General features: G+C 40.8%; 39 protein-coding genes and 1 pseudogene. 38 read left to right on the top strand and 2 right to left on the bottom strand.

Going from position 1 to position 51,382, the window contains the following annotated elements; all coding sequences use genetic code 11:
• From PE36_RS15795 to prpF, 5 genes and pseudogenes are all read left to right on the top strand, one after another.
• A pseudogene (locus PE36_RS15795) lies at positions 1–432 on the top strand (GntR family transcriptional regulator); the annotation flags it as partial.
• Between the two features lies 1 nt (position 433).
• A complete protein-coding gene (gene prpB, locus PE36_RS15790) occupies positions 434–1,339 on the top strand; it encodes a methylisocitrate lyase (protein ID WP_006033040.1) in 906 nt (301 codons plus the stop codon).
• Positions 1,340–1,733: 394 nt separating this feature from the next.
• Entirely contained in the window at positions 1,734–2,858 is a 1,125-nt protein-coding gene (gene prpC / locus PE36_RS15785) for a 2-methylcitrate synthase (RefSeq protein WP_006033039.1), read from the top strand.
• Between the two features lie 6 nt (positions 2,859–2,864).
• On the top strand, positions 2,865–5,468 hold the full coding sequence (gene acnD / locus PE36_RS15780) for a Fe/S-dependent 2-methylisocitrate dehydratase AcnD (RefSeq protein WP_006033038.1): 2,604 nt from the start codon (positions 2,865–2,867) through the stop codon (positions 5,466–5,468).
• Complete coding sequence (prpF, locus tag PE36_RS15775) at positions 5,468–6,664, top strand: 2-methylaconitate cis-trans isomerase PrpF (protein ID WP_006033037.1); 1,197 nt, start codon at positions 5,468–5,470, stop codon at positions 6,662–6,664. Before acnD ends, prpF begins: the two co-directional genes overlap by 1 nt.
• A gap of 35 nt (positions 6,665–6,699) precedes the next feature.
• Here the strand turns inward: prpF and brnQ are convergent, their stop codons facing one another.
• Complete coding sequence (gene brnQ / locus PE36_RS15770) at positions 6,700–8,019, bottom strand: branched-chain amino acid transport system II carrier protein (RefSeq protein ID WP_006033036.1); 1,320 nt, start codon at positions 8,017–8,019, stop codon at positions 6,700–6,702.
• A gap of 533 nt (positions 8,020–8,552) precedes the next feature.
• On the opposite strand from brnQ, the gene PE36_RS15765 reads away from it, so the two are divergent.
• From PE36_RS15765 to PE36_RS15650, 25 genes are all read left to right on the top strand, one after another.
• On the top strand, positions 8,553–8,975 hold the full coding sequence (locus tag PE36_RS15765; protein WP_006033035.1) for a lysozyme inhibitor LprI family protein: 423 nt from the start codon (positions 8,553–8,555) through the stop codon (positions 8,973–8,975).
• Between the two features lie 501 nt (positions 8,976–9,476).
• Positions 9,477–9,953 carry a hypothetical protein gene (locus PE36_RS15760; protein ID WP_006033034.1) on the top strand — a complete coding sequence of 159 codons (477 nt, stop codon included), beginning with the start codon at positions 9,477–9,479 and terminating at the stop codon, positions 9,951–9,953.
• A gap of 5 nt (positions 9,954–9,958) precedes the next feature.
• A complete protein-coding gene (locus PE36_RS15755; protein ID WP_006033033.1) occupies positions 9,959–12,556 on the top strand; it encodes an LruC domain-containing protein in 2,598 nt (865 codons plus the stop codon).
• A gap of 347 nt (positions 12,557–12,903) precedes the next feature.
• A complete protein-coding gene (locus PE36_RS15750) occupies positions 12,904–13,671 on the top strand; it encodes an SDR family NAD(P)-dependent oxidoreductase (protein ID WP_006033032.1) in 768 nt (255 codons plus the stop codon).
• 143 nt (positions 13,672–13,814) lie between these two features.
• The gene (locus tag PE36_RS24110) at positions 13,815–14,048 is read left to right on the top strand and encodes a LysE family translocator (protein ID WP_255348864.1); all 234 of its coding nucleotides are present in this window, start codon (positions 13,815–13,817) and stop codon (positions 14,046–14,048) included.
• A 77-nt stretch (positions 14,049–14,125) separates the two neighbouring features.
• Positions 14,126–14,596 carry a GNAT family N-acetyltransferase gene (locus PE36_RS15745; RefSeq protein WP_006033031.1) on the top strand — a complete coding sequence of 157 codons (471 nt, stop codon included), beginning with the start codon at positions 14,126–14,128 and terminating at the stop codon, positions 14,594–14,596.
• An 85-nt stretch (positions 14,597–14,681) separates the two neighbouring features.
• Positions 14,682–15,479 (top strand): class I SAM-dependent methyltransferase, encoded by a 798-nt coding sequence (locus PE36_RS15740; protein ID WP_006033030.1) that lies wholly within the window; start codon positions 14,682–14,684, stop codon positions 15,477–15,479.
• A gap of 76 nt (positions 15,480–15,555) precedes the next feature.
• Positions 15,556–15,960 (top strand): VOC family protein, encoded by a 405-nt coding sequence (locus PE36_RS15735; protein ID WP_006033029.1) that lies wholly within the window; start codon positions 15,556–15,558, stop codon positions 15,958–15,960.
• Positions 15,961–16,361: 401 nt separating this feature from the next.
• Positions 16,362–17,195 (top strand): 3-methyl-2-oxobutanoate hydroxymethyltransferase, encoded by an 834-nt coding sequence (gene panB, locus PE36_RS15730; RefSeq protein WP_006033028.1) that lies wholly within the window; start codon positions 16,362–16,364, stop codon positions 17,193–17,195.
• Positions 17,196–17,361: 166 nt separating this feature from the next.
• Entirely contained in the window at positions 17,362–18,087 is a 726-nt protein-coding gene (locus PE36_RS15725; protein WP_006033027.1) for a bifunctional 2-polyprenyl-6-hydroxyphenol methylase/3-demethylubiquinol 3-O-methyltransferase UbiG, read from the top strand.
• A 23-nt stretch (positions 18,088–18,110) separates the two neighbouring features.
• Entirely contained in the window at positions 18,111–18,290 is a 180-nt protein-coding gene (locus tag PE36_RS24605) for a hypothetical protein (protein ID WP_006033026.1), read from the top strand.
• Between the two features lie 280 nt (positions 18,291–18,570).
• The gene (locus PE36_RS15715; RefSeq protein WP_006033025.1) at positions 18,571–19,314 is read left to right on the top strand and encodes a metallophosphoesterase; all 744 of its coding nucleotides are present in this window, start codon (positions 18,571–18,573) and stop codon (positions 19,312–19,314) included.
• Between the two features lie 287 nt (positions 19,315–19,601).
• Complete coding sequence (gene trxA / locus PE36_RS15710; protein WP_232286597.1) at positions 19,602–19,925, top strand: thioredoxin; 324 nt, start codon at positions 19,602–19,604, stop codon at positions 19,923–19,925.
• Between the two features lie 649 nt (positions 19,926–20,574).
• Complete coding sequence (locus PE36_RS15705; protein ID WP_006033023.1) at positions 20,575–28,458, top strand: neuraminidase-like domain-containing protein; 7,884 nt, start codon at positions 20,575–20,577, stop codon at positions 28,456–28,458.
• 118 nt (positions 28,459–28,576) lie between these two features.
• Positions 28,577–31,480, top strand: coding sequence for an RHS repeat-associated core domain-containing protein (locus PE36_RS15700; RefSeq protein ID WP_006033022.1), 2,904 nt, complete (start codon positions 28,577–28,579; stop codon positions 31,478–31,480).
• A 363-nt stretch (positions 31,481–31,843) separates the two neighbouring features.
• A complete protein-coding gene (locus PE36_RS15695) occupies positions 31,844–32,050 on the top strand; it encodes a hypothetical protein (RefSeq protein ID WP_043994622.1) in 207 nt (68 codons plus the stop codon).
• 51 nt (positions 32,051–32,101) lie between these two features.
• Complete coding sequence (locus PE36_RS15690; protein ID WP_006033021.1) at positions 32,102–36,649, top strand: SpvB/TcaC N-terminal domain-containing protein; 4,548 nt, start codon at positions 32,102–32,104, stop codon at positions 36,647–36,649.
• A gap of 357 nt (positions 36,650–37,006) precedes the next feature.
• Positions 37,007–37,381, top strand: a complete 375-nt coding sequence (locus tag PE36_RS15685; protein WP_006033020.1) for a cupin domain-containing protein — start codon at positions 37,007–37,009, stop codon at positions 37,379–37,381.
• Between the two features lie 114 nt (positions 37,382–37,495).
• Positions 37,496–38,524: a S66 peptidase family protein gene (locus PE36_RS15680; protein ID WP_006033019.1), complete on the top strand. Its 1,029-nt coding sequence runs from the start codon at positions 37,496–37,498 to the stop codon at positions 38,522–38,524.
• Positions 38,525–38,766: 242 nt separating this feature from the next.
• Positions 38,767–39,501 (top strand): PhzF family phenazine biosynthesis protein, encoded by a 735-nt coding sequence (locus PE36_RS15675; protein WP_006033018.1) that lies wholly within the window; start codon positions 38,767–38,769, stop codon positions 39,499–39,501.
• Positions 39,502–39,588: 87 nt separating this feature from the next.
• Entirely contained in the window at positions 39,589–40,215 is a 627-nt protein-coding gene (locus tag PE36_RS15670) for a LysE family translocator (RefSeq protein WP_006033017.1), read from the top strand.
• Positions 40,216–40,645: 430 nt separating this feature from the next.
• Positions 40,646–40,837 (top strand): hypothetical protein, encoded by a 192-nt coding sequence (locus tag PE36_RS24600; RefSeq protein WP_006033016.1) that lies wholly within the window; start codon positions 40,646–40,648, stop codon positions 40,835–40,837.
• A gap of 32 nt (positions 40,838–40,869) precedes the next feature.
• Positions 40,870–41,514, top strand: a complete 645-nt coding sequence (locus PE36_RS15660) for a class I SAM-dependent methyltransferase (protein WP_006033015.1) — start codon at positions 40,870–40,872, stop codon at positions 41,512–41,514.
• A 45-nt stretch (positions 41,515–41,559) separates the two neighbouring features.
• On the top strand, positions 41,560–42,039 hold the full coding sequence (locus PE36_RS15655; protein WP_006033014.1) for an HAD family hydrolase: 480 nt from the start codon (positions 41,560–41,562) through the stop codon (positions 42,037–42,039).
• A 14-nt stretch (positions 42,040–42,053) separates the two neighbouring features.
• Positions 42,054–42,854, top strand: a complete 801-nt coding sequence (locus tag PE36_RS15650; RefSeq protein WP_043994621.1) for a PhzF family phenazine biosynthesis protein — start codon at positions 42,054–42,056, stop codon at positions 42,852–42,854.
• 93 nt (positions 42,855–42,947) lie between these two features.
• On the opposite strand, the gene PE36_RS15645 is transcribed toward PE36_RS15650, so the two are convergent.
• A complete protein-coding gene (locus PE36_RS15645; RefSeq protein WP_006033012.1) occupies positions 42,948–43,439 on the bottom strand; it encodes a peptidylprolyl isomerase in 492 nt (163 codons plus the stop codon).
• Positions 43,440–43,540: 101 nt separating this feature from the next.
• Between PE36_RS15645 and PE36_RS15640 the strand changes: the two genes are divergently transcribed.
• From PE36_RS15640 to cmk, 8 genes are all read left to right on the top strand, one after another.
• Complete coding sequence (locus tag PE36_RS15640) at positions 43,541–43,894, top strand: hypothetical protein (RefSeq protein ID WP_006033011.1); 354 nt, start codon at positions 43,541–43,543, stop codon at positions 43,892–43,894.
• A gap of 122 nt (positions 43,895–44,016) precedes the next feature.
• Positions 44,017–44,880: a DMT family transporter gene (locus PE36_RS15635; RefSeq protein ID WP_006033010.1), complete on the top strand. Its 864-nt coding sequence runs from the start codon at positions 44,017–44,019 to the stop codon at positions 44,878–44,880.
• A gap of 46 nt (positions 44,881–44,926) precedes the next feature.
• Complete coding sequence (locus PE36_RS15630; protein WP_006033009.1) at positions 44,927–46,339, top strand: bifunctional ADP-dependent NAD(P)H-hydrate dehydratase/NAD(P)H-hydrate epimerase; 1,413 nt, start codon at positions 44,927–44,929, stop codon at positions 46,337–46,339.
• Between the two features lie 93 nt (positions 46,340–46,432).
• Positions 46,433–46,702, top strand: coding sequence for a hypothetical protein (locus PE36_RS15625; protein ID WP_006033008.1), 270 nt, complete (start codon positions 46,433–46,435; stop codon positions 46,700–46,702).
• A gap of 262 nt (positions 46,703–46,964) precedes the next feature.
• On the top strand, positions 46,965–48,062 hold the full coding sequence (gene serC / locus PE36_RS15620; RefSeq protein WP_006033007.1) for a 3-phosphoserine/phosphohydroxythreonine transaminase: 1,098 nt from the start codon (positions 46,965–46,967) through the stop codon (positions 48,060–48,062).
• A 9-nt stretch (positions 48,063–48,071) separates the two neighbouring features.
• Complete coding sequence (gene hisC / locus PE36_RS15615) at positions 48,072–49,184, top strand: histidinol-phosphate transaminase (RefSeq protein ID WP_006033006.1); 1,113 nt, start codon at positions 48,072–48,074, stop codon at positions 49,182–49,184.
• Between the two features lie 55 nt (positions 49,185–49,239).
• The gene (gene aroA / locus PE36_RS15610; protein ID WP_006033005.1) at positions 49,240–50,523 is read left to right on the top strand and encodes a 3-phosphoshikimate 1-carboxyvinyltransferase; all 1,284 of its coding nucleotides are present in this window, start codon (positions 49,240–49,242) and stop codon (positions 50,521–50,523) included.
• Between the two features lie 198 nt (positions 50,524–50,721).
• A partial coding sequence (gene cmk, locus PE36_RS15605) for a (d)CMP kinase (protein ID WP_043994618.1) occupies positions 50,722–51,382 on the top strand: 661 nt, incomplete at its 3' end.

Below are 51,382 nucleotides of genomic sequence, written 5' to 3'. Positions count from 1 at the left end.
GCAGACAAGCAGCAGAGAACATGAGTGATGCTGAAATTGTCGACATGAAGGCCATGCTTAATCAACACGCGACGTCACAAGCACTGAAAGATGGCGTTGCTTATTATCAAGAAGAAAGGTGATTTAGATTTTCATTATAAAGTCATCTTGGGCAGTCATAATGCGCAACTTATTCAATTAATATGTGGTCAGCTCTATCATTTAGTGCGTATGTACCGCTGTCAGTTTGGTATGCACAGCTCCAGAGCCAGCCGCGCTTTTTCAGAACACGCCCAGATTATCGAAGCCATCAGTGATCGAGATGGAGAGTTAGCCGAAATGCTGATGCGCCGTCATATCGCCGCTTCACGTAAAAACATTGAAAGTAAAATTGCACTTCAACTAGCCGCAGAATTAAAGACAGGCACCACATCAGTTCAAGGAGAGAAATAATATGTCTACAGAATCATCGTCTCAGCGCTTATCCCCCGGCGCTAAATTCCGTTTAGCCCTGGCTAATAATAAACCATTACAAGTAGTGGGTACGATTAATGCCTATTGCGCGATGATGGCTGAACAATTAGGCCATCAGGCGATCTATTTATCTGGTGGCGGTGTGGCGAATGCGTCTTACGGTTTACCAGATTTAGGCATGACGTCATTGAATGATGTGATCGCTGATGTGCAGCGTATTACCGCCGCGTCTAACCTACCTTTACTGGTTGATATTGATACTGGTTGGGGCGGGGCTTTTAACATTGCTAAAACCATTCGAGATATGGAAAAAGCCGGTGCGGCAGCGGTGCATTTAGAAGACCAAGTCGCACAAAAGCGTTGTGGCCATCGTCCCAATAAAGAAATTGTGTCGACAGAAGAGATGGTTGATCGTATCCGCGCTGCTGTAGATGCGCGTACTGACGCTGATTTTTTCATTATGGCGCGTACCGATTCATTCGCACAAGAAGGCTTGGAAGCGGCGATAGCAAGAGCACAAGCCTATGTTGAAGCGGGGGCTGACGGTATTTTTGCTGAAGCGGTGAAAACAGAAGCGCATTACCGTGCATTCTCGGCAGCGTTAGATGTGCCTATTTTGGCCAATATCACAGAATTTGGGCAAACCGAGTTATGGAATAAAGCGCAACTCGGAGAGTGGGGTTGTGCCATGGTGTTGTATCCATTATCCGCATTCCGCGCGATGAATAAAGCCGCTGAATTAGTTTATAAAACTTTGCTGGTTGATGGAGACCAAAAAGCCGTGGTTGATACGATGCAAACGCGTATGGATTTATACGATTATCTCGGTTACCACGACTACGAGCAAAAATTGGATGTATTGTTCTCGGAAGGCAAGAATAAATAACCGCTATGATTAAAGTAATGTGAAACAAAAATTCAAAAATCGGACAAATAATAGCAAGCAGGATGTTGCAGGATTATAGGTTTTAGGATGCATACCCAAGCTACTTCAATATGCATAATCAGCAAACCGAATGAAGGGTATATTCAAGGCATGAAGTCGAGGATTTAGTTATTCTAAATCAAGACGTCATAACGCCGAAGATGCCTTCGTTCGGCTTGCCCTGCGGGAGGCGAGCTGGAATAACAGCACAGCGTTACAATATTTGAAAATGGAATAACCATTCTCTACATATTGCGCCTTGTTCTGATATCCCTGCTCGTCTCTGATATAGCATCTTGAAGTAACTTGGGTATCGATTGCTATTAACAGTTTGAAATTAATTAAGGGAATAATTATGACAGATAAAAAACTATCAGGTGCAGGCTTACGTGGTCAAAGCGCAGGTGAAACAAAATTATGTACGGTGGGTAAATCAGGCAGCGGCTTAACGTATTGCGGTTATGACATAGCAGACTTAGCCGAAAATTCTACATTCGAAGAGGTTGCTTACTTACTGTTTAACGGTGAATTACCGACGCTTGATCAGCTTGAAACATACAAAGCTGAATTGCATACCCTGCGCGATTTACCGCAATCTTTAAAAGAAGTGTTACAGCATATCCCTGCAGACGCGCATCCTATGGATGTCATGCGAACGGGCTGTTCATTCTTAGGTAACATTGAACCTGAAACTGATTTTTCAGCGCAAAATAAAGCGGCGAATCGTCTACTTGCTGCGTTCCCTGCAATCATGTGTTACTGGTATCGTTATTCTCATGATGGTGTGGAAATTGACTGTACGACGGATGAAGCATCGCTAGCTGGTCACTTCCTTAAATTATTGCGTGGTCAAACACCGTCAGCACAACATCGTCGGGTGATGGATGTATCCCTGATCCTTTATTCCGAGCATGAATTTAATGCTTCAACCTTCACTGCGCGTGTGTGTGCGTCAACTTTATCGGATATGTACTCGTGTGTGACAGCGGCGATTGGTACCTTACGTGGGCCTCTGCACGGCGGTGCAAATGAAGCTGCGATGGACATGATCCAGACGTTTACTTCACCAGCAGATGCGAAAACGCAGATGGCAGGCATGCTTGAACGTAAAGAAAAAATCATGGGCTTTGGTCATGCTATCTACCGTACTTCCGATCCGCGTAATGTGATCATCAAAAAATGGTCAGAAAAACTGGCTCACGAACACGGTGATACCGCGTTATACGATATCTCGGTGGCGTGTGAAGAGTTTATGTGGGATAGCAAGAAACTGTTTTGTAACGCGGATTTCTTCCACGCCTCTGCTTATCATTTTATGGGCATCCCGACTAAATTATTTACCCCGATTTTTGTCTGCTCACGTTTAACTGGTTGGGCTGCGCACGTGATGGAACAGCGGAGTAACAACCGTATTATTCGCCCTAGTGCAGATTATATTGGTGCAGAGCCAAGAGTTGTAACACCAATTTCAGAGAGATAATGGACTATGAATACTAACTATCGTAAACCTTTACCCGGCAGTGAACTGGATTATTTTGATACCCGTGCAGCGGTTGATGACATTACAGCGGGTGCGTATGCAACCTTGCCGTATACATCACGCGTATTTGCCGAAAACTTAGTACGTCGTTGCGCACCTGACGCATTAGAGGCGTCTTTAAAACAACTTATTGAACGTAAGCGCGATCTTGATTTCCCTTGGTTTCCTGCGCGTGTGGTTTGTCATGACATTTTAGGTCAAACCGCATTAGTTGATTTAGCCGGTTTACGCGATGCGATCGCGGCGAAAGGCGGCGATCCATCCAAGGTTAACCCTGTGGTCCCAACGCAATTGATTGTTGACCATTCATTGGCTGTTGAGCATGCAGGTTTCGACCCTGATGCATTTGAAAAAAACCGTGCCATTGAAGACCGCCGTAACGATGACCGTTTTCACTTTATTAATTGGACTAAAACAGCCTTTAAGAATATCGATGTGATCCCGCCTGGTAACGGTATTTTGCATCAGATTAATCTAGAGCGTATGTCACCGGTGATCCAATCCCTTCACGGCGTGGCGTTTCCTGATACCTTAGTTGGTACAGACAGCCATACGCCGATGGTTGATGCCTTGGGGGTGATTGCCATTGGTGTGGGTGGGCTTGAAGCTGAAAGCGTAATGTTAGGCCGTGCGTCATACATGCGTCTACCAGAGATCGTTGGTGTTGAACTGACAGGTAAACCACCAGCAGGTATGACAGCAACCGATACCGTTTTAGCATTGACCGAGTTCTTACGTGCCCAGAAAGTCGTCTCAAGTTATCTGGAATTTTATGGTGACGGTGTGCCGCATCTGACCTTAGGTGATCGCGCTACTATTTCGAATATGACACCGGAATATGGTGCGACTGCTGCATTGTTCTCTATTGATGAACAGACCATTGATTACCTTAAATTAACGGGTCGTGAAGACGATCAAGTTAAGCTGGTGGAAACCTACGCCAAACAAACCGGTTTGTGGGCTGATGACTTAGCCAACGTTGAATATGATCGGGTGCTTAAGTTCGACTTGTCGACAGTGTGCCGAAATATTGCTGGTCCATCAAATCCACATAACCGTGTACCTACGTCTGAATTAGCTAAGCGTGGTATCAGCGGTAAAGTTGAAAATGTACCGGGGAAAATGCCTGACGGTGCAGTGATCATTGCGGCGATCACCAGTTGTACCAATACCAGTAATCCCCGCAATATGATTGCTGCAGGTTTGATTGCCCGTAACGCCAATAAGCTTGGGTTAACCCGTAAACCTTGGGTTAAAACCTCATTGGCGCCGGGTTCCAAAACGGTGGAACTCTATCTACAAGAAGCCGATTTATTGCCAGAGTTAGAGCAACTTGGTTTTGGTATTGTCGCGTTTGCCTGTACCTCGTGTAATGGCATGAGTGGTGCGTTAGACCCGGTTATTCAGAAAGAAGTATTGGATCGTGATCTGTATACTACCGCGGTATTATCTGGTAACCGTAATTTCGATGGCCGAATTCATCCACATGCCAATGAAGCCTTTATTGCCTCGCCACCGTTAGTGGTTGCGTATGCGATTGCGGGTACCATCCGTTTTGATATTGAACGTGATACGCTCGGTTTAGATCAAGCTGGTAATGCCATCACCCTAAAAGACATTTGGCCTAGCGATGAAGAGATTGATGAAGTGCTTAAAGCGAGTGTCAAACCAGAACAATTCCGTCAAGTCTACAACCCGATGTTTAGCAAGGATATCGAGTGTAGCGTTGAGTACGGTGATCAAATTGATCCGCTGTATGACTGGCGTAAAATGAGTACCTATATTCGCCGACCACCTTATTGGGAAGGGGCATTAGCAGGTGAGCGTAGTCTTAAAGGCATGCGTCCTCTAGCGGTATTGGGTGACAATATTACGACCGATCATTTATCACCTTCTAACGCCATTATGCTGGATAGTGCAGCAGGTGCTTATTTAGATAAGATGGGCTTACCTGAAGTTGATTTTAACTCATATGCCACCCACCGTGGTGATCACCTTACAGCACAACGTGCGACGTTTGCTAACCCGAAACTAAATAATGAAATGGTGTTAGAAAACGGCCAAGTTAAGCAGGGATCATTAGCGCGTGTTGAACCAGAAGGGAACGTAATGCGCATGTGGGAAGCGATTGAAACCTACATGGACCGTAAGCAACCACTGATTATTGTTGCAGGTGCCGATTATGGCCAAGGTTCTTCACGAGATTGGGCGGCGAAAGGAGTTCGTCTGGCGGGTGTCGAAGCGATTGTTGCCGAAGGTTTTGAACGTATTCACCGTACCAACCTAGTCGGTATGGGCGTGCTACCACTTGAATTTAAAGCCGGTGACAACCGTAAAACTTATGCGATTGATGGCAGTGAAACCTTTGATGTTATCGGTGAACCGACCCCTGGATCAGCGTTAACCCTCATTATTAACCGTAAAAATGGTGACACTGTTGAAGTGCCTGTGACTTGTCGTTTAGATACCGCGGAAGAAGTGTCTATCTACGGAGCCGGAGGCGTGTTACAACGCTTCGCGCAGGACTTTCTTGAATCAAGTGAGGCTTAATGAATAATAGTATGGCGTATTCACCTCAACTAAAGATCCCTGCTACTTACATGCGTGGCGGCACCAGCAAGGGCGTTTTTTTTAATCTTCAAGACTTGCCGGAAGCGGCGCAAATACCGGGCGCAGCGCGTGATGCGTTGTTGCTGCGGGTGATTGGCAGCCCCGATCCCTACGGTAAGCAAACAGATGGTATGGGCGGAGCAACGTCGAGTACCAGTAAAACTGTGATTGTGTCAGCAACGGATAAACCCGACCATGATGTTGATTACCTGTTTGGTCAGGTATCAATTGATAAACCGTTTGTGGATTGGAGTGGTAACTGTGGCAATTTATCTGCAGCAGTCGGCTCTTTTGCCATAAACAGTGGTTTGGTTGATGCTAGCCGAATTCCAGACAATGGCATCGCAGTGGTACGTATTTGGCAGGCGAATATTGGTAAAACGATTATCGCCCATGTGCCAATTAGCAACGGCCTAGTGCAAGAAACGGGTGATTTTGAACTTGATGGTGTTACCTTTCCAGCGGCAGAAATACCCGTTGAATTTATGGATCCTGCCGATGGGAATGGTTCAATGTTTCCTACTGGTAATTTGATTGATGATTTGCTGGTACCTGAGTCTGTAGTCGCTGGTGGACGGTTAAAGGTAACGATGATTAATGCGGGTATACCGACTATTTTTGTTAATGCTGACGATATTGGTTATACCGGCACAGAGCTACAAGATGCCATTAATGGTGATGTTGAAGCGCTCGCTATGTTTGAAACGATCCGAGCTTACGGCGCTGTGCAGATGGGGTTGATATCAGACATCTCAGAAGCCGCGCAACGTCAGCATACCCCTAAAGTCGCATTTGTTGCTAAGTCGGCCGATTATGTGTCTTCCAGTAATAAACACGTTGCTGCAGGTGACATTGATTTATCAGTGCGCGCTTTGTCTATGGGCAAACTTCATCATGCGATGATGGGTACTGCGGCTGTTGCAATTGGCGCAGCGGCAGCAGTTCCTGGTACACTCGTTAATTTGGCTGCAGGTGGTGGTACGCGTGATTCGGTGAATTTCGGCCATCCTTCGGGATCATTACGTATTGGTGCACAAGCAAGCGAAGTGAATGGCGAGTGGACGGTAACTAAAGCCAGTATGAGCCGCAGTGCACGTATCTTAATGGAAGGCTGGGTACGCATTCCTAGTGAATAACCCCTACAATTGTACAGCAGGGGTTATGTATAATTTTATTCGAGGTTAGTTACTTTCTTCTGGTCATTTTTAGCTGTTGTGGACTGTCTGTTCAGCCATTTACTAATGGCAATTGTAACGGAAACAGGCAGGAGCCAACTGGCGTATGTAGAAAACAGTGGCACATACTTTGTTAGTGGAGTCGAGAGATACTCGGGTAATAAACCCAGAATATGCAATGCATCTAAGCCGCCAAGTATCACGGTAAGGCCAACGATAGTAACGTAAACCGGTAAATATGATTTTGTCGTTGGTAAGCACAAGGCTGTTAACACAAGTGCAATAGCAACGGGACATAATACGATTATGGCAGGTAGACTAATTGCTAGGATTTGGTCTAACCCGAAGTTAGCAATGATACCTGTCACGCAAGTGGCAATTACTGCCGTGATCGCAAACGGATAATTGAATGTCTGTTGGTAATATTCAGCGCAAGCATTAGTTAGTCCGACCGTTGTTGTTAGGCATGCCATGATAATGATAGTGGCGAGTAGATACTGACCCATTGGACCAAATATCTCTGCCACGTAACGAGTTAGCAGTTCACCGCCATTGGTAGTGCCTTCTGAAATCGACGCAGATGTAGCACCAATATAAGCCATAGCCAAATAACATGCTGATATTAGTAGGGCATAAATTACCGTCACTTTTAGTGTGGCGATAAAGACTTCGTTAGGTGACTCGTAGCCTTGTTCGCGGATAGCTTTAATAATAATCCAACCAAATCCAACCGCCGCAATTGCGTCCATAGTCATATAACCTTGGATTAAACCACTGGTAATTGGTTGATATTGGTAGTCTGCAGTGGGGGGATTTAAGGTGCCTAGTGGGGAGATTACCGCAGCCAATGCCAATGCAACTAACATCAATATTAATAGTGGTGTCATTATTTTACCAATGTAGTGAACTAATTTACCTTGTTGAAAGGACAGTAGCAGGCTTGCAATAACAAAAATAATGGAAAATAGCAGTAGGTTATCACCAGAGAAGAATGGTTTTATCCCCATTTCATAGGCAACAGTAACAGCTCTAGGCATACCAAATGCAGGTCCAATCGCGGTAAGCAGTGAGACCCAAAAAGCAATTGCTAACGGTTTTGGTAGGGCGTTGGTCAACTGACCACTGTTACTGAGTCGCCCTAAGACTATTAGAGTGAGAGAAGGAAGTCCTACAGCGGTAAGTGAAAATCCCAGCATAGCCGGAAGGTATTGTGTGCCAGCTTCTAGACCAAGAAAAGGCGGGAAAATGATATTTCCAGCGCCAAGAAACATAGCAAAAGTCATTAGACCAATCGCAAGTAAGTTATGATTTTTCAATGTACAAGTCCTCATGCTGTTGAGCAGTGCTCAGTCAGCGTTGTTATTGTGGACCGTCAGATTGGCTGAAGAAAAAATGAGAAAGAAATAAGATAATCCCTCCGTCAGCCAGGCTGACGGAAGTAAGCGTCAGCCTAGTTAATAATGACTCGGATGACAGTAATAATGGTAGATTTTACGCACGACACAGCATCAAACATAACTTTGTATAAAGCAGTAGATTGTTGAGCTGAAGAAGAAAGCATGAATGAACCCTAGTTATTTATCGTGGTAACCAATTCAATATACAAAGAATAAACTGCCACGTAAACCCTTTGTAGTTAAATGTATTAATTTATTTATTTTTATGGTTCTGTTGTGTTGTCTAATCTGTGTGTGGGGGGGCTATAGACTCCTTATTTCTGGTTTGGTGGAAAAGGGGAATAATATTTAGTCTAGAACGCCAAACTAATCAAACCAGTTAATAGAATAATTGGATTAATGTTCAGATACCGCTATATTGTCAGCCTATTCACTTATAGGCTGACAATATAATGGTAAAGGTAATTACATTCTTAATTATGAGTGTCTGCAGTTTTGCGACGATGGCGGCATCGGTAGACTGTGATAAAGCGTTTAATACATTAGAAATTAATTACTGTGCTAAAGTGGAGTTAGACCAAGCTGAAGCTGAAATGAAGCTATATCTCGATAAAAGTATCGCGCAATATATAGCTGATACGCATGTTGTCGAGTCGATCAACATCGCACAATCAGCATGGCAATCGTATAGTAAATCACAGTGTGATTCGGTATTTACTATGTTCAGAGATGGTTCGTTGCGCGTTGTGATGACGTTAAGTTGTCGAACTAAACTTACCCAACAACGTACCTATGAACTTTGGTCACAGTACTTAACGTATATGGACAGCTCAGCACCTGTACTGCCCGAACCGACCGCTTCAGATTTAAGCTAGCTTTTATCATGTCAAACAGGGCTATCAAATACATCCTCGATAGCCCCGTATTTATTTCTATTTCTATTTCTACTTCTACTTCTAATCCGAATCCTTAATTGTGTTGAAATAATCGTATTAGCATTATGCATATTGGAATATGTATTTCGCTATATGCATTGCAAATTGCAAATCAGACATTTCAAATCACACTAGTTTATCGTTTATTGACAGCATGTCTAAGCGAATTCATTAGTATGTATTATTAACCTATCTCGTTGCTTCCCCTTATCAAACCGTGGCTTAACATCTTCATTGACTCTGTTTTAACATCTAATTTATTTATATTTTTCAATTGGCGCAAACATTGCAGCTGTGTAAGTCACGTAAGTGAACATTGAGATTAAAGATTAAAGATTAAAGATGAAAATTAATGGTTGGACTGAAAGGTTGGTTTCCGTGACGCTATAAATGTGGTGCTTACCTTGCGTCCACTTAATTTGGTCAAAAGGATATAGAGCAATGGGTAATCTGAGTCGATTGATAATACATGGTTGTGCTGCCTCGTTGATGATGATTTCTATGGGGTGTTCAGAGCAAGGCGGTTCACCCCCATCAGGCTCTGTGAGTGAACCCTCCCCAGATATAGAGCCAAGTCCGACTGTGGTTCCGGCGCTTAACTTAGCGGAATCTTTTGACGAACTTATAATCGAAGATGGTTTTACGTTTGCTATGCAAAGAACGGTGAACGTTGACATTTCTTTTAGTCAGAGGCAAGGATTCACGGAAATTTCAATTTTTTCAGCGACGGACCCGAATACAAATATGCCAATCAATTTGTTAGAAAAAGCTCAGATCTACAATGCGATAAAATTTTCGACTTCGTTGCCTGTCCCCAGTTATATCGAATCTATGGTAGTCGTTATTAATGGCGATAGTTATGCCGAGCTTGAACTACCTATAGATGAAACTAATCATATTAATTATCTAGTTGAGTAATCGCTATGCTTAATATAAAAAAATATTCAGACGTGCCTTTATTTACCCTGTTGTTGATGACGAGCTTATTGTCTGTTTCTGTCAATGCTGAGCCTATACTGCAGAGTCAGCTAGCTAATGATGATACTAAATCATTTGCTAATTTTGGCACGTCAGTGGCTGTTACTGAGTCTTTTATCGTTGTTGGCACGCCGGGAAAACAAAGTGATCAGGGGGAAGCGTGTGTTTTTTTACGCAATCAATCCACTTGGTCAATGATGAGTTGTCTAGACCCTATTTCAGATACGATGACAGCAATTAAACAGTTTGGTAGTGTTGTGGCGATTTCAGATCAGAGTGTCATTATCGGTGGCAAGCTTCAAGGCGGACTAACTGGCGCTGTTTATATTTTTAAATACGAAAATGGTAACTGGAATCAGCAGAGAGAAATGACGAAACCGGGGGCCACGGGTAATGATTTTTTCGGACAATCAGTCAGTATATCCGGCGATCTTGCGGCAATTGCTTCGCCAGGAAGCTCGAATGATGATGGTGCAGTTTATGTTTACAAACGTACGGGATCTAATTGGATATTAAATACCACTATCATTCCTGATTCAGAATTCAAGAGTAAACAATTTGGCGCCGCGGTCAGTATCTATGAAGGATACTTGATCATTGGCGATGGTGAGTCTGGTAAGACGAAAGAAGGTTCTGCTTATATTTATAAATATGATGATTATGATGATACTTGGACTAAACAAGCAACACTAAAAGGAGGCTTAGTTACTCGTGCGGCCAATTACGCATTATCAGTCGCTATATCTAAAGATTATGCGGTTATTGGTGCTAGGATGGAAAATGATCCACATGGAAATAATGAGATTAAAAAGGGGGCTGTTTACGTATATAAACGGAAAGATAATGTATGGATGAATCAAGCCAAGTTGACCGCTAATGCTGGACTTTCTGGCGATCAATTTGGTAATTCAGTAGCGATTGTTGGCGAACATATAGTGATTGGCGCTGAAAATATGAATTCATCATCAGGAGCAGTTGTTCTGTTCAAGCTTGTTGATGATGTTTGGCAGGAGCAATCTTCATTTATAGCCGCAGACGGTGCGTCACAGGATAATTTTGGGCATGCTGTGGGTGTTTCTGAAAGCTATGTTACCGTTGGAGCACATAATAAAAAGATTAAAAAAAGTTTATCGGGTGATGTTTATGTTTATGCATTGAATGTACAAACACAGCAAACGCAAGCTGAAATAGATTTAGAAAATACCTTAGCAACATTGAATAATCCCAGTGCAGAAGCGACTGTAAATCCAGATGATCTTGATGGCGATGGGTTATCTAATAGCGATGAAACTTATATTTTAAATACATCACCGACAGATCCAGATACTGATAATGATGGGTTAACTGATTTTGAAGAGGTGACTATTTACGGGACTGATCCGCTATCAAGTGATACAGACCAAGATACGTTGACTGATTTAGAAGAAATTATATTTTACAATTCAGACCCTACTTTAATAGATACGGATGAGGATGGGTTTTCAGATGAATATGAAGTGAATGTCCTTAAGACAGATCCGGGTTCAATGGATACCGATGGTGATGGATTACTTGATCAAGTTGAAGTGAATGAGTTAGCAACAGACCCGACGCTGGCGGATACCGATGGTGATGGTTTGACCGATAATGAGGAACTTAATCTTCATCTTACCGACCCATTAGATGCTGATAGTGATAACGATAATTTTAGTGATGGTCTTGAGGTTAATTATTATGATACATCGCCGTTAGAAGTAGCCGATGTACCTGTACCGTTAGTCACTAGTACTGCTTACTCACCCGCGGAGAATCAGATGGGTACTATGGCGTTTGAAGATTATTGGCCCAGCAAAGGTGATTATGATTTTAATGATGTGGTGATTAATTATAATGCGGAAGAGACCAAAGTGGACGGACAGATAAGTAAAATTATCCTTAAACTTCAACCGGTCGCGAGGGGCGCTTCATATAAAAACGCACTGCAGATAAGTATTAATACCCCCATTACCAATATTGCATCTGCAACCATGGGGCCACCTTCTAATGCCGTTCCATTAACGCCAATTGCAGATGGTAACCAGACGATGTTTGTTATTATCGGTGATATTGAAGATGCTTTACCGGCCCCAAAAGGTTTTAAATTTGCGAATACCGAATCGAATAGCCCTAAAGTCACAGGTTCTATGTTTACTGTGACCATCAACTTAAAAAATCCAGTGGATGAGAATATATTTGGTTCCGCACCTTATAATACCTTTATTTCACGCAAACTGGGTAATGGTGAAGTAATTGAAGTGCATTTTCCTGGCTATCGGCCAACGAAGTTTGCATCGAAAAGACAATTTGGAACTGGTCATGATGATACCGATAAAAGCACGGATAAATATTACCAGACCAAAGATAATTTACCTTGGGCGATGATCATTCCGCAACTATGGGAACACCCAAAAGAGAAAGTGGATTTATCTCAGGATTACCCTGAAATCTTAGATTGGGCTTCAAGTCGAGGTAAGAGTAAAAAAGACTGGTATAAGAATAAAAAGGGCAAGGGGAAAGCAAAATAACGTCAGTGTTCCTAATTTATCGCGACAAACTAAACTCAGGGTATCCAAACATATTGGATACCCTGAGTTTTTATGGTTAGAAACTTTTATAATACGGGTTAAGCATAGCCTTAATACCTTCTTGCTTCCTATCTGTATATCTATACAGAACATTCTTCTGTTTATCCAAATACCATTCGATCTAAATTTCACTTTCATCATTATCTATTTGTAATTAATAGTAAATTTGGTACTGTTGATCGTAATTAAATTAAGATTGCATTCACGTTATACGGAATTATGTGTAGTAAGCAGTTTCAATCTTTGGTTACACAAGTATTACCTTTAATGACATAAGTAGGACAAACATGAAACTATCAGGAAAAAAAGCATTTATTACAGGCGCGACCTCTGGAATAGGTTTAGCGATTGCCCAGCGTTTTTTTGAAGAAGGTGCGACCATTGCCATTAATGGCAGAAATGCTGATAAATTAAGCCAAATCAATCAAGAATTATTTTCAGGTAAAGCACTTGAAGTGGTTGCCGATATTGCATGTGTGAGTGATATCGAAGCCGCCTATGCGCTACTAAGCGCCGAATCTTTTAAGTTGGACATTTTGGTTGTCAATGCAGGGACTTATCAGTTAAAACCGTTTTGTGAAACAACAGAGCAGGATTTTGATGCTATGTTCGCGCTTAATGTTAAAGGCGCATTTTTTACAATGCAGTATGCAACGCCATTATTAAATGACGGTGCATCGGTTATTGCCATTTCTTCTGTTGCGGCCATACATGCTAGTTGGAACCAAGCACCTTATAATGCCTCAAAAGCCGCGCTTTCTTCTTTAACTAAGAGTTTTGCTTGTGGGTTGTCAGATAAAAAGATTAGAGCTAATACTATTTCACCTGGTGTTACGGATACTGGAATTTGGGATAAGGTTGATTACCGAGAACAAGTTGAGCAAGCGGCTAGGGAAGGTATACCTTTAGGGCGAAAAGGTGCTGTTAACGAAGTTGCTGGTGCCGCTTTGTTTCTTGCTTGTGACGATTCTGCCTTTATGACAACGAGCGATATTATGATGGATGGCGGCGTCACTTATGTAAGTGATCCAAAAGAATGGGGACATAAGCAGTAAATGCAGGCGCTAGCTGAGTTTCGTGCATCATTTTAATGTAAGTCGGCTTAAGTGGATGTTATATGTTTTCACTGAAATTGCGTTAATGGAGTAATGATGGTTTTAATTAAAGAGGTTGAAATTAACTCGCCTCACTTAATTATCTGGGTATAAAAATGTGGATAGTCCAACTGTCCTTAAACACTCATATCGAACTGAAAGACAAATCGAATGCAAGATGTTATATCGAAGGGCTTTCTCTTACTCTCTCAAATCCCAAACCAATATTATTCTTTATGTCCTTATTTCCGCAATTTATTGACTCTCAAGGAAGCTATATCAGTCAATTTATTACTTTATCTTTAACATTTTGTTGTTTAGTCATGACCATCGAGTAAATAGGTGTAATAAATATCTAAGTTAAGGTTCATTTATTCGTATCAACAACAAACAGGCTTATCGCATAAGAGGATTCATGGAAATAACGTTACTCGCGGATCATCCGCATGAAACAAAGAAAATTGCTCAATGGTATTACGGAGAGTGGGCTTACGTATTCCCAAATATGACCGTAAACATGGTGTTAGAAAAAGTGGTAGAAAAGTCGGTAAATCGCACTGAAATTCCGTTGGCAATTGTGATTCATGATAATAGCGAACTTGTTGGTGTTGCCGAACTAAAGATCCGTGAAAATGCTAACTACCCACAATATGAGCACTGGTTAGGCGGTGTCTTTGTTGACCCTTTAAGTCGAGGGCGTGGCATTGGAGGCTTATTAATCTCAGAGGCTAAAAGTAAAGCCGTGAGTTTAGGGGTTAAAGAGCTGTATTTACAATGTGAGAGTCACAATGTTGATCTTTATAAAAAACATGGTTTTAAAGAGTTACATCAAGCTGAACACAATGGCATATTAACAACAATAATGAGATGGGTAGAAGCTATATAATCGATTCAGAAAAGGGTTAATAAGCGACATCTAGCTGACTTTTGGTTGTTGGGCTGTGTTAACGAATCTTGTAAAAGGAAGTATCATGCAAGAATTAATAGATCAATATACAGGCGCTAATGAAGATAGCCGTCTCACTCGGCAGTACATTGCTCAAATGGAATTTGATACCACAATGGATGCCTTGAAAGCGTATCTTGTTCCAAACGTAAAAGTCATTGAACTCGGTGCTGCAACCGGACGTTATTCTCTCCACTTTGCGAAAATGGCTTGTGATACAACTGCGATCGAACTGGTACCTGATCAAGTCAACATTCTGAAGCGTAAAGCTGAAGAACAAGGTTTAACACTTTCAATTCATGAAGGTAATGCTTGCTCAGTTCCGTTTATTGAAAGTAATTCACATGATCTTTGCGTTATTCTAGGGCCTCTCTATCACTTACAGACTCAAGAACAGCGCGACCAAGCAATCTCTGAGGCTTATCGAATCCTAAAGCCGAATGGGGTGTTAGCTGTTGCTTACATCTCGCGTTATTTTATTGCTGGTATGTTTGCTCAGCAATTTCCTAAGCTGATTACACCAGAGATTCTCTCCACGCTCCTAGAATCAGGCTTGGTCCCAAGTCAGCTCGCTGATAGTTTTTTTAACGTGGGCTACTTTGCCACTCCAGTTGAAGTCGAAGAGTTGGTAAGTGCACATGGTTTTACTCAATTACGCCATGTAGCGACTGATGGTTTTAATCGATATATCTCGTCAGGGGTTAATAACTTTACCCCAGAACAATATCAAACATGGCTAAGCTATCATCTAAAAACATGTGATGAACCGTCTCTGTTAGGGTCAAGTAATCATGGTTTAGTCATCGCTAGAAAATTAGGTTAGCAAAACATAAAAATACGTACTGAGTTTTGTATTCAGGTAGGATAAAATTCAGGTTTTAAACCAGAGTGAGTTTTAAATGAGTAAGGTTATCGAACAACGAATCGGAAATGTAGCGTTAGTTGTTGAAAACTACGATGACGCTATTGAGTTTTATACCAAGAAACTGCAATTCGAGCTTGTGGAAGATACTGATTTAGGTGGTGGGAAACGTTGGGTTCAGATTTGTCCTCCTAACTCGACTGGAACTAATTTATTATTGGCTCAAGCGAGTAATGAAGAACAGCAACAATCTGTTGGTAATCAAACAGGTGGTCGTGTCTTCTTATTTCTACAAACGAATGATTTTCGGCGTGATTATGAATTCATGAAAAATCAGGGCGTTGAGTTTACTGAAGAACCCCGCTCCGAAGCGTACGGTACGGTTGTAGTATTTAAAGACTTATATGGTACAAAATGGGATTTGTTGCAGCTAACTAAGTAGCTAATTAAGTCGACGTATCTTCGAATATATTACATGTTTATTTTCCTTTCGACATAGAATCCAATTTTCATTCTTACTTCATTCGCATTACCGGTAATCGTTCTGATATTTTTATTATTTCTGGCTTATTTACTGCGGAAATGAAGATTAATCGACTTTTAACTACCTATATCAACAATATTATTCTGTTACAAGCGGTGTCGACAATGTCTAATTGACATTTTATTTATGTTAACTCACTGTAATATAAGTATATACAGTGATTTTTAGTTCTTTAAATTGCTGGCGAAGTATTACAAGTTATACGGGAAATGATACGCCTAATGGAAGTCGAGCAAGGCAGTTCGGACACTTATGTCCTGAGATAATTCAAAATAATTAAACGTGGAAAAGGAGTTTTCATGAGTACCCATACTTCAAATAATAAAATAACGACAACCAAGATCCAGAGTATGAAAGGTAAGGGAAGTATCGTGTCTCTTACTGCATACACAAAGCCTATGGCTCAAATGATGGATCAATTTGTTGACTTGATTATCGTAGGTGATTCTACAGGTATGGTGGCATATGGTTTCGATTCAACTTTACCTGTTACTTTGGATATGATGATTGCTCATGGGGCTGCGGTTGTAAGAGGTGCTGAGCGAGCATGCGTGGTGATCGATATGCCATTTGCTACTTACCAAGAGTCTAAAGAAATCGCTTATAGAAATGCATCAAAAGTTTTAATCGAGACAGGAGCACAGGCAATAAAGATTGAAGGTGGATTAGAAATGGTTGAAACCGTTCAGTTTCTTGTAAAACGAGGTATTCCTGTTATGCCTCATATTGGGTTACGACCACAGCATGCAAATACTCTGGGTGGTTTTAAGGCTCAGGGTCGAGATGATGCAGCTGCAAATCTGCTTGTGCAAGAAGCAAAAGAGTTTGAAAATGCCGGTGCTTTCTCATTACTTGTGGAAGGTGTATTTGAAAATGCAGCGAAAAGAGTAACCAATGCAATTAAAATTCCAACGATAGGAATTGGTGCTTCACCTGAATGCGACGGTCAAGTGCTAGTTACAGAGGATATTCTGGGTTTGTTTTCTGACTACACTCCAAAATTTGCGAAGAAATACATTGATTTAAGTATCACAATCAAAGAGGTTTTTGCTGAGTACGAAAGAGAGGTTAGAGGCGGCGACTTCCCAACTGCAGAGCATTTTTTCGGGGTTAAAGTTGAACATAACAAATGAATTATGGTGAAGTATTAGGCGTAAGATAAGCGTCATTTATTGTATTTTTGCATATCAATTTGTTCCTCTACGAAGGGCTTAAGTCAGGCTTAATGGCATCTTTAGGTTAGGTCTTAAACTTCGCTACTAGTTATAGCGAGGTAAAAACACCACAGGAGTAGTATTAATGGTTACTGTTGAAGAGCATTATGAAAGTTTATTATCTGATGTATATACATGGTTAATGGGTGGGTTTGATGAAGCTAAAAGCAATAATGTTGAGTTCTTTAAAAGTAGAAATATTACTCCCTCATCCTCTGATATCGCTGTTGATTTAGGGGCTGGTTCTGGCTTTCAATCGATCCCTTTGGCTGAGCTCGGTTTTAATGTAACAGCAATAGATCTTAGCCAAAAATTATTGAATGAGCTGAAGTCTAATTCTAATAACCAACCGATCATTACCATTAATGATGATATTTTGAATTTCAAAGATCATGTCAGTGCTAGCTGTGAATTGATAGTTTGCATGACGGATACGATTACGCACCTAAAATCGAAAGATGATGCCTTAAAAATATTTCAAGATTCATTCAATTCACTTGAGGATGGTGGGAAGTTGATTTTAACTTTTCGTGACTTATCGACTGAACTTAAAGATACGGATAGATTTATCCCTGTGAGAAGTGATGAAAATATCATCTTTACCTGTTTTTTAGAATATGAGCCCACAACGGTTAAGATCCATGACATTGTTTACATAAAAACACATGGAAAATGGGCACTGAATAAAAGCTGTTATCGCAAAATTAGGTTATCTGTAGAGTGGGTTGAAAACCAGCTTTTAAGTATTGGGTTTAAACTCGAAGAATCAAGTAACAGTAACGGATTTCAAACAATCGTAGCGGTAAAGTAAAACAATATTACACGGAGAGAATAATGATTGATCAAGCATGGATAATTGAAATATTTTCGCATTTGGAAAACGGTAATCCTCAAGTTTTTTTTGAACATGTGAGTGATGATGTTGTTTGGGAAGTAACGGGTACTCATCCGCTTGCAGGGCGTTTATACATCAAAACAAGACTTCATTACTGGAACCATCTCAAAATTAAATGAAGTATTAGAGTCATCTCTATCGTTAAAATTACTTTCTTGTATAACCGATGGGCGCTCCGCATCTGTTGAATTGGTCGCAAATTCAATAACTAAAAAAGGAGCTGAGTTTCATAATCGCTATTGTTGGGTTTGTGAATTTGAGAATAATAAAATAGTACGGGTTCGAGCATATTTAGATTCAGCGTTAGTTGCAAAAACGTTGGCTTAACGATACCAATATTATTTTAACTAACCTACTTAATCATTTACTGAACTCAGCGTTATATCCTAAGAGGACATCATGAAAATTGCTGTATTATCAGACATTCACAGTAATGTGTTTGCATTGGAAGCCGTTATTGCTGATGCAAAAGAGCATTCGGTAGATTTAATGGTCAATCTTGGCGATATTCTTTATGGGCCTATTGCACCAAAGGCGACTTTTGATCTTTTAATGCAACATGAAATAGTTACTATTTGTGGTAATCAAGATCGTCAAATATTCGAAGCCACAAAAGCAGAAATTGATTCTAATTCAACAATGAAATTTATCATTGATGATCTTGGTGCAGAGCCTATTCGCTGGATGAAATCCTTACCGTTTGACGTTCAATTAAACGATGATGTTTATTTGTGCCACGGTACGCCTGATAATGATTTAGTCTATTTATTAGAAAATGTTGAGCTTGGATATGCTTGCCTGCGTAGTGATAGCGAGATTATAACACTGTTAAATGGGCAAGGCTCCAAGCTTATCTGCTGTGGTCATACCCACACCCCTAGAGCCGTGACTTTAACAACAGGACAAATTATCGTAAACCCCGGCAGTGTTGGTTTGCAAGCATATACAGATGATGAACCTATTGTTCATTCAATGGAAAACTTTAACGCTATGGCATCGTATTCGATCGTTGAGAAAACGGGAGGTAATTGGAGTGTTCTACATATTAAAGTGCCTTATGATGTAGCCTTAGCTGTTAAAGAGTGTGAGAAAAGAGACAGGATGGATTGGGTTCATTCTTTAACAACTGGACGGAAAGTGTAAGCCGTATACTTTCCATGAGGGAAATATAGTTCGCAATGCTGGCACACATCGGCTAATGCTTTTGCCTTAATCTTGATTTATTTTCAGATTTATTCAGTTTTTAGTTTGATGATTAAAGAGGTGTAGTGTGATGATGAAAAGCATTATTTTTCGAAGTTGAAGTATGTGAAACTAAAATGATATAACTTTTGTCATCATAAACTGAAGTTTTCCTTTTTAATTTATATTTATGAACAAGAGCTTAGATTAATGCCCGTTGAATAAATATGAATTATGGAGAACTTTTGATGAACAAAATAGTGGAATTGAGGGATGACAACTTTGAAGCGGAGTTAATAACTGGCAGCCAACCGGTATCAGTTGAATATTGGGCGTCTTGGTGTGCTCCTTGTTTAAGGGTAGGCCCTGTGTTGGAAGAAATAGCTTTTGCGTATAGCGGTAAAGTGAAAATTGGAAAACTGAATATTGATACGAGTCCCCAAATCGCGGCCAAATATGGCATCCGTGCTCTTCCTGCAATGATGTTGTTTAAAGATGGCGAAATTTTGTCGTCAACAGTGGGAGTATTGAGTAAAACTCAGCTAACTACTCTGCTAAGTCAGCATATTTAACATATTCAGCGGAATTCTTCGACCATAGCCATTGAGTTTAAGCGAACATGGTTTGGTGGGTGATGGATAGCGAGCAAGGCAAAGCCTTTCTTATTAGCCGACTGCTAACCGTCTTGAGACTGTTTATAAGCTTTGCAGGCGTGACGCTGGGGTGTATCAAGCATTAAATGGACGTGATCAGGCTCACCGCTGTACATCCATACCGTTAGGTTGATAAGGGTGCATGACTAATAAAAAATAAAATCAGAGTTTGATAACTCCAGCTGAGTCATGACCGTTAATGTCAAAAACAACTCCGACAACCATAAGTCCGCAAACGATTAACACAGATTTCAAGACGGCTCTCAAACCGCAAAGACTGTTTACATCCCTGTTAGCAGTTTCAAGATTGTTAATGCCCACATTGTTTTTGCTAAGTCATTGGGCTTGTCGCCTGTTACTTGATAAAAGCTCATTCTATAGCCAATAGGTGGAGCCATTTAATGGTCTGCGACTTCGTCATTTATCCTCTTCGTTAATATTTATCAACCTATGTGATACGTACATCATCCGTTAAAGTAACAATGTGTAATGTATTGTTTAACATACTATTTTAGTGTAACCTCACTCGTTGTCGAAACAATATATTAACATATTTACAGGGGTTTTTATGATTAACCATTGTGTTTTATACCACCAATATGAAACGGAATTGAATGAGATCGGATTGCATTCAATCGCTGATATCGCCAACATGAGCTTTCGCTTATTTAGAAAAAAGACACACCATTTTTTAACGTGGCATCTTTCTCAGGATTTACACCGAGAAGCAACCACCCATGTTGCGCAATTAAAAGCGGGTCGCCGCAAAGTCTTCACCCATAAAAACCCTCAACTTAAACATGCCATGAAAAATGCGTTGTCAACGACAACGGTTTACCATGATCGCGCGGTTGGAGAAAGTTTTGATCATGATGATGATGCACGTGTGAAAAAAGATTCTGTGGCATCGATGTTTTCACCAGCGGCTTATTTAACGGAATTATATCGAGAATCGAGAATACTGCATAAAAATGACAGTGTTTTCCATATTGATCAACGCCGTCCTGATCTGAAAAGGATCACGTTAAGTCAAAGTAACCAAGACACTGAAATGAGTACATTAGCGTTAGCGAACGATATTTTGCTTCAAACGATTTGTACGAGAGAAGGTAAGATACCAGAAGAAGTAAAGTCAGCGCTGAGCGATAAATACTATCCTTTTGAACTGCCGTATAATCATGCTTATACTTTGATTTATAACACACTTCAAATTCAGGATTCGAGTTATGGCGATATTGTTGTCACGTTGAGTGATACTTTGACATCAGGAACGACTGTTAATGAGAACACAAAATTAGCATTTGCTAATCAGATGTCACCTGAATTATATGGTTTATTGATAGCGCCTATAATGACCTCTAGTAATGGTGATGATGAACTCATTAAACATTTTGGAACAAGTGATATTTATGAATTAAGTAAAGCAGATGTATTTTGCCAAAAAACCGGGATCACACGTGATGAGTTAAATCAATTTTTAGCGTATCCAGGGTTTAGAAAAAGTATTAATAGTTTCGAGTCTGGGCTTACTGAGAAAGATCCTAAAGTACCCCCACAAGAATATGGTGCCAAATATCTCAATGATCCCACTCAAACGGGATTTATTAGCTGCATTGATGGTCAATTGAAACGTAATAGCACTATGATGGAGCTGCAATCAGGCTCTTCAGCCACGCTAAACATACTACCAAGTGATACTGCAAATGTGATCAAATTTAATTATAGATGTACGGCTCTTGGGGAAACGGACGCAGCGCTTGTATCAGCACATAGCAATTTATATTCAAATCCAGACTTCCCATTTTTTCCATGTGATAATGGAGGTAATAATATAGTTGAGATCTATTTTCAATCGAAATCTCAAACAAGAGATGTAGCTGTTACTGTAGGGCCTGAAAACCCTGGAACGTATGCTTATACGACAACAACGTATACCCATACTCGTTCAATACAGACTTTAACTGCCTCTGATTTTATTCGTTTAAGTAAGCTAATTCGATATTATAAATGCACAAGTCTAGATCCTGTAACGTTAGACACCTTAATTATATTATCTTCTCAAGTACAAGCCCTCGCATCTGTTAATGTCGATCCTATGTGGATCGCATTGGCTGCACAAGTAGAGAATTATATTGAACACCACAGTAGTGATGAGGATAGTGAGGCACTGGCGTTAGCGCATGATTTATTAGCGTCTTTGCTTATACGCGCAGCACCAGCAACAGTAACGACTGCATCCAGTATTATACCTGAAACATTAGCCTTAACTGCTCAGGTATTGCAGTATATGGAACGCTATGGTGTGAGTAAAGATGATGCCGTGGTGTTAGTGGGTGGCGCGATTAACTGCTACGCAGTGGACGGCGAACTGAATCAATTTGATCGTTTATTTAATAACCCTGTTCTGAATGATACCGCGTTTACTGTTAATGATACTGCTGAAATTGATTTAACTGCAACTGCAACAACCAATAGTCATGAACGTGCAGTATTAAAACGTGCATTGGGTGTGGATGATGTTGGCTTATCTATATTAGGTAGCCTAGTGATAGATTCGGGAAGTAAATTTACACAGAGCCTTGATAACATCAGCGCACTTTATCGTGTCGGGCTGTGGGCAAAATTGCATGATCTGGATGCTGGGGCACTGCAATGTTTACTTAATTTGAATGGTAAAGCACACAGTGATATCACGGGGAATGCAGCTGCATTGGTTGCTTGTGTTGAAGCAGTCCATCAAACGTGTCAATGGATAAACGAACAGGACATGGCATTAGATGTGTTGGATGCCATGACCACCACCACCTATTCAGATACGTTAATTCCACCTATTGAACGATTTGTTTACGATGTGTATGGATCTATTAAAACGCCGAATCCATTATGGGCTACTTATGCACATAGTGCTGTGACAGACCAGATGAAGGTAGTGGCCCCCCACATTTTATCTGCGTTTGGTTTGGCTGATATGGAAACAGCAATAGCATTACAAGTTTGGATTGAACAAATAGCAGGGCAATTAAAATTACCTTTCAGTAATATTCAGGGATTTTGTCAAAGTGTTACCGAGTATTGTGGAGACCCAAGTCTAGAGACTGAAGCTTCGAAAATCGCTAAGTTTTGTCAGGCATTAGGGCAGTTGGCGTTAATAATCAAGTCTTGGTCGCTGAGCACAGTCGAGCTACAGCTGGTGATTGACCACGCAAAGCTGGAGTCTGGTAGTACAGCACTTGCTCCGACACTCGCAACATTACAGTTATTGAGTGATTTGAAAGCGGTGCAACGACGTGCAGGAGAGCAAACTGACAAGTTATTCACTTTATTATTGTCGGGAACACTCACAACATCAGCGTTAGCAGATATATTAACCATTCCTGAACCAGAGATAGCAAACATTTCCACCTATATCGGCGCTACTGGTGGCTATGATTTAGCGCAGATTACACAGTGTTTGTCTTGGTTGGCTGTTAGTGCGGAATTAGGGGTGTCGGCACAAGCGGTGGGTGAGTTACTCATGCTTAATGATAATGATACTGCTTGTGAAAAATGGACTCATAGTGCGAATAGTATGTTGGCGGGCGTTAAACCGCAGCAACGAGGCAGCTTGAATGCGATATTAGATGAAACGCTCAGTACTGCGCTGTGTGCTTATTTTATATCCGGAAACTTTTTGGCAAGAAGTAATAAATTTACAAGTCGTAATGATATTTACAGTTATTTATTGATCGACAATCAAGTGTCGAGTGACGTGATGACCAGCTGTATTGCTGAGGCAATTGCCAGTGTGCAGCTGTATATTACGCGTTGTTTACAAAATATAGAAACGATAGAGCCAGTAGCGCCGAAGACTGTTGATGACATTCTAAGCCGTCCATTTTTTAATGATTGGGACACTTATAATAAGCGTTATAGCACTTGGGCTGGTGTCTCACAATTGGTTTATTTCCCAGAGAACTATATAGAGCCAGATCTTCGCTATAATCAAACACGCTTACAGCGTGCGTTGTCTGATGAGCTATCTCAGGGACAATTAAATACCGATCTCATCGATGAGGCTTACCGTAACTATTTGGATGGATTTGAGGAAATTGCGAATTTAGAGACCTTATCTGCGTATCATAATGAAACTGACTTAAAGGCAGGAATAACGTATTTTATCGGCCGAAGTCGCGCTAAACCCTACCGTTATTATTGGCGTCAATTAGATCATACAGATCGTGATGAATTAGGGGAGTATCCTGCATCCTCATGGAGTGAATGGGAAGAAATATCGTGCCCGATTAATGCAGCTAGTAAGCAGGTTAGGCCAATTATTTTCAATAGTCGTCTTTATATTGGTTGGACAGAGTGTACCACTAAGGCTAAGCCTGATGTACCTGGTCTTTTTAAAGACGAGATAGAGATAAAGAAACCTGATGTAATTAAGCAATATAGCCTACATCTGAGTTATCGAAAGATTAATGGTACGTGGTCGCCAGCCAGTAGTTTTGATTTACCATTTAATAAACCGACAGAAAAATATTCACCTCCTGACTATAATGCTGGTTATGATTATAGTGTCTCTTATGTGCATTTTAGTTATGATCAACTGGAAGATGCTATCATTGCGCTGTATTACAAGCCTGAGACGACAACCGTGCTTGATGTTGGGGTGAGGATTAATCATGAGCTGATATTATCTGAGGTTGATAAAACTAAATTTGATGCTTATATAAGTTATATGACACACACTGTAAATAAAAATACCGATGAGAATAAGGTTATTTTACCGATTGTCGGAAAGTCTTTTACAATTGAAAATATATTTGACCCTTTAGACACTGCCAGCCTCCCAGGAGACATTGCGCTGAGTACAGTCAAATTTGAACAGAGTATAGATAATACGCATTTCCCGGCTATGTGTCAGTATAATGTGGAGATGAGTGGGATTATTACGTCTCTAAATGGAGCGAATACAATTGACTTCGAGATTACTCAGGTATCTAACCATGGCGGGCTTCATTCTATGGTGGTTGTGGCAGAAGTAATTAAGCAGGAAATACAAGATTATAATATAGTTGTTGATATGAAATTGACAATTACATATGACAATACTTTCTGTCGTGATGCTTTTTTAGATGTATTTTTGAGCGATAAAGATGGTAGCCCATATGATGGAGAACTAGTCGCTGAGGGTCATCTTGATGGGAACAACCACCTTCCCAATACTATTGATTTGAAAGGTATCACGTTCCCATTTTTAACCCATGGAGAAAGTCAAAAAATATTACATTTTGACTTTTATGTAGAGAATGACGGTTATAAGGAAGATTGGGGCGGGTATGTTACAATAGTACCTAAATGTGCAAACTATACATTGATATTGGGTGAGAAAAAACAAAATATATTGATTGGGTCTGCTGACGAAATCGATATTTCGCTTATAGTGGCGAAGGACATGGTGATTCCGAGTGGCGGTACAAATATAGGTATACCGCTACAGTTATTACAAAATGGTAATAGTCTCCTTGATAGTGCATATAGATTTAATGTTATTCCTGATACTGGTCAAAATTCCATACCAGAGCATACGTATCAGATAGTTAATTGCACGAATGGGGCCGCTTACTTAGAAGCGACTAATCATCCTAAACGTATTCGTCTTAACACATTATTTGCTAAAGAACTAATCCACCGTGCAGATAAAGGTATAGACCAAGTGTTGAGTTGGGATACACAACAATTGCTTGAACCAACATTAGGGAAAGGGTTTTATACAAAGATAATACTTAATGCTTATAATTCAAATATTCATGGTGATGAACGCTGGTTTAAGTTCTATTATGCCGAGTTTTACTCTAGTACTGATGAATTTTTGTGTTATGAAGGGATGCTGTCAGATGAGGAAACGACAGTCATACTATTTTTTCCTTATCCTGATTCCTTGGGGGGATGGATACATAATACTGATACAGACTCTAGTTCTGATCCTGATACTGATACAACTCTACAAAAAGCATATTTAGAAGTTGAGTTCGCTAAGCATAAGAGTACTGCTAAGGCTCAAGAGTCTATTATGTTCATGTTTCATTATGATGCAAATATAGATCCAATTTATAGGGGGGACGAAATAGACGGTATTAGTGATGTCCAAGTGGTCGCTCCGATTCATGTTGAACCATTGGATTTTAATGGGGCATCACAGGCACCGCAGGATCTGATGGATTTTAATGGGGCAAATGGCTTGTATTTCTGGGAGTTGTGTTACTACACGCCGATGTTAGTCACCAATAAGTTACTTCAGTCTCAGAATTTTGAAGAAGCTGAAAAATGGTTGAAATACGTATTCAATGTTGGAGGCTATGAAGACGACAGAAACCGATACTGGAATGCACGTCCACTGGCAGAAGACACGGCCTGGAATGAGAATACAAACGGTTCAATAACAGACCCAGATAAAGTCGCACAAACTGACCCCATGCATTATAAAGTCGCGACTTGGATGACTATGTTAGACTTGTTAATTGCCCGTGGGGATATGGCATACCGTAAATTGGAACGCGATACGTTAGCCGAAGCTAAAATGTGGTATGTATTAGCATTGAAACTGATGGGGCCTCAACCGGATATTCCTTCTGATGCTAATTGGTATGATATTCCGTTATCGGAAGCAGCTAAGCAAACTAAACCTACAGTTGCTGAGCAAGAAGGAACCAAGCAAGTTTTATCGGATTCAGAAAAAAGTATCGCTGAACAAGTTCGCACGGCGAATAGCTTGAAGGGGGTCTTTCTTCCATGTGAAAACGAAAAACTCAATGAATATTGGCAAACACTGGACATGCGTTTGTTTAATCTACGCCATAATTTAACCATTGATGGGCAGGCACTTAATTTACCTTTGTTTGCTGAGCCTATTGATCCTAAAGTATTACAGTATGCAGCGGCCAATGGCTCCGCAGGCCGCAGTAGCGGTAATCATGGCGAAGCGAGTATTCAGCGTTTTCCTATGTTGCTGGAAAGTGCACGAGGGTTAGTGGGTCAACTCATGGACTTTGGGCGAGCACTGGCTGGTGCGATCGAACGTAAGGAATCAGAAACACTCAATACCCTGTTACAGACACAAGCGAAAGCACTGCATGATTATGGTCTGCAAATACTGCAACAGAATTTACTCTCGTTAGATCAAGATGAGGTTGCGACTCAACTTGATGCTGAGCAACAGAAAGCCACGTTTGATCGTATGTCATCGTACTACAATGAGAATGTCACGGATAATGAAATGAGATCGTTGCGATTACGCACTTCTGCGTCATCGACATTAGCATTGAAGAAAGGCTTTGAGATGGTTGCCGCGGGGTTAGATGTGATCCCGAATATCTACGGTATGGCAGTAGGTGGCGGAAAGTATGGTGCCTTGGTTTCCGCAGCAGCATCAGCGCTAGATATAACCAGTACAACGCAAAGTATTATCGCTGATTCGCTTGAGCAAAAAGAAGTGTGGAAGCGTCGCCGTGACGAATGGAAGGCGGAGCAAGAAGCGGCTGAAAGGGGCATGCGTATTGCTGACACGCGACTTGAGAATATCAATATTCAGAAAAAAGCGCTGCAATTACAAATAGATCAACAGCGTTTACAAATGGAACAAACGCAAGCACAGTTGGATTTATTGCAGGCTCGATTCAGTAATGATGCCTTGTATTCGTGGATGCAAGGGCGTTTATCAACCTTCTATTATCAGTTTTATGATCTTACGGCTAGCCGTTGTTATAAAGCGGAAACGGGGTATCAATGGGAAACGCAGTATAAGGATACGTTTATTCAACCGGGCGTCTGGGACAGCAACTATTCAGGGTTATTGTGTGGTGAACAGTTAATGTTGAACTTAACACAAATGGAAAGCAAATATTTAGACTGGTATAGCTCGGCGTTGGAAATTAGGCGTACCGTGTCTGTGGCGAATGAATTCCCAGGCGAATCAGGTAGCTTTAATGGTGCGGTTAATGACCGATTAGATAAGAATGATGAAAGTGGTAATCCAGGTTGGACTAATATTACATGTAATTTACACAAGTTAGTGATTGCTATTGATTTAAATGCATTAGCTATTCACGATGATTATCCTGATACAACAGGAACTCGTCGAATTAAGCAAATGAGTGTGTCATTACCTGCACTTATCGGGCCTTATCAAGATGTTCAGGCAATATTGCAATATAAGGAAAGTGGTGGTAATCCGATTCATAATTCGCTTAAAAGTATCGCACTGTCTCATGGCATGAACGACAGTGGCATGTTCCAATTGAATTTTCATGACAGTGATTATTTACCATTTGAGGGATTAGAGCTTACTTCTGCGTTTACATTGACTTTTCCAAATGCAATAGCAGAAGATGATAGCAAGGGTCAACAAGCAGCGTTATTGCGAACGTTGAGTGATATTATCCTTCACGTTAACTATACCATTCGTGAATAAGCTTATTGACACATGGCGATGGTTAAGCATCTATAATTTTGTATAAAATAGCTTTTTTCACAATAATAATTATTATAACGCTTATGTTTGAGGCGTTTTACACCATGGAGAGGTATAAATGGTATCTGCTGATCTAAATGTTTTTAAAGGGACACCAACGGTAGCCGTAATGGATAATCGCGGCCTCCCTATTCGTTCTGTACAGTTTAATCGTAAAGTCGCAGGTGAAGCCTTAGATACGCTTATTACCCGTTCGGTCTATAATGCCATTGGCCAACCTAAAACGTCGGCAGATCCGAGATTATTTGATAGTGGGAGAGTAAACCAGACTCAAACCCAAAGTCTGGCTGGACAGCTGCTTTGTATCGACAGTGTGGATGCCGGTTCGCGGATTGAGCTTACGGATATTACGGGCGCACCTTGTCTGGAGTGGGATTCGCGTGGTACGACGCGCCGTTATGAGTACGATGACACCTTACATCGTTCTGTGGCGATACATGAACGCTCGGAAGCGAATGGTATGACGGAACAAATTTGTGAGCGTTTTGTATATGCAGGCCTCGGAGATTCAGATAAAAACCTAAATGGCCAATTGCTTTGTCATTATGATCAAGGTGGTCTGACAGAGGTAACCAGTATTAGCCTAACTGGTCAGCCGTTGAACCAGCAACGTAACTTACTGAATGATAAATATATCGACAGTGATTGGCAGGGTAATGATGCAGAGGCGTGGAGCGAATTACTGGATAACAATACGTATTCAACTGCATGGATATATGATGCCTTGGGTACGGCCCTTAGTCAGAAGGATGCCAACGATAATGTTCAATATAGCCAGTATGATGTCGCGGGTTTACTAACCGCCACATACTATCAAGCGTCGGGGCGTGCTACACAGCACGTATTATCAGCGATACACTACACTGCGAATGGTCAGGTGATGTCAGAAACGGCAGGGAATGGCGTCGTCACGACTTATGAATATGATAAACAAGATTGGCGTTTAATGCAGGTGCTGACAACAAGGCCTGAAAAAAACCGGCGAAATACCCTGTTGCAAAACTTGAATTATACCTATGATCCGGTAGGAAATATTGTTTCGGTTAATGACAGTGCACAGGCAACACGGTTTTATAAAAATCAGCGAGTGACGTCGAAACAGGCTTACACCTACGACGCGATTTATCAACTAATTACGGCGACGGGACGTGAGAATAGCACGCATTTATCTCAAAATGGGTCTTTGCCATCCGCTTTGCCAATCGGCGATAAGTCACAATATACGCGTTATACCCGAAGTTACAGTTATGATCGTGGGGGTAACCTTTATACCGTAACACATAATGGTACTAATACTTATACATTAGATATGGTGGTATCAGATAAGAGTAATCGTGCAGTGCAGCAACGTAGTGTAAATCCAATAGCAGAAGATAAGGTGGATAGCTACTTTGATGCACACGGCAATTTAATGAAGCTAGAACAGAGTAAAAACCTAGTTTGGGGACGGCATGACCAGTTGAAGCTGGTGGCGGTTACGGGCAACCAAAACGAAGTTTACCAGTACTCGGGACAGGGATCGCGTATTCGTAAATACCTGTCAGATAACATCAATGAGTCTGAGGTGATTTATCTCCCAGGATTAGAGCTGAGAATGAAGCGAAACAATGGTAAGTTAACGGAAGAGCTGCACCTTGTTACGCTAATGAACACTGGGCGTAATAAAGTACGGGAATTGTATTGGCCTGAAGGTAAAAATAAACCCGAAAATATGAAGGATCACCAGCTTAGATACAGCTTAGATAATCACCTTGGCAGCAGTAACTTAGAGCTTGATGAGAATGCTGATATTTTGACACTGGAAGAATATTATCCATTTGGTGGTACGGCACTTTGGAGTGCAAAAAATGACACTGAAGCTAAGTATAAATACGTGCGTTATTCGGGCAAAGAGCGGGATATGACCGGACTGTATTATTATGGTCATCGCTATTATATGCCATGGATGGGACGGTGGTTAAATCCAGATCCAGGTTGGACGGTAGATGGACCGAATCTATATTGCATGGTAAGGAACAACCCTATTACTATGTATGATCCTTCTGGCTTAGCTACGACACCGACTGCTTTTGGAAATATGAAGCCTAATACCAGTCTAAAGGATATAGCTATGCTGGGTAGTCACGATTCAGGAACGCACGATATAGATTTTTTGAAGGGGATCAGTGTTTGTCAAAACAGTAATTTAATAGAGCAGAAAAATGCGGGGGTTCAGTATTTCGATCTTAGAGTGAGATCGAACACAAAGAATGATTGGCACTTTTATCATGGAGAAAAAAAGTTGATGGGCGCCATAAAAGGATTTACAAGTCCATCAGACGCGTTACCTCAAATTCATGAGCTATTAGATGCAGCAGTGGCAGACAAGAATAATATTTTTATTTTCAAATTTCATTTTGATAAAAATACGAATGGAAAGCATGATATTAAACGTTTTATGTCGAGTGTGATTACGTCACACGCTGGTAGCATTGTTGAAAGGGATAGCCACAACAGTCGATTAGCGGATGTGACCCCGAATAATTCTGTTTCAGCAGGAAAAAACCTCATTATTCTCGCGCATCATGCGAAAGGTACTCAGGATGATTCATTTATATGGAATTATGAGGATAATACCTATGGAGGATGGGGTAAGACCCCACTACGTAAAAAATTAGGTTCTTTTTTGCAAAAAAACATGAGTATGGGAAATACGACAAGGAGACTATTGATTTCTCAAATGAACCTTCCTGCTTGCCTCCCTCCTCAATTGAAAATGTTTATGACATTCAGATCGTTTACAGGATTAAGAAGGCTTGCAAAATTTAGTCATAGACATGTTTCCGATAACGTGAAATCTAAAGCTGGTGAAGGGTATAACCCTGGGATATTATCGGGAGATTACGTCGGTAATCATAAAGCCTCTTCCACCGATCAGAATATGGAAACGGTAAATCAACATAATTTACAGCATAGGGCATAGTCTTATCTCATTATGTTCGCCTTTTGCGTGATCCTGATGCAAATAATGTCATGCTGACAGCAAAGGAATTTGAGCATAGCTGAATGGGCGTATAAATGCGGAGCTATACACGATAGAGATCATAATGCTGCTATCAATCCCTCATCACTAGCATATTATCTTGCTGCTGTGATAGTAGCAGGATGTTCTTGGTATTTTTATGCATGACGTCCATTTTTATTATTTTCAATAGACATAAACAAACATAATTACTATATTAACCATTTGAATAAGCAGAATAATATTAATTATTCCACATGTTTTTTTGTGTGAAATATACTTTAACTTCAGGATAAAGTGTGTTTTAAATAGTAGGGATAATCTATGAGATCGAGTATCTCGAATCAACGAAAACGAACCAACCATGCGGACCCGCTTAATAATCGTCGCCCTGATTTATCATTTGCAGGATTGGATATTAATTCAACATTTACGCTCATTTCTCCTAATGCAGACTCACTATTCAAACAACATGAGTTATTAAAGACATTAAGTAACGTTAGTCTGCCCATCAATTCTACTATCCATTAATTATATATTCATTTTTCAGTTAAGCTCTATTTGAGCCTATATGGAGTATTTATGCAAAGCACAGATAAGGTTCAGTTACAAACGCCGTCACTACCGAAAGGAGGGGGCACTATCAATGGTATGGGTGAAACACTGACCGCGGGTGGTCCTACAGGGATGGCGTCGTTATCGATACCGCTGCCAATTTCAGCTGGACGTGGTAACGCACCTGCGCTGGGTTTATCTTACAGTAGTAGTGGTGGTAATAGCCATTTTGGTATTGGTTGGCAATGTGGCACGATGTCAATCAGCCTCAGGACATCAAAAGGAGTGCCTAATTACGCAGGAGAAGACACTTTCTTAGGCCCATCTGGGGAAGTGTTAAATGCGGTTGTAAATAACAAGGTGCCAATTCAAGAAGTGAAAAATGTATTACAGGGAAGTGACTTGGGGAGTGATTGGCAAGTCTCTCGTTATCAACCGCGTATTATAGGTGATTTTAGTCAGTTGGAATACTGGGAGCCAAAATCAACAAGTAATAACGCAGATAATAAAGCAGTTGACGAGAGCCCATGTCAACCATTTTGGGTATTATATACTGCAAATGGCGAAGTGCATTTGTTTGGTAAAAATAGTCAGGCTCGTGTGGCGAATCCAGATAAACCAGAACAGATCGCTCAATGGTTACTGGAAGAAAGTGTAACGCCTAGCGGTGAACATATTTATTATCAATATAAAGAAGAAGATGATAATGGCTGTGATCAGGTTGAAATTGATAAGCTGTCTTCAAGCAGTGCACAACGATATTTAAAACAGGTTAATTATGGAAATATAACTTCATCGCCAGCATTTTTTTCGTTGAGTGCGGCACCTGATGATGATCAGTGGTTGTTTCATTTAGTGTTCGATTATGGGGCGAGTTCCAGCAGCATTAATGATGTGCCTGAATTTTATCCTAATGCAACAAACTGGATGGTTCGGCCGGATTGCTTTTCTCGTTTTGAATACGGCTTTGAGATCCGAACGCGTCGTTTGTGTCAACAAGTACTCATGTATCATCGTTTGCAAGCATTATCTGCTGGTTCGGTTAACGTCAGCTTGGCTGATGAAGTACCTGCTTTGGTATCGCGTCTTATATTAACTTACGATCTGAATAGCAGAGCCAGTACATTGACGTCTGCCCGTCAGTTAGCCCATGAAAACGGCAAGAAGCCCGCTCAATTACCTCCTTTAGAGTTGGATTATCAACGGTTAGATCGAGATCATGCTCATGATATACCGAGTGGGGCTTGGGAAGAAATGCCTCAACTGAAAAAGTTAAATCAATACCAGCCATATCAATTGGTTGATCTATATGGCGAAGGGTTACCTGGGATCCTTTATCAAGATGGTCCTGATGCGTGGTGGTACCGAGCGCCAATTCGCGGTGACGGTGACGCTAATGCAGTCGATTATGATGTAATGACATGTTTACCCCAGATCCCCGCCTTGCAAGGTAGTGCTTCTTTACTCGATTTTAATGGTGATGGTAAGCTAGATTGGTTAATAACCTCTGCGGGTGTGAATGGTTTTCATAGCATGGCATCGGATGGGCAGTGGTCATCGTTTATTCCGTTATCAACACTTCCTACTGAATACTTTCATCCTCAGGCACAATTGGCTGATTTAACTGGTTCAGGGCTTGCTGATTTGGTTATGATTGGGCCACGCAGTGTACGGCTTTATGCGAATGAGAGAACTGGCTGGGCTCAGAGTCATATTGTTGAACAATTAGCGGGTATCACATTACCTATTTGGGGCCGAGATGAAAGACGGCTGGTGGTTTTTGCTGACTTATTAGGTTCAGGTCAACAGCATTTGGCTGATATTTCTGCCACAGAGGTAACATGCTGGCCTAATTTAGGTAATGGCCATTTTGGTCAACCAGTTAAGCTGCCAGGATTTAGTCCTGAGACTGACATGTTTAATCCTGAACAGGTTTATTTAGCGGATATTGATGGTTCTGGTACAACGGATATTATTTATGCGCACAGCACTCGCCTTGAATTGTTTATTAACAATAGCGGCAATAAGTTTAGCGAGTCGGTTACAATTGCTCTTCCGGACGGCGTGATATTTGATAATACCTGTCAATTGCAGATAGCGGATACGCAAGGGTTAGGGGTTTCGAGTTGCATACTGACAGTACCGCATATGGAACCTCGCCATTGGCGTCTTGATTTCGCAACAGATAAGCCCTGGTTGCTGAATACAGTCAATAATAATATGGGGAAAGAAACATCACTGTTTTATCGCAGTTCAGCTCAATTTTGGCTAGACGATAAGAAAAAGGCCAAAGAGAGCGGTAACACACTGAGTAGCCACCTGCCATTTTCGATTCATTTATTATGGCGTACCGAAGTGTTGGATGAGATTACCTGTAATAAATTGACCAGCCGACAGCAATATGCGCATGGTTGTTGGGATGGTAAAGAGCGAGAATTCAGAGGATTTGGTCGGGTAACGCAGACAGATACCGATACGTTTGCTCAAGGAGTCGGAGGTGAGATGCCAACACAGCATCCTGCACGTGAAGTGAGTTGGTTTGCTACGGGCATTGAGGACATTGATAAGCAATTTCACTTGGAATATTGGAACGAAGACAGTGACGCGTACCCAATATTCACGCATAGATATACTGAATTTGATGACACGACTGGTATTGATAATGAGATATTGCTGACGGATCAGCAAACTTATTGGTTACAACGTGCACTTAAAGGTCAATTGCTACGTAATGAAGTATATGGTGAAGATGGTACAACTAAGTCACCGTATTCTGTATCTGATCATCGTATTCAAGTTAGAATGATTGAGGGTGCCGCTACTGACGAACCTTTTGCTTGGGTGAGTGAAATTGAAAGCCGTAGCTATCTGTATGAACGAATAAAAAATGATCCACAATGCAGCCAACAAATTTTACTCGCGAGTGATGCCTGGGGGATACCGATAGATAGTGTGAGTATTGCTTATCCGCGTCGTGCTAGTGCAGACCAAAGTTTATATCCAACGAGTATTACAGAAAATCAATTTAACAGTAGCTGTGATGAGCAACAACAGATGCTTAGACTCACTCGTCAGCGTCAATCGGTACATCATTTTACTGATATTCATGAATTTATATTAGGTGTCCCGGATATTGCTCGAAGTGATGTGTGGGAATATGAGCAAGCTATAGCAAAAGATTTTGATTTAGAAGATTTTCTTGATAATGGTGGCAGTTTTTCATTAATTACATCTAGTGATACAAGTTATTCAGGTCATCAGCGCACACAATATTTACCGATGGAACAAGGTATTGAAAATGCGACTTTTCCACCCTTTGTTGCCTATATTGAAACGGCAGAGTTAACGGAACAAGATTTAACTGTGTTTAAGGACAAATTAGATCTGGATGATTTGAATAAAACGTTAGAAGACGCCGGTTATATACCTGTTGTAGTCCCATCTTTTTCTACGGATACAGGTGCAGACTCTCAGCATCAGGAACACACAGTATGGGCTGCACGCCGAGGTTATACTGAGTATCATGATGTTGATCAATTCTACCGAGTCAAAAACCAACAAAGTTCATTACTTACAGGCAAGACGGAAATTACGTGGGATGCACATTATTGTGCTGTAACGAAAGTCACCGATGCGATTGGACTCACTGTTAATGCTAAATATGATTATCGTTTTCTTGCACCATATGAAATAAATGACACTCAAAATAATAATCACTATGCGACATTTGATGCATTGGGACGAGTGACGTCAGCTCGCTTCTCAGGAACGGAGAATGGTGTTAAAACTGGTTACTCTAGTAAAGACTTTGAGGTGCCAACTAGCATTGATACGGCATTAATACTCGTTCCCGGGATCCCTGTAGCAAGTTTTCAGGTAAGTATTCCGGACAGTTGGATGTACAGAGTTACAGATGCGCAGTTGAAGGAGGTTGGTGATAGTATGACGTGGTCAGCGTTGCGTGATGCGAATGCTGTCACTGAAGATTGTTACGTTTGTGCTTTAGCTTATCGTCGTTGGATAGAAAGAAACGATATCCAAGAATCGTTACAAAATACGTTATCTGACCTATTTTCACAAACACCGCGTATACCACCTCATGGTTTGGGCGTGGTGACGGACCGTTATGATAAGGATCCAGAGCAGCAGTTGCGCCAGACGATACAAATGAGTGATGGGTTTGGTCGGTCATTACAAACGGCAGTACGTTTTGAAAACGGGGATTCATGGGTACGTCAGGATGATGGTAGTTTGGAGGTGGTCGAAGGTAAAACACCTACAGTTAAACCCAGTGAGTTTCGTTGGGCGGTTTCCGGACGAACTGAATATAACAGTAAAGGATTGCCAATACGGAGCTATCAACCTTACTTCTTGAATGATTGGAACTATGTGAGTGATGACAGTGCAAGAGGTGATTTGTACAGTGATACTCACTGTTATGATCCTTTAGGGCGTGAATATCAGGTAATTACGGCCAAAGGGTTTTTACGTCGTTCGACAGTAACTCCTTGGTTTGTTGTCAGTGAGGATGAAAACGATACTTACTTAGATAGTGGGCACTCATTAGGTCGGTAATGCGATGTCACCTGACTTAACGAATAGTTCCTTCTTTTGGATGATAAATGTAAGCCTATTATGTAAGTAATAGGCTTACATTTCATGTGATTCGGTAAGGTTAACGGAATAATATCACTTCTAATTGACATTATACTTAAATGCTTTTAGAGGTGTCCTATAGAATTAAACCACATCACTGTACTTGTTGAATGGTAGGGGAAACACCTAAGCTAATATGTCTTATTTAGATGTCATGCTAAAAGTGAATTTATAATGTTCTAAGCGTGATAACAATAGTTATTTACTATCAATAAGTTAGAGCTAATGTTATGTTTAACTTTGATAATTAAAGCGTTAAATAGAACAAGGATAGTCATGAGTAAAAGTACAATTCAGTATTGGAATACGTTAGCTGCGGCGAATAAAAGCCAGTGGAGTGTCATTGCGGATACAAACGGTGAGCTTGAGCAATTAACTTTATCGATGGATGAAGTCACAGGAGATTACACACGTTTAACTCGATTCAAAGCGGGCGCTGATACTTCAATGTTTGGTGGTAAGTCTCATGATTATCCGGAAGAAATATTCATAGTATCTGGTCGGCTTTTTGATGTGGCTTTTGGTATTTGGTTAGAAGCAGGGGATTATGCAAGTCGTCCTCCCGGAGAAGTTCATGGGCCGTTTATTTGTGAACAAGAATGTTTGGTTTTGGAAATATCGTTCCCAAGTCAAGCTGTTACCTCAGGGTGATACATTGGAGCTTGTTCTTTGCTCTGTATTTGATGGAATAGTTTCTGGTAAGGTGTTGTATTTTAGTGCTTTTATGTTTACTGTGATTAAAGGCTAAATTTACGGGGAGTGTTAATGAAATATCCTAAACCACTACAACAAGGTAGCACTATCGCTATTACTGCGTTTTCATCAGGCATTGAAAAAAAACATGACGCCAGGTTTAGAGTTGTGCGAGAGAACCTTGAATCTAGAGGTTTTAATGTGGTTGTAGGTAAATGTCTATACGGGCAAAGAAAACACGTAAGCGCACCGGCACAGAAACGTGCGGATGAGCTGATGTCATTTCTTATGGATGACGAGATTGACGCTATCTACCCTCCCTGGGGCGGGCAGTTAGCGATTGAACTCCTTCCGCTTATAGACTTTGCCAAACTTCAAACCGTACGGCCAAAATGGATCTTAGGATTTTCCGACGTGAGTACGATAGCTGCCGTTTTCACGAGTAAACTGAGCTGGGCTACCGGACACTGTTCAAATTTGATGGATTTAACCAGCGAAGCTAATGATCCCTTAACAGCTAATACACTTATGCATTTAAGTACTTCTATAGGTGGATCTTTTTCGCAAACTGAATCGAAATTATATGCGAGTAGCTGGCCAGATATAGTCACAGAACCAACCTCTGGAATCATGCCTGATACCCCAACTAACTGGAAGTGGTTGGTAAAACCTGAATTTGGTTCATCAATAGAGGGAAGATTAATTGGCGGGTGTTGGGATACACTGTCTCATCTATTTGAAACTGAGTATTTAGATCTAAAAGGACTATCGCAGCGTTACTCTGAGGGGATCGTCTTATATCTAGAAAATGCTGAAATGTCACCAACTGAGCTAGCCAGAACAATTTTAAACATGAAGTTTAGGGGCGTGTTCTCATGTATCAGCGGGTTGCTGCTCGGTCGAAGTGCAGCTGCTGTACCGAAAAGTGATCAGAGCCTTAGCTACTATGAGGTATTGGAAAAATACCTGATGGATATAGGGATTCCAGTGATGATAGACCTGGATATAGGTCATGTTCCACCAAACTTAACATTAATCAATGGCGCAATCGTAAAGGTTGAACTAAATGAGACTGGAATATTGCATCAATACTTAAAGTGATGAGTTGCTATTTTACTGATAGAGAACAATAAGTATCATCAACGAGCGTTGGTAATTTGCAATATCAGAACTTATCTAAAGGCGAAATACTTGTGCGCTCAATAAATGGCATTGTTACTTATTTGTTGGTAGTGTCACTCGATGTTATTTATATTCAATGAGGTGATACGGAAGTATATTGCAGCAACAAATAAAATGATCTTACTTTAGGAGATATTCATATCAAGAAATATATTTACGATGTGTTCTGCGGTGAGCAAGCTTTAGGTAACCCATGTGGCGTCGTTTTTCTCGATGAGTGGTTAGATAGTTCAAAGCTACTAAATATTACTCGAAGCCTATCTCAACCTGTCACGTCTTTTATCGTTGAAAACGCTCTTGGTTATTCAATCCGGTGGTTTTCAAACACGGCTGAAATAAACCTATGTGGTCACGGAAGTCTGGGTGCTGCGGCTGCAATTTTAGAAAAGACAGGTGAGGAAAGGGTTTTATTACAAAGTCAGTATGGTGATATTGAGATAACCCAACAGGATAGTTTTTATCAAATGGAACTTCCTGCGTGGACTCCTGAGTTCATTCATCACGGGATAGATTACCAAGAGCTAAATATCGATCCAATTGAGGTTTATGCGACAAGAGATTTGGTTTTAGTTGTAGAGTCAGAGCAAGCAGTCCGTGACTTTATCCCAAATCATGCATGGTTTGAAAAGTTTGCCGATTACCACGCACTAATCGTAACGGCTCAAAGTGATAGTTACGAGTATGTGCTAAGATATTTTGCGCCTCGTATCGGCATACCTGAAGACTTAGCAACGGGTTCTGCTCAGTGCTCTCTAGCACCGTTTTGGTTTAGTAAACTTAGCGCTCATAACTTGAAAGTGCGTCAATTGTCTTCTGCTGGTGGCGTCTTTGAAGTAAGTTTTAAAGATGAAAGCACGATACGCTTATCTGCTCAAGCGATGAAAAGGAAGGCTTAAGGGGATTGAGTATGGTGGTAAATACGGTAAGGTTATATTGATAACTGAAGGAATATTTTTGTAGTCACTAAAAAGGAGTAAATAATAGTGAATGACATATTAGCTTTTAGCTTAATTGCGTTACTTTTAGTTGTATCACCAGGCCCAAATGGTGTATTGATTTTAAAAACGGCATCATCGCAGGGGCCGCGTGCTTCCTTTCTGAATATTTTTGGATTAACGACCGCAACCTTCTTTCACGGTGCGCTTTCCATTTTTGGTTTTTCTGCATTATTGATGCAATCTGCGGAGTTGTTTTTCATCATTAAAATACTCGGTGCAGGGTACTTGTTTTATATTGGTGTAAAAGCAATTATTAGCTCTTATAAAACAACGAGTAGTGATACTGACACGAATAAAAAAATTAACGCGAAGAAGAACGGAGTTGGCTATTTTAATGAAGGGTTCATCACTCAAATCCTAAATCCTAAAGTGTCGATGTTTTACTTGGCGGCCTTTCCTCAATTCATATCTCCTGACAACTTCTCGTATTTCAATGCATTTTCGTTAGTATCAATTCATGCCAGCATCATATTTATGTGGTTTGTCGGCGTAACCTTAGCAATAGATAAAATAAAATCATCGGCTAAAAATACCAAAATGGGCAATTGGGTTCAAAGGCTCTCGGGCACTGCTATGATATATTTCAGTTCAATGATTCTTACACAAAAATAACAGTAAGTATCATAAGGACAAACCTTGAATTACAGATTAGACAGTAATGATTCAACCCTATTTCTTATGTCCATTGAGTAGTCGATTACTTTATGATCTTTGAATCATGATAATGGCCTTAAGCAAGAGTAAATAAGTAGTTTCATGGAAAAAATGCAGATGTTTGGCGTCAATATTACGAAAAGGCGTTAACGCGTAAACATAAACCAAGCACTGAATCCGCGGTTAAGCTAAACACATCTAATTATAAAACAGTAACGGGTTGTGGCTGTGGGACAGGAAGTGATATTTATTACCTGAGTGATTTAGGTTATCAAGTTTCTGGTTTTGGCTCATTCGAGTCTTTATTTTGCCGAGCCTAGCGAGTTTCAAAACACATGGATAAATATCATCCAGTTTAGCCCAAGATGGTGTGTTTGCTGGTGATTTTATGGGGGTGAATGATAGCTGGGCTGCTGGGTATCGTAGTGCAACAAACCCCATGAACAAACAGCAAGTTTTAAATTTGTTTGACGAGTTTGACATTATAGAATTTCACGAACGTGATGAGAAAGGACGAACAGCCATAGGAAAAATCAAGCATTGGCATACTCTCTCTGTGATTGCGGTAAAGCGAGCATAAACGTTGGCTGATGGCTTTTAAAGGAGATCAATATGGAACCCGAACATTTAGCATCTCAACTTCGATGTCCGAGCGGAGATAAAGCGCTTGAAGTTGGTATTAGTATGAATAAAGCCAACTATAATCTTAATCGAGAATGTATAAACCTATTAGAATTAAATGACGAAAACGTGGTGCTAGAAATTGGACCCGGTAATGGAGCATTCGTACAAGAAATTTTGCAAGAAGCCAAAGGCATTAATTATGTGGGAATCGATATTTCAACAGCGCTCGTTGCCGAGGCTAATAGGCTTAATGACACTCAGGTTAGAAAAGGGATTGCTAAATTTGAGTGTGGTGACTCACGGGCACTTCCTTTCGAAGCGGGTTATTTTGACAAGGTGTTTACGGTACACACCATATATTTTTGGGAAAAACCTTATGAACATCTTTCTGAAATCCGACGAGTATTGAAGCCTTCTGGCACTTTTTGTATTGCTTTCGGAAACCGAGATTTTATGAAAAACCTTCCTTTCGTGAAATATGGTTTTGAACTGTATGATGACTCTAGTGCTTGTCATCTTTTACGCGAAGTTGGTTTTAAAATTGAAAGTGTCCATAAATTTACTGAACGTGGCTTAAGTAATACTGGTGAGAGTGTCGATAAACTTGTGCATGTTATTGTATGTAAAGCCTAATATATCCTCTATCGTATGGAACGGTTAAACGCAAAGGAGTGCCTAATGGCTAAGATTTATCTGTTTGATTGGGGTGGAACCTTAATGGTTAATCCCCCAGACATGAAAGGTAAAATGTGTGATTGGGAACACGTTGAAGCGATAAACGGGGCGCATGATACCTTGGCTTTATTGTCACAACAGGGCTGTAAACTTTATGTGGCGACTGGCGCTGCAGACTCAAGTGAAGACGATATTAAAGCTGCATTTGAACGAGTTGGACTTGCAGGGTACATATTGGAATTCTTTTGCCAATCAAACTTAGGTATTGGCAAGGGAACAGCTGCTTATTATCAAGCGGTGGTCGAAGCGCTTGGTGTTGACGCAAGCGAAGTTACCATGGTCGGTGATATATTACATCGCGATATAGAGCCTGCGGTTGAGGCCGGGTTGAATGCGATTTGGTATACCCCAGATGCCTCACGGGCAGAGGTGAGTGGAGATTATCAACAAATCCAGCATCTCAGTGAATTGTGTGATTTATGAGTTAAGGAGAAATGATGAAGTTAGAAATATATCAAGTTGACTCATTTACAAATGAAGCTTTCACGGGTAATCCTGCAGGCGTATGTATAACGGAACATCCACTTGATGAATCATTGATGTTTTCTATTGCAGCTGAAATAGCTGTATCTGAAACCGCATTTTTGTCATTGAATGATTTTAACCTAAGGTGGTTTACACCTGAGGTAGAGGTTAACCTTTGTGGTCATGGGACACTTGCCATGGCACATATCCTAAAGCAAAAAGGGTTAGTTGCTATTGGTGAGGGTATTGTTTTTGAAACATTATCAGGGCCGTTAGAGGTGACTGTTGGTGAACATGATATTGACATGTTGTTTCCAACGGCTGAACTTGAGTTTGATACTCTGGTTAATACAGTACTGCTAGAATTGCTCGGTCTTAAATTGTCTGATGTCGTTTCTTATGTGCAATTTGGACCTAAGTATCTAATCGAAATTAGAAATGAAGAAATATTGCGGTCATTATCGCCTAACTTTGATGGCTTGAACGAATTGGAAGGGCGTGGTGTCGTTGTTACAGCCAAGTCGGATTTCAGCCATGTGGATTTTGTGTCTCGGCATTTTGCTCCTTGGGTTGGTATCAATGAAGATCCCGTCACGGGCTCGGCACATTGTGCTTTAGCTGTATATTGGGCTGAAAAATTAAATAAAGTGGCATTAAAAGGTTTTCAAGCATCTAAACGAGGCGGTTTTGTTGGTGTTGAATTAATGCCAAACAAAAAGGTTAAACTGACTGGCAGTGCGATAACTGTCATTGAAGGTGTTATACATGTATAAATTGAAGGACGTCAAAATGTTAGCACTGAGACCGAATTGCGAATGTTGTGATAACGAAAGGATGCCATAATTAAGTTACGGCATCCGCATACATTATTTGATGACTACTTTTTTAATTATAATGGTTTCACTTGGTACATCTTCGTGACCTTTTACTGTGGCTGTTCTAGAACATGCAATCATGTTAACTACATCTATGCCCGCGGTAACAGTACCAAAGGCCGTGTAGCCCCAGCCAGCGTTTGTCGTCGCTGTATGATCAAGAAACGCATTGTCATCTAAGTTAATAAAGAATTGCGCTGTTGCAGAGTGTGGCGAATCTGTACGTGCCATTGCAATTGAACCAATCACATTTTTAAGGCCTCGATTAGCTTCGTTAGCAATGGCTGGGCGAGTCTTCTTCTCTTGCATATTTTCAGTAAAACCACCACCTTGGATCATGAAGTCTTTAATCACTCGATGAAAAATAGTGCCTTCATAAAAACCGTCTTTGCAATAGCGTAGAAAGTTCTTTGACGTGACAGGCGCTTTCTCCATATTCAGTTCAATTTCGATGTCACCTAAGTTCGTGGTAAAAATAATCATTGTGTTGCACCATCTTTGTATTAGTGTTGGTATTAATTTAATCGCTGCAGTATACGCAAACATAACGCTAAACTGTAGTGGTGATGAGGGAGTTTATTATAATGAAAGTTGTTAAGTTAATTACGATAGCCTTGTTTTCAGTTGTGGTGGTTGCTTGTTCTGTGAGTGAAAATAGTGCGGGTGGTCGAGATGATAACAATCTGGATCCAGTACTGAAAACAAGTGTTAAGGCGCAAACTTGTTCAAATAAATGGTTCACTAAAATAGAAAGCCAATGGATGACAGGTGATGGGCAAGGGCACGGACCCGATTTAGGTTCGTCAGAATGGCGCTCTGTTATTGAATTTAAGTTAGGTATTCGGGGTGACCCAAGCGTACCACCACGTAATTCTGAGCTATGGTGCGCTTACATTAATAAGATTAATAGCATTGATAAGATTAATACAGCTAGATAACTATTTGAAACTGCTTTCATTTAGATGATTAGTTTTATAGAATCACGATCCTAATCATTTGAAGTTAATCACATTCTATGCCTATTCAATTTATAAATAATATCCCTGTTAGTGTAAGGTTTATGCTGATGTCTGCATTGGCTTTTGCGATCATGACGAGCTTGGTTAAATTAGTCAGTACTTATGGTATTCCGGTTTTTGAAATTGTCGCAGCAAGAGCGATGGTGTCATTGATTATTAGCTATGTGGACGTACGTCGTAAACGCATATCCGTTTGGGGCCATAATAAAAAACTACTTATGGCGCGCGGTGCTGTCGGTTCATTAGCCCTCATCTGTGTGTATTTCGCAGTGACGACTTTACCTTTAGCCGAAGCCACTATTTTACAATATTTACATCCGGTATTTACGGCTATACTTGCCTTAATTTTTCTTAAAGAACGTATTCAACGCTCGACTATTATCTGCATTCTGTTTTGCATCGTTGGATTATTACTTATTGTTAGCCCAAGCCTGACATTCTCTGGGACAGCTGAGTTACCTTTATTCAGCGTTGTCGTTGCACTGTTGGGCGCGTTGGGGAGTGCGATTGCTTATGTGATTGTTAAACGTCTTAGTGGTACTGAAGATAGCTCTGTGATTATATTTTATTTTCCACTTGTGGCATTACCGCTATCATTAATCTTACTCGGTGATGATTTTGTTGTGCCTAATATAGAAGCGTTTGTATTGTTGATCTTTATTGGTATTTTCACTCAAATAGGGCAGGTGGGGTTAACCAAAGCCATGCAAACAGAAGTGGCGAGCAAAGCAACGGCGTATTCTTATGTGCAAGTGGTGTTCTCAATTATATTCGGTTGGTTATTGTTTAGTGAAGTACCTTCTCTGTGGACTTGGATTGGCGGTAGTTTAATTATTCTGGGTGCGTTAATTAACGTGTTTGGTAGCCTTAATCTAAGATCATTAAAACCAAAGCAAGCAGGCTGATCATAAAGCATACTTGACTAAAGACGCTCAATGATGGAGTAATAGAATGCAAAAGGTATTTGATGACGTGAGCGCTTTAGATAAGCGATGTGTTGATAAGTTTGGGTTAAGTGAAGATTTACTGATGGAGCATGCCGCTGCGTCGATGATGCAATATATACGCGGTATGTTTTCAAATAATGAGACGATACTAATCGTCTGTGGCGCAGGCAATAATGGCGCCGATGGCATCGCGCTTGCCAGACTTTTATATTCACAATACGATGTAAGCATACTTGTGCCGTATCACGTGAAATCGGCGATGGCCAAACTGCAATATAAAAGAGCTAACCTGCTAGGCGTCAATATTATCGATTCCTTATCTGAGTTATCAGTTGAACACGGACCCGATGTCATTGTCGATTGCCTTTTTGGCTCTGGATTAAGCAGAGATCTGGATGACGAGTCACAACGTCTGATCACACGACTAAATTCTCGGCCTGGACATAAAATTGCTTGTGATATTCCGTCGGGAATAAACAAGCAGGGCCAAGTAACTACCGTCGGTTTTTGCGCTAACATAACCATCACTATGGGTGCGTTAAAAACGCCACTTTACAGTGACGTTGCGAAAGATTATACGGGTAAAATTATCGTCAGTGACTTAGGCGTGCACCGCAGTATTTATGAAACGGCCACCAATACCTTTCTTTTAGACTCCTCTGATATAAAACTACCATTACGAATAAAACAAAACTCGCACAAAGGATCATTTGGCCATTTAAGCGTCATTGTCGGTAATAAAACAGGGGCGGGTATCATTGCCGCGGAGGCCGCCTTTGCATTTGGTGCTGGTTTGGTTTCTGTGATTACGGAGCAAGAGGTCAATGTACCGTATCATATTATGCAAAAGTCTGTCCTGCCAGAAAACTGTACTGCGGTCGCTATCGGTATGGGGCTTGGTCATGATCATGATAGAAAAGCACAAGTGAAACAGATCTTAAACAGGGATATAGCAAAAGTTGTTGATGCAGATTTGTTTCATAACGATATTGTTCTCACTGTCCTAAATAGTGAGAATGTGGTGTTAACGCCACACCCTAAAGAGTTTTGTTCTCTGTTGAAACTGACCAAACTAGCAGAAATAACCGTAGCAGAACTGCAAAATAATAGATTCAAGTATGTAAGACTCTTTGCCGTAAATTATCCCCAAACTGTGCTGTTGTTAAAAGGCGCGAACTCACTTATCACCTATAATAATATTATCTACATCAATCCCTTGGGAAGCAATGCTTTAAGTAAAGGTGGAACTGGAGATGTGTTAACGGGATTGATTGCAGCACTGTTAGCACAAGGGGTCAGTGCTGTTAATGCGACGATCACAGCAAGTTTAGCGCACTGTATGTCAGCAACAAACTATCCAAAAAATAATTACTCTTTAACACCGATGGATGTTATCGAGGGGGTAAAAGTACTGTAAAGACCATTACTATTTTAAATAATCGCTATCTTAAATAATCATTAATTTAAGTAATTGATAGCATACGAAATTTATCAGCGTTTGGAGCATGTTATGTCAGTAAGAAAGCAAAAGCGTAAAGCAGCAAAGCATTCACATAAACATCTGGGTTCAAAGAAATCGGCTAAACAGATTGGTTTTGTCAGTACTCATCCGCGAGCTGCAATGTTCACTGGTTCATCACTTATTGTCATCGGTTTGTTTTTGCTCATCACTGGTATGGGAAGTGACGCTAAGTTTGGATTGGCGATGTTATCAATGGCAATTGGCACAATTATCCTTTTTTTCGCAAATTCAGCGTTACCTAAGAAGACGGTAAAGTAACCTAAAAATATTATTATACCCACTCACGCACGCTTCCTATAATATTGAGTTTCGTTAAAGCATTGACGTAACTCAACGCCCCCTGAGACACGACCTACTCAGTCAGTTTTTTTGGCTTGCATACCAAGCAAGCGTTGCATCAACCGCGATTTATTTACATTAAAATAAAGACTTTAAAAAACAACATTAATGGCTTACATTAGATAGTCACTCAATAAGGGTTTAAAGCGTTTAAGCTGCTTTGTTAACAAGGATTATGGATATGAGTCAGACTTATAACTTTTGCGCTGGTCCCGCAATGTTGCCACATGCAGTGATGGAACAAGCCCAAAAAGAATTTATTAATTGGAATAATACTGGTGTATCGGTGATGGAACTCAGCCATCGTAGTAAAGACTACATGGCCGTCGCTACAGCAGCAGAACAAGACTTACGTGATCTATTAGCGATCCCTGATAATTACAAAGTTATTTTTTCCCAAGGCGGTGGTCGTGGTCAGTTTGCTGCTGTGCCACTGAATATCCTTGGTGATAAAACCCAAGCCGATTACTTATTAACAGGCCAATGGTCAAAATCAGCGGTTGTTGAAGGTAAGAAATACTGTCAGGTTAATGAATCCAACATTCTAATGCCAAGTACCGATGGTATTGTTGCCGTTAAACCTGCATCACAATGGCAAGTATCAAGCAAAAACACGGCTTACGTACACTACTGCCCGAATGAAACTATCGAAGGTATCGAGATTAATGATATCCCTGACACAGGTGATATCCCGCTTGTTGCTGATATGTCATCAAACATCCTTTCTAAACCATTAGATATTAGCAAGTTCGGTATCATTTATGCGGGTGCGCAAAAGAACATCGGCCCATCTGGTTTGGGTGTGGTGATTGTACGTGATGACCTGCTCGACAAAGCCAAACAAGAAACCCCATCAATCTTTAACTATAAATTGATGGCTGAAAATGACTCAATGTTTAATACACCGCCGACCTATTCTTGGTATTTAGCTGGGCTTGTGTTCAAGTGGTTAAAAGCTCAAGGCGGCCTATCTGCTATCGAAGAAATTAACGCAGAAAAAGCCAAGCTACTTTATGGTTATATTGATAGCAGTGATTTTTATGGCAATAATGTCGCGACGGTTAACCGCTCAAAAATGAATGTACCGTTTACATTAGCATCAAGTGATTTGGATACTGCGTTCTTACAGCAATCTCTAGATGCGAATTTAATGGCATTAAAAGGTCACCGTATTGTCGGAGGTATGCGCGCAAGTATTTATAACGCGATGCCAATCGAAGGTGTTAAAGCACTTATTGGTTTTATGGAAAAATTTGAACGTCAACAGCGCGGACTATAAGGATTTATTATGAGTTGTGATTTTTTTGCTTTAGCAAATACAGGGGTACAAGGTTTACACCCTTATCAAGCGGGAAAACCGACTGATGAATTAGAGCGTGAACTAGGATTAACAGATATTGTTAAATTAGCATCGAATGAGAATCCATTGGGTGTTGGTGAATTAGTTAAAGCAGCGCTAGAGAAAGAACTATCGGGTATCACCCGTTATCCAGATGCGAATGGCTTCTACTTAAAGCAAGCACTGGCAGATAAATACGATCTTGCGCCAGCACAATTTACGTTGGGCAATGGTTCTAATGACGTACTGGAACTTATCGCTCGCAGCTTTGTGACGGCAGAGCACGAAGTTATTTTTGCTGAGCACGCATTTGTGGTCTATCCCTTAGTGACACAAGCGATTGGCGCGACAGGTATTGCGGTTCCAGCGAAAGACTGGGGACATGATCTAGCCGCTATGTTGGCTGCTATTACAGAACGTACGCGTCTTATCTTTATTGCCAATCCGAACAATCCAACGGGTACGTTTTTAACCGCAGAAACGTTATATGCATTTTTAAATAAAGTGCCAGAAAACGTGATTGTGGTATTAGATGAAGCGTATTTTGAATATGTTGATAAAGAGTTACAAGCGCCGTCTATTACGTGGTTAACTGAGTTTTCAAATCTAATCATCACACGTACTTTCTCTAAAGCTTATGGCCTTGCTGGTTTACGTGTTGGTTATAGCATGTCAGGTCCAGATATCGCCGATATATTAAACCGTGTTCGCCAGCCGTTTAACTGTAACAGCTTTGCGTTAGCAGCGGCACAAGCAGCATTGTCTGACCATGATTTCTTAACCGCAAGTGTGGCGTTAAATAATCAGCAGCGCGCAGTATTAGAAACATTTTTCAGTGACCAAGGTATAGGTTATATTCCATCTAAAGGTAATTTCATTACCATGGAACTAGCTCAAGATCCGACCGTTGTGTATCAAGCTTTATTACACAAGGGTGTGATTGTTCGTCCTGTTGCGGGTTATGGTTTAACCAAGCACCTACGTGTGAGCATAGGAACCGAGCTGGAAAATGAAACGTTTATGCAGGCGCTACTGACAGTGCTGGCTGAGTTAGCCGCATAGCAAGTAACGCTAGCGACTATTTGTTGTATTAATTAAAAATTAAGTGAATAAATTTATGGAAAAATTAACATTACAACCAATTGGTAAAGTATCAGGCACTATTAACTTACCTGGCTCTAAAAGTGTTTCAAATCGTGCATTATTACTTGCTGCACTTGCTAAAGGCACGACACGTTTAACGAATCTATTAGACAGTGATGATATTCGTCATATGTTAAACGCACTGACAAAATTAGGTGTGCAGTATGATCTGTCTGCATGTAAAACAATTTGTACCGTCACTGGTTTAGGTCGTGCATTTTCTGTAAATGAAAAACTGGAATTATTTTTAGGTAACGCTGGTACAGCAATGCGTCCTTTATGTGCGGCATTATGCCTGAGCGAAGGTGAGTTTGAATTAACTGGCGAACCGCGTATGGAAGAGCGTCCAATTGGTAGCTTGGTTGATAGCCTACGCCAAGCGGGTGCGGATGTTACTTACTTGAAAAATGAAGATTACCCACCAGTGCTAATTAAAGGTACTGGCTTGAAAGGCGGTAATATTAAGATTGATGGCAGTGTCTCTAGCCAGTTCTTGACTGCATTCTTAATGGCTGCACCTTTGGCTGACAATGATACGACGATTGAGATCGTTGGTGAGCTTGTATCTAAACCGTATATTGAGATCACGCTTCACATTATGCAGCAGTTTGGTGTGACGGTAACGCATGATAATTATCAGACCTTTACCATTAAAGGTAAGCAAACCTATCAAGCTGCTGGTGACTTTTTAGTTGAAGGTGATGCGTCTTCCGCGTCTTATTTCCTTGCTGCTGCGGCAATTAAAGGTGGTAAGATCCGGGTAACGGGTATTGGTAAAAAATCAATCCAAGGTGATATCCAGTTTGCAGATGTGATTGAAGCAATGGGCGGTAAAATCACTTGGGCTGATAGTTATATCGAAGCTGAAGTGGGTGAATTAACAGCCGTTGATATGGATATGAACCATATTCCGGATGCGGCGATGACAATCGCGACAACCGCATTGTTTGCAAAAGGTACAACGGTTATTCGTAATGTATACAATTGGCGCGTGAAAGAAACTGACCGTTTAGCGGCGATGGCGACTGAATTACGTAAAGTCGGCGCTGAAGTAGAAGAGGGTCATGATTACATTAAAATCACCCCACCTGCACAGTTAGTTCACGCTACCATTGATACTTATAACGATCACCGTATGGCAATGTGTTTCTCACTAGTAGCATTAAGTGATACACCAGTAACGATTAATGATCCTGGTTGTACCTCAAAAACCTTCCCCGATTATTTCGAACGCTTTACCGGTTTAGTTCAAGCATAAGTCGAAATACACTATATTTGATGCAGTGACGACAGTATCAATCTTAAATAGCGAGGTATTACTGATAAGGTAATACCTCGCTTTTTTTTATTTACGGTTATTATTCCATACTATCTTTATGAAGATCCGTTATAATCGCGACCAGATCCATACAGCACAATTTAAAGTTGTATGTTAGATATTGAGTTTGGAGAATTTATGACAGCAATAGCACCGATTATTACGGTTGACGGACCTAGTGGTTCAGGTAAAGGCACATTATGCCAATTACTTGCGGCTAAGCTAGGTTGGCATATACTTGATAGTGGCGCAATTTATCGTGTATTAGCATTAGCTGCGCTGCACCATAATGTTGAGTTAGATAACGAACCTGCTTTAACTATACTTGCTGCAAACTTGGATGTACGTTTTGAGCCCACTGATAACGGCTTACAAGTGATCCTTGAAGGCGAGAACGTATCACGTGAAATTCGGACAGAAGAAGCGGGCTTTGCAGCCTCTCGAACAGCCGTTTATCCTGCGGTACGTGAGGCATTGTTACAACGTCAACGAGATTTCCGTGTTGCACCTGGTTTAATTGCAGACGGCCGTGATATGGGTACTGTTGTATTCACTGACGCCAACGTAAAAATATTTTTAGATGCATCTGCTGAAGAAAGAGCCATTCGCCGCTTTAATCAGTTGCAAGACAAAGGCTTCGATGTTAGCATGTCAGCCCTTCTGGGAGAGATCGAGAAACGTGATCATCAAGATCGCAACCGCTTGGTCGCGCCATTAAAGCCTGCAGATGATGCACTTGTTATCGATTCGACATCTATGTCGATTGAGGACGTAGTTGCTAGTGTGTTGGCTTTGCAGA

The organism is Moritella sp. PE36 (assembly GCF_000170855.1).
Lineage (GTDB): Bacteria > Pseudomonadota > Gammaproteobacteria > Enterobacterales > Moritellaceae > Moritella.
Note: the sequence above shows the minus strand (reverse complement) of the source record. Positions and strands in the feature narration are given on the sequence as shown.

What these genes read in the sequence shown, in the direction of transcription:
- PE36_RS15750 (WP_006033032.1), top strand. Translation starts at nt 12,904, where the DNA reads ATGAAACTATCAGGAAAAAAAGCATTTATTACAGGCGCGACCTCTGGA.
- panB (WP_006033028.1), top strand. Translation starts at nt 16,362, where the DNA reads ATGAGTACCCATACTTCAAATAATAAAATAACGACAACCAAGATCCAG.
- PE36_RS15745 (WP_006033031.1), top strand. Translation starts at nt 14,126, where the DNA reads ATGGAAATAACGTTACTCGCGGATCATCCGCATGAAACAAAGAAAATT.
- prpC (WP_006033039.1), top strand. Translation starts at nt 1,734, where the DNA reads ATGACAGATAAAAAACTATCAGGTGCAGGCTTACGTGGTCAAAGCGCA.
- PE36_RS15630 (WP_006033009.1), top strand. Translation starts at nt 44,927, where the DNA reads ATGCAAAAGGTATTTGATGACGTGAGCGCTTTAGATAAGCGATGTGTT.
- serC (WP_006033007.1), top strand. Translation starts at nt 46,965, where the DNA reads ATGAGTCAGACTTATAACTTTTGCGCTGGTCCCGCAATGTTGCCACAT.
- acnD (WP_006033038.1), top strand. Translation starts at nt 2,865, where the DNA reads ATGAATACTAACTATCGTAAACCTTTACCCGGCAGTGAACTGGATTAT.
- PE36_RS15765 (WP_006033035.1), top strand. Translation starts at nt 8,553, where the DNA reads ATGGTAAAGGTAATTACATTCTTAATTATGAGTGTCTGCAGTTTTGCG.
- PE36_RS24605 (WP_006033026.1), top strand. Translation starts at nt 18,111, where the DNA reads ATGATTGATCAAGCATGGATAATTGAAATATTTTCGCATTTGGAAAAC.
- PE36_RS15640 (WP_006033011.1), top strand. Translation starts at nt 43,541, where the DNA reads ATGAAAGTTGTTAAGTTAATTACGATAGCCTTGTTTTCAGTTGTGGTG.
- PE36_RS15635 (WP_006033010.1), top strand. Translation starts at nt 44,017, where the DNA reads ATGCTGATGTCTGCATTGGCTTTTGCGATCATGACGAGCTTGGTTAAA.
- PE36_RS15740 (WP_006033030.1), top strand. Translation starts at nt 14,682, where the DNA reads ATGCAAGAATTAATAGATCAATATACAGGCGCTAATGAAGATAGCCGT.
- PE36_RS15755 (WP_006033033.1), top strand. Translation starts at nt 9,959, where the DNA reads ATGCTTAATATAAAAAAATATTCAGACGTGCCTTTATTTACCCTGTTG.
- hisC (WP_006033006.1), top strand. Translation starts at nt 48,072, where the DNA reads ATGAGTTGTGATTTTTTTGCTTTAGCAAATACAGGGGTACAAGGTTTA.
- prpF (WP_006033037.1), top strand. Translation starts at nt 5,468, where the DNA reads ATGAATAATAGTATGGCGTATTCACCTCAACTAAAGATCCCTGCTACT.
- PE36_RS15735 (WP_006033029.1), top strand. Translation starts at nt 15,556, where the DNA reads ATGAGTAAGGTTATCGAACAACGAATCGGAAATGTAGCGTTAGTTGTT.
- PE36_RS15680 (WP_006033019.1), top strand. Translation starts at nt 37,496, where the DNA reads ATGAAATATCCTAAACCACTACAACAAGGTAGCACTATCGCTATTACT.
- prpB (WP_006033040.1), top strand. Translation starts at nt 434, where the DNA reads ATGTCTACAGAATCATCGTCTCAGCGCTTATCCCCCGGCGCTAAATTC.
- PE36_RS15715 (WP_006033025.1), top strand. Translation starts at nt 18,571, where the DNA reads ATGAAAATTGCTGTATTATCAGACATTCACAGTAATGTGTTTGCATTG.
- PE36_RS15760 (WP_006033034.1), top strand. Translation starts at nt 9,477, where the DNA reads ATGGGTAATCTGAGTCGATTGATAATACATGGTTGTGCTGCCTCGTTG.
- trxA (WP_232286597.1), top strand. Translation starts at nt 19,602, where the DNA reads ATGAACAAAATAGTGGAATTGAGGGATGACAACTTTGAAGCGGAGTTA.
- PE36_RS15700 (WP_006033022.1), top strand. Translation starts at nt 28,577, where the DNA reads ATGGTATCTGCTGATCTAAATGTTTTTAAAGGGACACCAACGGTAGCC.
- PE36_RS24600 (WP_006033016.1), top strand. Translation starts at nt 40,646, where the DNA reads ATGGGGGTGAATGATAGCTGGGCTGCTGGGTATCGTAGTGCAACAAAC.
- aroA (WP_006033005.1), top strand. Translation starts at nt 49,240, where the DNA reads ATGGAAAAATTAACATTACAACCAATTGGTAAAGTATCAGGCACTATT.
- PE36_RS15625 (WP_006033008.1), top strand. Translation starts at nt 46,433, where the DNA reads ATGTCAGTAAGAAAGCAAAAGCGTAAAGCAGCAAAGCATTCACATAAA.
- PE36_RS15650 (WP_043994621.1), top strand. Translation starts at nt 42,054, where the DNA reads ATGAAGTTAGAAATATATCAAGTTGACTCATTTACAAATGAAGCTTTC.
- PE36_RS15705 (WP_006033023.1), top strand. Translation starts at nt 20,575, where the DNA reads ATGATTAACCATTGTGTTTTATACCACCAATATGAAACGGAATTGAAT.
- PE36_RS15690 (WP_006033021.1), top strand. Translation starts at nt 32,102, where the DNA reads ATGCAAAGCACAGATAAGGTTCAGTTACAAACGCCGTCACTACCGAAA.
- PE36_RS15655 (WP_006033014.1), top strand. Translation starts at nt 41,560, where the DNA reads ATGGCTAAGATTTATCTGTTTGATTGGGGTGGAACCTTAATGGTTAAT.
- PE36_RS15725 (WP_006033027.1), top strand. Translation starts at nt 17,362, where the DNA reads ATGGTTACTGTTGAAGAGCATTATGAAAGTTTATTATCTGATGTATAT.
- PE36_RS15645 (WP_006033012.1), bottom strand. Translation starts at nt 43,439, where the DNA reads ATGATTATTTTTACCACGAACTTAGGTGACATCGAAATTGAACTGAAT.
- PE36_RS15695 (WP_043994622.1), top strand. Translation starts at nt 31,844, where the DNA reads ATGAGATCGAGTATCTCGAATCAACGAAAACGAACCAACCATGCGGAC.
- PE36_RS15660 (WP_006033015.1), top strand. Translation starts at nt 40,870, where the DNA reads ATGGAACCCGAACATTTAGCATCTCAACTTCGATGTCCGAGCGGAGAT.
- PE36_RS15685 (WP_006033020.1), top strand. Translation starts at nt 37,007, where the DNA reads ATGAGTAAAAGTACAATTCAGTATTGGAATACGTTAGCTGCGGCGAAT.